The sequence below is a fragment of the Flavobacterium psychraerolatum genome (assembly GCF_025960985.1).
Classification (GTDB): Bacteria; Bacteroidota; Bacteroidia; order Flavobacteriales; family Flavobacteriaceae; genus Flavobacterium.
This window is the reverse complement of record NZ_JAOQMX010000040.1, coordinates 1-41481: the sequence shown is the minus strand read 5'-3', so window position 1 is coordinate 41481 and position 41481 is coordinate 1. Positions and strand designations below refer to the sequence as shown.

The 41481-nt window shown below is 35.2% G+C and carries 35 protein-coding genes, 2 tRNA genes and 1 pseudogene; 17 read left to right on the top strand and 21 right to left on the bottom strand.

The genetic code is table 11. The annotated features are described in order from the left end of the window. A partial coding sequence (locus M2326_RS13875) for a transposase (RefSeq protein WP_264620146.1) occupies positions 1–1197 on the top strand: 1197 nt, incomplete at its 5' end. Between the two features lie 75 nt (positions 1198–1272). Continuing rightward, positions 1273–1953 (top strand): hypothetical protein, encoded by a 681-nt coding sequence (locus tag M2326_RS13870; RefSeq protein ID WP_264620145.1) that lies wholly within the window; start codon positions 1273–1275, stop codon positions 1951–1953. Positions 1954–2167: 214 nt separating this feature from the next. On the opposite strand, the pseudogene M2326_RS13865 reads toward M2326_RS13870, so the two are convergent. Continuing rightward, positions 2168–2575 (bottom strand): annotated as a pseudogene (locus tag M2326_RS13865) (transposase); the annotation flags it as partial. A 922-nt stretch (positions 2576–3497) separates the two neighbouring features. Here M2326_RS13865 and M2326_RS13860 point away from each other — a divergent pair. After that, positions 3498–4112, top strand: a complete 615-nt coding sequence (locus M2326_RS13860; protein WP_264620144.1) for a hypothetical protein — start codon at positions 3498–3500, stop codon at positions 4110–4112. A 188-nt stretch (positions 4113–4300) separates the two neighbouring features. Here the strand turns inward: M2326_RS13860 and M2326_RS13855 are convergent, their stop codons facing one another. Further along, entirely contained in the window at positions 4301–4831 is a 531-nt protein-coding gene (locus M2326_RS13855) for a CvpA family protein (RefSeq protein ID WP_264620143.1), read from the bottom strand. Positions 4832–5111: 280 nt separating this feature from the next. On the opposite strand from M2326_RS13855, the gene M2326_RS13850 reads away from it, so the two are divergent. The 3 genes from M2326_RS13850 (at position 5112) to M2326_RS13840 (ending at position 7085) form a co-directional block, all read left to right on the top strand. Beyond that, positions 5112–5468: a hypothetical protein gene (locus M2326_RS13850; protein WP_108739909.1), complete on the top strand. Its 357-nt coding sequence runs from the start codon at positions 5112–5114 to the stop codon at positions 5466–5468. A gap of 101 nt (positions 5469–5569) precedes the next feature. Beyond that, entirely contained in the window at positions 5570–6589 is a 1020-nt protein-coding gene (gene pheS, locus M2326_RS13845) for a phenylalanine--tRNA ligase subunit alpha (protein WP_264620142.1), read from the top strand. A gap of 88 nt (positions 6590–6677) precedes the next feature. Then, the gene (locus tag M2326_RS13840; protein WP_264620141.1) at positions 6678–7085 is read left to right on the top strand and encodes a hypothetical protein; all 408 of its coding nucleotides are present in this window, start codon (positions 6678–6680) and stop codon (positions 7083–7085) included. Between the two features lie 81 nt (positions 7086–7166). On the opposite strand, the gene M2326_RS13835 is transcribed toward M2326_RS13840, so the two are convergent. The 10 genes from M2326_RS13835 to M2326_RS13790 form a co-directional block, all read right to left on the bottom strand. After that, positions 7167–8150 (bottom strand): lipocalin-like domain-containing protein, encoded by a 984-nt coding sequence (locus M2326_RS13835; protein ID WP_264620140.1) that lies wholly within the window; start codon positions 8148–8150, stop codon positions 7167–7169. 153 nt (positions 8151–8303) lie between these two features. Beyond that, positions 8304–11606: a VCBS repeat-containing protein gene (locus M2326_RS13830; RefSeq protein WP_264620139.1), complete on the bottom strand. Its 3303-nt coding sequence runs from the start codon at positions 11604–11606 to the stop codon at positions 8304–8306. A 204-nt stretch (positions 11607–11810) separates the two neighbouring features. Next, positions 11811–13460, bottom strand: coding sequence for a solute:sodium symporter family transporter (locus tag M2326_RS13825; RefSeq protein WP_264620147.1), 1650 nt, complete (start codon positions 13458–13460; stop codon positions 11811–11813). Positions 13461–13469: 9 nt separating this feature from the next. Beyond that, positions 13470–15212 carry a glycoside hydrolase family 36 protein gene (locus tag M2326_RS13820; RefSeq protein WP_264620138.1) on the bottom strand — a complete coding sequence of 581 codons (1743 nt, stop codon included), beginning with the start codon at positions 15210–15212 and terminating at the stop codon, positions 13470–13472. Between the two features lie 123 nt (positions 15213–15335). Next, positions 15336–16904: a RagB/SusD family nutrient uptake outer membrane protein gene (locus tag M2326_RS13815; RefSeq protein WP_264620137.1), complete on the bottom strand. Its 1569-nt coding sequence runs from the start codon at positions 16902–16904 to the stop codon at positions 15336–15338. A gap of 16 nt (positions 16905–16920) precedes the next feature. Then, a complete protein-coding gene (locus M2326_RS13810) occupies positions 16921–19932 on the bottom strand; it encodes a SusC/RagA family TonB-linked outer membrane protein (protein ID WP_264620136.1) in 3012 nt (1003 codons plus the stop codon). Positions 19933–20296: 364 nt separating this feature from the next. After that, on the bottom strand, positions 20297–21313 hold the full coding sequence (locus M2326_RS13805) for a GntR family transcriptional regulator (protein WP_264620135.1): 1017 nt from the start codon (positions 21311–21313) through the stop codon (positions 20297–20299). A gap of 285 nt (positions 21314–21598) precedes the next feature. Then, on the bottom strand, positions 21599–22594 hold the full coding sequence (locus M2326_RS13800) for an NAD(P)H-dependent glycerol-3-phosphate dehydrogenase (RefSeq protein ID WP_264620134.1): 996 nt from the start codon (positions 22592–22594) through the stop codon (positions 21599–21601). Positions 22595–22876: 282 nt separating this feature from the next. Next, complete coding sequence (locus tag M2326_RS13795) at positions 22877–24040, bottom strand: iron-containing alcohol dehydrogenase (protein WP_264620133.1); 1164 nt, start codon at positions 24038–24040, stop codon at positions 22877–22879. Position 24041: 1 nt separating this feature from the next. After that, on the bottom strand, positions 24042–24812 hold the full coding sequence (locus tag M2326_RS13790; protein WP_264620132.1) for a type 1 glutamine amidotransferase domain-containing protein: 771 nt from the start codon (positions 24810–24812) through the stop codon (positions 24042–24044). 178 nt (positions 24813–24990) lie between these two features. On the opposite strand from M2326_RS13790, the gene M2326_RS13785 reads away from it, so the two are divergent. Next, positions 24991–25887 carry a LysR family transcriptional regulator gene (locus M2326_RS13785; protein ID WP_264620131.1) on the top strand — a complete coding sequence of 299 codons (897 nt, stop codon included), beginning with the start codon at positions 24991–24993 and terminating at the stop codon, positions 25885–25887. Positions 25888–25903: 16 nt separating this feature from the next. Here M2326_RS13785 and M2326_RS13780 read toward each other — a convergent pair whose 3' ends face one another. The 5 genes from M2326_RS13780 to M2326_RS13760 all read right to left on the bottom strand — a co-directional run bounded on the left by M2326_RS13780 (position 25904) and on the right by M2326_RS13760 (position 29944). After that, a complete protein-coding gene (locus M2326_RS13780; protein WP_264620130.1) occupies positions 25904–26680 on the bottom strand; it encodes a LuxR C-terminal-related transcriptional regulator in 777 nt (258 codons plus the stop codon). Between the two features lie 227 nt (positions 26681–26907). Then, entirely contained in the window at positions 26908–27519 is a 612-nt protein-coding gene (gene nadD / locus M2326_RS13775) for a nicotinate (nicotinamide) nucleotide adenylyltransferase (RefSeq protein ID WP_264620129.1), read from the bottom strand. Between the two features lie 139 nt (positions 27520–27658). Beyond that, positions 27659–28234: a guanylate kinase gene (gene gmk / locus M2326_RS13770; RefSeq protein ID WP_264620128.1), complete on the bottom strand. Its 576-nt coding sequence runs from the start codon at positions 28232–28234 to the stop codon at positions 27659–27661. 51 nt (positions 28235–28285) lie between these two features. Further along, positions 28286–29146, bottom strand: coding sequence for a YicC/YloC family endoribonuclease (locus M2326_RS13765; protein WP_264620127.1), 861 nt, complete (start codon positions 29144–29146; stop codon positions 28286–28288). A 441-nt stretch (positions 29147–29587) separates the two neighbouring features. Then, complete coding sequence (locus M2326_RS13760) at positions 29588–29944, bottom strand: arsenate reductase family protein (protein ID WP_264620126.1); 357 nt, start codon at positions 29942–29944, stop codon at positions 29588–29590. A 72-nt stretch (positions 29945–30016) separates the two neighbouring features. On the opposite strand from M2326_RS13760, the gene M2326_RS13755 reads away from it, so the two are divergent. Then, on the top strand, positions 30017–30475 hold the full coding sequence (locus M2326_RS13755; protein WP_264620125.1) for a DinB family protein: 459 nt from the start codon (positions 30017–30019) through the stop codon (positions 30473–30475). 468 nt (positions 30476–30943) lie between these two features. Here the strand turns inward: M2326_RS13755 and M2326_RS13750 are convergent. The 3 genes from M2326_RS13750 to rseP form a co-directional block, all read right to left on the bottom strand. After that, a tRNA-Asn gene (locus M2326_RS13750) sits at positions 30944–31017 on the bottom strand. Positions 31018–31097: 80 nt separating this feature from the next. Continuing rightward, a tRNA-Asn gene (locus M2326_RS13745) sits at positions 31098–31171 on the bottom strand. A gap of 133 nt (positions 31172–31304) precedes the next feature. Next, a complete protein-coding gene (gene rseP, locus M2326_RS13740; RefSeq protein ID WP_264620124.1) occupies positions 31305–32648 on the bottom strand; it encodes an RIP metalloprotease RseP in 1344 nt (447 codons plus the stop codon). Between the two features lie 202 nt (positions 32649–32850). Between rseP and M2326_RS13735 the strand changes: the two genes are divergently transcribed. Both M2326_RS13735 and M2326_RS13730 read left to right on the top strand, forming a co-directional pair. Next, positions 32851–33918, top strand: a complete 1068-nt coding sequence (locus M2326_RS13735) for an NADH:flavin oxidoreductase/NADH oxidase (RefSeq protein ID WP_264620123.1) — start codon at positions 32851–32853, stop codon at positions 33916–33918. 6 nt (positions 33919–33924) lie between these two features. After that, complete coding sequence (locus tag M2326_RS13730) at positions 33925–34965, top strand: Gfo/Idh/MocA family oxidoreductase (protein WP_264620122.1); 1041 nt, start codon at positions 33925–33927, stop codon at positions 34963–34965. Between the two features lie 152 nt (positions 34966–35117). Here M2326_RS13730 and M2326_RS13725 read toward each other — a convergent pair whose 3' ends face one another. Continuing rightward, positions 35118–36461, bottom strand: coding sequence for a serine hydrolase domain-containing protein (locus tag M2326_RS13725; RefSeq protein ID WP_264620121.1), 1344 nt, complete (start codon positions 36459–36461; stop codon positions 35118–35120). 228 nt (positions 36462–36689) lie between these two features. Here M2326_RS13725 and M2326_RS13720 point away from each other — a divergent pair, with 228 nt between their 5' ends. The 7 genes from M2326_RS13720 (at position 36690) to M2326_RS13690 (ending at position 41347) form a co-directional block, all read left to right on the top strand. After that, entirely contained in the window at positions 36690–37904 is a 1215-nt protein-coding gene (locus M2326_RS13720; RefSeq protein WP_264620120.1) for an aminotransferase class V-fold PLP-dependent enzyme, read from the top strand. Positions 37905–37913: 9 nt separating this feature from the next. Next, the gene (locus M2326_RS13715) at positions 37914–38363 is read left to right on the top strand and encodes a hypothetical protein (RefSeq protein WP_264620119.1); all 450 of its coding nucleotides are present in this window, start codon (positions 37914–37916) and stop codon (positions 38361–38363) included. Then, on the top strand, positions 38353–38772 hold the full coding sequence (locus M2326_RS13710; RefSeq protein WP_264620118.1) for a SufE family protein: 420 nt from the start codon (positions 38353–38355) through the stop codon (positions 38770–38772). The genes M2326_RS13715 and M2326_RS13710 overlap by 11 nt, the downstream gene beginning before the upstream one ends. Before the next feature lie 143 nt (positions 38773–38915). Then, positions 38916–39329 carry a GxxExxY protein gene (locus M2326_RS13705; RefSeq protein ID WP_264620117.1) on the top strand — a complete coding sequence of 138 codons (414 nt, stop codon included), beginning with the start codon at positions 38916–38918 and terminating at the stop codon, positions 39327–39329. 111 nt (positions 39330–39440) lie between these two features. Further along, the gene (locus M2326_RS13700) at positions 39441–39764 is read left to right on the top strand and encodes an SUF system Fe-S cluster assembly protein (RefSeq protein WP_108739881.1); all 324 of its coding nucleotides are present in this window, start codon (positions 39441–39443) and stop codon (positions 39762–39764) included. Positions 39765–39850: 86 nt separating this feature from the next. Continuing rightward, positions 39851–40366, top strand: coding sequence for a DUF2480 family protein (locus tag M2326_RS13695; protein WP_264620116.1), 516 nt, complete (start codon positions 39851–39853; stop codon positions 40364–40366). A 90-nt stretch (positions 40367–40456) separates the two neighbouring features. Further along, positions 40457–41347, top strand: coding sequence for a DUF3078 domain-containing protein (locus tag M2326_RS13690; RefSeq protein WP_264620115.1), 891 nt, complete (start codon positions 40457–40459; stop codon positions 41345–41347). The last annotated feature ends 134 nt before the right edge of the window (positions 41348–41481 follow it).

The window sequence follows — 41481 nt, the reverse complement described above, 5'->3', positions numbered from 1 at the left end:
GTAAAGATGGCAGCCCACTTTGAACTCATTGGCGGCAATCTTGTGGCTGGAGATAGCACAAAATTAAGAGCTCAAAATTCCAAGAAAAACAATTTCAACTCCAATAAAATAGAGCGTCATATTGCCTATATCGATGCCAAACTCGAGGGGTACAATGCCATTTTGGCCCAAGAAGATGGTGATGCTACCCAGAAAGAAAGCATTGCTAAGAAGGTAAAAAAACACACTACTCGAAAAGAAAAATACATCGAATATCAAAAGATAATTGACACCACAGCGGTAACACAAATCTCTACTTCGGATCCTGAGAGTCGACAAATTATGACCCGAAACAACATATCCGAAGTGGCATATACCGTACAAACTACAGTAGATGCTTTGCACAATATACCTATAGATTTTAAGGTAACCAATGAGAATGATTCCAAAGCCATGGGTGGCATGCTTCGAAGAGCCAAAACCATTTTGGGACAAAACAACTTTATGGCAATTTACGACAAAGGCTATCATACTGGAAGCGAATTTGAATATGCCAATAAACTTGGAGTTGATGTATTAGTAGCCATTCCAGGCGTGTCAGCTCATGCACCTGACTTGGCTTATGATGTAGAACGTTTTAAATATAACAATGAGTCTGACACTTATACCTGTCCTGCCAATGAGGTTCTAACCACAAATGGAAATTGGTACAATAAAACTAATGGCAAATCAATCACTAAAATGAAGCATTACAAAACTAGTGCGTGTTTGTCCTGTGCTTGTTTTACCCAATGCACCAAAAATAAAAGGGGAAGACTCATCGAGCGTTCTCAGCATGCTGATTTAATATATCAAAATAAAGTTCGAATCGAATATAACTATGCAATCTATCGTCGGAGACAAGCCATTGTAGAACACCCCTACGGTGTTATAAAAAGACAATGGGGATTTTATTATATCATGACAAAGAAGACCATTAAACGAGCCGCTGCCGATGTTGGACTGATCTTCACTGCCTACAATCTTCGTAGAATATTTAACTTGATTGATCCAAATATATTGAAACAGTACTTAAAACTACTGGCATTACTATTTTGGGCATTAAAAGAGGATTTTAAAGCCGTTTATCACTTCTTAAATTTTAGAAATAGAAAATATACATTTACAAAAAGGCTATTTAATTGTTGTTTAAATCGCTTACATTTATGCGAAATATAATTTAAATTAAAAAAAAACGGGGTTTTTAGACAGACTGACGTTAGCCGTAATTATACCTCGAAAGAACATAATCCTATGAAATACATACCTTTAGTAATGATTTTTTTGTTGTTTATTAGTTGTAAAAAAGAAATTAAAGAAAATGAAATCACTCAAGAATTTAATAAAATCGATGAAATTGAAATCAATATACCAAAACTAGAAAAATGGAAAGAATGTAAGGATTCTTTAACAGTTAAGAATTGGATTGAAAGAACTTCATTAGATAGTCTAACAAAAAATTATGCGGTTTATTTATCAAAAAAAACTGATTTGAAAAAGTTTGAGACTGACGAAAATATTATACAAGATTTTGCAATTATATATATTAGAAAACAAGAACAGAAATTAAAAATAAATCAAAATGATTTAGATCGAATTTTTAAAACTCATATCAGATTAACAGAAACTAAAAAAGCGAAAATCAAGGATGCGTTAGAAAACATATATATTAACGAAAATTATTTAGAAACTAACAAATTTATATTACTTGAAGATTATAGAATTAATAATAATTGTAAAACTGCAGTTCTTTTAATGAAACAATATGTAAATAATCCAAAATATGTAACAATAATTATCCTTAATTGGTTGAACATAAAAAATCATTTATTTTATTCTTCATATTATTTAGAATTAAATGGAAAAAAATCAATTGAAATTGCGAAAGAAAATAATAGACAAATTGTAACCGAATTAATCAAATTGAACAAATAACTACGGCTAACAGCTAAGGTTTCGTTGGGCTTGAAAAGCCAACAATGAAACCGCGGTTGAACGGAACCGCTCTACTTCCGCCACTATGGGGATATCGATAAACAAGTTTAGGTAATTTAAGAGGACAAAGCGTCCTCTTTTTTTTTGAGCCTTAAATAGGCTGGTTTTATTGTATTTTCCTTCACATCATTGCATACGAGCCCTACCCACAAAACTAGTTTTTGCAGGCAGGTGATTTTTGGCTACTGCCAAGATACCAAATAGGCGGACCTCGCTGGTCGAACATTAGAATTGTGTGCAAATTGCCCGTTTTACAGCATTGACACTTTCTGATTTTAGATTCCTTGGCTACCTTTATTTGGGGTTTAACTTTTAGTTTTTCTTGTAAAACCTTTAATTTCTCTCGCTTCCAGTTACTACTCAAAAAGCCATAATGCCTTATTTTTACAAATCCCTTAGGCAAAATATGCATCGCAAAACGACGGATAAATTCCTCGTGTGTGAGGGTCATGCTTTTACGTTGCCCATTCTGACGGTAGTCCTTGTAATGAAAACTTACATTTTGATCATCAATGCTTTTTAATCGGTTGTTGCTAATGGCTATTTTGTGGGTATAACGCCCAGATATTCCACCCCCATGCTGGCGCGAGCGTCCCGCTCGTGAACATAATCTAAATCTGAGCATAATCCATTTAAAAATATCCAAAAACTAGATAGAATTTCTTTGCGGTCACGAGCATGATGCTCGCGCTAGCCGTGTGGGTCGGGCTTTACGTTACAATCTTATTTTGTCCGCCGCGGCGGATAAAAAAGGATTTCCACTTCAATCCCTCACGCAAAAGCCCATCGTAATGGCGAGGAACTGCACGTCCCGTCATTGCGAGGAACGAAGCAATCACGTATGCTATTTTACGTTGCGTTATTCTCTGCGTGTGACATACTGTACGTGATTGCCGCGCTTCGCTCCCATGCTGGCGAGAGCCTCCCGCTCGTGAACACAATCTAAATTTTAACATATTCTATATAAAAAAATAGCCAAAAGTTAGATTGAAAATCTTTATGGGCACGAGCAAGATGCTCGCGCTAGCCTTTGTCTGCTGTACAGGAAATACTTAGATACAAATCCAACTACATCTTCCACCATGCCGGCGCGAGCATCTTGCTCGTGAACACAATCTAAATCTCAGCATAATCCATTTAAAGATAGCCGAAAAGCAGATTGAATTTCTTTGCGGTCACGAGCAAGATGCTCGCGCTAGCCGTGTGGGTCGGGCTTTACGTTACAATCTTTTTTTGTCCGCCGAGGCGGATAAAAAAGGATTTCCACTTCAATCCCTCATGCGGACTCGTAATCAACACAATAAGTCGTTCCTGAAATTGATTTAGTGGAATTGTTTGTAAGTATATTTTGGTATATTTGGTGAATTGAAAAATATGACGTTTGTCAAACTTATCTACCTTAAACTGGGTGGCTTTGTATGATTTTATGATACATATAAGCAAGTTATTTGCAATTTTAAAACGACACAACAAAACAACAAACAATGGGACTTTTAGACATATTTAAAAAGGACAACAAACCTAACTCTCCGACAACTGACAACGGAGTTTTAGGACCAACTTTTTTAGACGGTTTGACAGAACATATTAAAGATCCGAAAAACTTATATTCACACGAATGGCGAAGACAATTAAAAACAGCTTCTGGACAAACTAAATTTAAAATCAAGTTTTACGGACAGCTTAACGAAGACAATAAAAATTTAATCGTTAGGACAGACTTTTCCCCTTCATTAGTTTTAGCGGTTGACAATTCAACTGGACAAGAAATTTTATTGTTTGACGGTTGCAAACACGGCTATAATGCCTTGTTCTGCAATACTTACACCGACGAACAAATTAAGAACAGACCAGCAACAATTTATTACACCGACCAAGACGGAAAAGACACTTTTGAAATTGTAATCTCTACCTATACCGGAATTGACTACAATAACGAGTTTGTAGACGAAGTTGACGAAAATGGTTTAATAGAAATTATTGATGGAACAAAAATTGAATATGAAAAAGTAAAACGAAACGGTTACGATACATTACAAATTTGGGCGACAAATGACAACGGGAAAACTATTGACTTTGTATCAGAAGAACTTGCTTGACGAAAGAAAAACTGGATATAACAGCCCCCATGCTGGCGCGAGCGTCCCGCTCGTGAACACAATCTAAATCTCAACATATTCTATATAAAAAATAGCCAAAAACTAGAAAGAATTTCTTTGTGGGCACGAGCAAGATGCTTGCGCTAGCCGTTGTCTACTGTACAGGAAATACTTGGCTACAAATCCAACTACACCTTCGCCTCTTGACTATTCACAGTCTTCGTTTTAAAATCTTCATACCACGTTTCTAGTTTTGGGAAAACCAATTGTGATACCTTTTGGATGGGATTGTAGAACATGGATTGATTGAAAGTTTCTTCTTTGACTAGCCAGTTATTGAGATTCATTTTTTGGAAAAGGTTGAAAGCTACACTTAAGATTAGAATCATTTTTAGGACGCTGAAAAAACCTCCTGCTAAGCGGTTGATCCAACCTAGATAGGCAAAACTCATGATTCCGGTGAAGACTTTGGCTAAGAGCATAATTCCTAAAACTACGGCGACGAAGGTTAATGCAAAGGCTGAAATTGCCACAGTTTTGGGCGACCATGGTACTACTTTTCCAACCACTTCACTCACTACAGACGAGAACTTGATGGCCAAATAAATCCCAACGATTAGGGAAAGAAAAGAAGCCAACTCGGTAAATAAACCATTTTTGATTCCTTTGATTAAACCGTACAATAGCAATCCGCCTAAAACAATATCTAAAAAACTCATTTCGTCTGTGTTTACAATAAAACGCAAATATAAGACCTTTTGTGCGTTTTGCGTGAGGGATTGCAGCTCGCTACCGAAGTAGCGCGGAAAGCCCGACAGCTCCAGACAAAGGGGCTACTTAACCGCAAACTGAAGTAAGCCCCTTTGTTTGGTGGTGGCACGTCCAGAAAATAACCTTTCGATTATAAAATGAATGCTGGTTTAGTTCTTATCTTTGCTAAAATAATTTTTTGCCTGACTGAATTACTAATTCATGTGGCATTACTCATAACTTACAAAAATGTCAAGAGACACACAACTTAAAGAACGCTGGGAACAGCTTGTAACGATACTTTCGGACCAATTCTCGCAAGGGGAAGACTTGGATTTGGATGCCATAATTTATTTAATTGGCGTGCAAGAGCTAGGGAAATTGCACCGTGAATTCAAAAAAGACGAAAAACTGAACTTGATGCATATTGCTATTTGTCGTCTTTTGGAACCTTATGGATACTATGAATTTGATTATTTTGACGAAGAAGGATGGCCACATTTTAGAGTAAAAGAGGAATTACCTCCTTTGAAAGCAGGTGAACAATCGGTTTTGATGAAAGAAGCAATCGTTAATTATTTCTTGGAAAAGGAACTTATAGCTTAATTTACAGTAGCAGTCTCCCTTATCAGATGAAATCTACTGTAATCTGAGACTGAAAACTGAAAACTTTTACTTATTTTTGCCCACTCAATTATTGAATGAAAATGATAGACAAGATAAAAGAATATATTGGCGAGGCTAATGCTTTTTCAACACAAAATCCAGCAGAATTAGAAGCATTTCGTATCAAATTTATTGGAAGCAAAGGCCTTTTGAAAGCGCTTTTTGCGGAATTTAAAAATGTGCCTAACGACCAAAAAAAGGAATTTGGTCAAGTGATTAACTTGCTAAAAACTACTGCGGAAGAAAAAGTAAAAAGCATACAAGAATCTTTGGAAAGCAAAGAGGAAGCTAAGGGGATGTACGGCGATTTGACTCGTACGGCAGAGCCAGTTATCATAGGTTCTCGTCATCCGATTTCGATTGTAAAAAACCAAATTATCGATATCTTCTCAACAGTTGGATTCAACGTTTCTGAAGGTCCAGAAATTGAGGATGATTGGCATAATTTTACTGCCTTGAACTTGCCAGAATACCATCCGGCACGTGATATGCAGGATACGTTTTTTATCCAAACCAATCCTGATATTTTATTGCGTACACATACATCATCTGTACAGGTGCGTTACATGGAAGAAAACAAACCGCCTATTAGAACGATTTCTCCAGGGAGAGTTTTCAGAAACGAAGCGGTATCAGCGCGTTCGCACTGTATTTTTCACCAAGTGGAAGGTTTGTATATTGACAAAGATGTTTCGTTTGCCGATTTGAAGCAAACACTCTTATATTTTACCAAAGAGATGTTCGGGAAATCAAAAATCCGTTTGCGTCCGTCTTATTTTCCGTTTACAGAACCTAGTGCCGAAATTGATATTTATTGGGGTTTAAAAACTGAAACCGATTATCGTATCACCAAAGGAACTGGATGGTTAGAAATTGGTGGTTGCGGAATGGTAGACCCTAATGTTCTTAAAAACTGTGGCATCAACCCTGATGAATACAACGGTTTTGCTTTTGGAATGGGTGTAGAACGTATCGCTATGCTACTGTACCAAATTGGTGATATTCGTATGTTTTATGAAAACGATGTTCGTTTCTTGGAGCAGTTTAAAGCAAATATTTAAAAGATTTAAGACTAAATTCCTGAAATTTCGGGATTGATTTCAGCTGTATCGCTGAATTCAAAAATAGTTATTCCATAATACAACCACTATGAAAACTGATATTACCGTACCCGAAGTTGAAAATGTATTTATGGCGGCAGTCCAGGAATGGAGTGACGATTTTATGGCCAAAATGTGGTACATCTATGTTGTAAACGATAGCGATTTTGATATTGATAGCGTAATGGTCGTGTCTAAAGCTTTTGGAACTATTGATGGCGAAATGAAGAAAACATCACTATTAAGACATGCTTTTCCTCATGTTCCCGCAGTTTCTGTGGTGAAAGTCGAAATGGTACAAGATGATGTATTAACACTCAACAACGAGTTTATGTTGACCTATTTTATGGACAACAAACTCTATGACAAAAAATTCATCTTCAAAGCAAATTCTATCAACGCAACAGATGTTGAAGAAGTTCCGATTTTGTTTATTGATGGTGTGATTGTGAGGTAATTATTCGTTTAAAAATATAAAAAAAAAGGCTGTCTTGAAAATTTCGAGACAGCCTTTTTTTATACTTGTAATCACTAACTATTACATTTTATCATAAGTCACTTCTATTGTTTTTACAGCTGATTTTTCATCGGTATATTCATAAATGAAATTAAGTTTTGTATCGGTCAGTAAAACCATTTTGATTCGTGCTGCATTTTTAAGAACAATAGTTTTCTCATCCTTTACTACAAACTCTCTATTAGACGTTTTAATGTACTGACAACTTGCCTTAGTATCAAAAACAACTTTATCACCACCATTATTTACTGTTGCTGCAAATACTTTTGGCGTAGGATAACTCACATTTATATTGTTTTTGACTAAATCAGCTCTATTAAAAAATTCTGTATATTGAATCAATTCAAAATTATTAGCTCTAAACTCAATTGTATTTTTGTCTTGACAAGCAGAATTTCCTTTTGTAATTTGCCATTTACCTTGTAATTTAGCTATGACTTTTGTACCATCATATGGAGCTACAGGCGTACTGACTGGAGCATCAACTGTTTCAGGAACAATTGGCTCTGTGCTAATCGCTTCTAAATCTTTACTATCGGCTCTAATAAAAACATCAACTTGCATTTGATTTACACCTGAACCATTTAGCGTTGTAGAAGATATTTCGAGTCTATCTTCTTTCACATTAAGCACAGAAGTACTATTAATAAAATTGACTTGGTTCAAACCGACAACCTTATAAGTTCCAGACTGGCTACTGTTTTCGATCACTTCGGCCGTACCACTCTTACTTTTTTTACTATAATTAATTTTGAAAGTGTTATTATCATTAAAAGTTGCCGATGAATTTTTTAAGTACTCAAAATCAGAAGCATTAACAACTACTCCATCAATTGTACTACTTACTAATTTCCATTCACCAACCAACTTATTTTTTGTCTGAATAACTTCTGTAGAGGTTTCGTTCCCACTAGTGCTATCGACAGTTGTACCGTCGTTATTACAAGAAGCAAGCATAAAGAAGGACAGCGCCAACACGAGTTGGTATTTAAACATTTTTTTCATAATTAACTATATTAACAATTTTAAGGATATACCATCGGCGGAGCAAGTATCATACCAAGATACTTATCACCAAAAAAAAAAGTAAAACCGAACGAATCTAAGTTTTACTTTCTCAACTAAAAAACCATCTTAAATATTTTTAGATAACTGCTCTTATTTGTTTAATGCTGTAAATTGCAGTTTATCATTATTCTTTGCTGTGATAACATATGACTTGCCTTTTACGGTAATCAATGCCATATCTTTTACATCTCCCGGCGTGAAGAAACCACTTTGCAATGGCGTGTAAGGTTTGAACTTCCCTTTGTTATTGCCTTTCAAAAACAGTCCGTGTCCAGCGTCGTTTCTTGGTGTTTCTACCTCCGACATGAATAGGTTTCCGGCAATTAAAATATCCAAAAATCCGTCTTTGTCATAATCTTTGACCAAGATTTTGTTTATTCCAGATACTTGCGCTTCTATTGGCAAATGATGGATAACAAATTTTCCGTTTTTGTTTTCTAGATACACACTTGCAAACGATTTCACTTTATAATGCAACGCTTTATCCAATGATTTCTTGCTATACACATCTTCAAGAGTGGCCTCAGAGAAACTTTCATAATTCTTGAACTTCTCTTTAATACCCGGAATTTGCTGCGATGAGCAACCTCGTCCACGCACAGGATATTGCTTTCCTTCATTGTAATAACTCAATACAATATCACTTTTCTTATTTTGATCAAAGTCAGACGAATAGATGTCAAATGTTTCTTTATCTGTGGCCTTGTACTTGTAATTGAGACCGTTGTTACCCAAAACATAATCCATATCGCCGTCGTTGTCAAAGTCACCTTGACTAATGCTCCACCACCATCCAGCGGTATCTTTGGTCAAGCCCAAATTTTTTGAAACGTCTTTGAAACCTGTTTTAGTATTTTCGAATACACGAATCGGCATCCACTCGCCCACTACAATAAAATCCATCCAACCATCATTGTTGTAATCGGTAATCACAGCGCTTGTTGCCATTCCTAATTTGGTCAACTCTTTGGCTTTTGAAGCCGTTTCGTTTACAAACTTGATATTGTCTTTGGTGCTTTTATTCATCAAAATATAACTGTCTGCAGGTGCTGGATAACTGCCCGGTACTTGACGACCAAGTACCAAAAGATCTTGTTTACCATCTTTGTCAAAATCGGCTGCATAGGCTTTGGATCCACTTGTGATCATGCTTGGTATGGCGTTGCTTTTTGCTTTCGAAAAAACACCTTTCCCATTGTTCACATACAAACGATCTTGCAAGTAGGGCGAATTGGGTGCAAACTCGTAACCACCGCTTACCACATACAAATCATTGTCACCATCATTATCTGCATCAAAAATTAAAGCACCTGTGTCTTCTGATAATTTATCAGCTTCAAAAGCAGTGGTGTTTTGCTTAATAAATCCGCTTTGGGTCTGAAAAAACAACTGTCCTACAGTATTAAAAGAACCACCAACAAAATAATCTTCCATTCCATCACCATTCAAATCTCCAACAGCAAGTGCTGGACCCAAAGCAGACATTTTATGCGGCAGTAATACTTGAAAATTAAAATCATCAAAACTATTTTCGACCACCATGAAATCTGGAAACATTCCTTTTGGAGCAGGTCCAAAAAGGGTATTTACTTTTGCAGTTGCCACTTTATTAGCCACAACGGCATCTGAATATTTTAAAATCAATTTTTTATTGATTGCAACCTCTTCCAAAATTTGCGTTTTCCCGTCAGGCCAAACAACTTTTAGTTCGGTTATATTTTTGTTTTTATGCAAACCAAAATGCAATTCTGGAGCTACAGACGATTGAAATCCTCGTGTGAGCGTAAGCTCTTGCATCTGCGTAAATTCAGGTGTAGTCACATATACACGTGCGCCTAATCCAAACTTATTTTTGGCATCACCTTTAAACTGTACCGTAATATGATTGTTGATTGAAGCACTAGTGTTTTCAAAAACCGAAGCCGGATCATCAATATTATTGGTTATAATTTCTAAATCTCCATCGTTATCCAAATCGGCATAGGCTACACCATTCGAAAAACCTTTGTATTCAATTCCCCAAAGTTTATTTGCTTGTTCGAAATCTAAATTCCCTTTGTTCTTAAAAATAAAATTATCTATTTTTTCAGAAGGAATTTTAAGGCTTCGCTCCAAATAACTTTCTGGGGTAATATTTTCATCTTTTAAATGATTGAAATAATCATTGTTGTTTACTTCTCTTCTTGATCCGTTGGTTATGAATAAATCTTTCAAACCATCATTGTCAAAATCGGCAAAAAGCGGTCCCCAACTCCAATCGGTAGAAGAGGTTCCTGTAATGCGCGATACATTTGAAAAATGCGGAATCCCATCTGTCACCACACCAGAGTTCACTTGCAAACAGTTTTGCATATATTGGTAATGAAAACCAGCATTTACAGTATCCCAAAAAAGCGTTGGATTCATACTTGCCATATTGGCCTTTTTACGTCTGTTGGACTTAGCATCCATATCTACCTGAAAAATATCCAAGTTTCCATCGTTGTTAAAATCGGCAATATCCACTCCCATTCCGTAAAAAGCCGTGTTGGAAGTTGCATCTTTAACTACCTCCCTAAATGTACCATCTTGATTGTTGATATACATATAATCTGGCGCACAAAAATCACTTGACACATAAATATCTGGCCAAGAGTCATTGTTCAAATCTCCAATAGTTGCACTAAGTGACAAACTAAACTTTCGAACACCTGCCTCTTTGGTCACATCGGTAAAGATGTCGCCATCATTTCGATACAAATGCCCCGATTCTTCATCCTTCAATCCTTCCATCATGTACACATACGAAGATACGGCAGCATTAAAGGGCGTTGGTGGATAATTGGCCACAAACAAATCTAGATCACCATCTTTGTCATAATCAAAAAAGGTCGACTGCACGCTACTTCCTATATCATTCAATCCATAAGCAGCCGCTTTTTCTTCAAATGTTCCGTTGCCTTTGTTGATGAATAATTGGTTTTCTTTCGAACCAAATTTTCCACTTACTGAGCAATAAATATCCAAGAAACCATCATTGTTTACATCGGCCATCGTAACTCCGGTGTACCATCTTTTGTCTCCAGACACTCCTGACTTGGCAGTGATATCTTCAAATTTCAGGTTCCCTTTGTTTAAGTATAATTTATTCGAGACTTGATTTCCTGTAAAATAAATATCTTGTAATCCATCATTATTAATGTCACCCACAGCAACACCACCACCCATGTATAAATAAGAATAGGTAAAATAATTTAGTGAATCATTCTCCACAAGGTCGTTGCTGAACTCGATTCCGGTATCAGCAGCTTCCAATTTGGTAAAAATCTTTGTCGCCTCATTGTCCTTTGAACAAAAAGTCAAAGTCAATGAAGACAGCAAACCAAACACTATTGTTAAGAGATTCTTTTTCATTTCAAAATCATTTTACCTGTTCCTATTGGGTGTTTTCAAATTAGTCATTCAATACTTTGGGCGTAACCCTCCGTAAAAACTACGGGTCGGGCTATTTGTTTCAATCTTTTTTGGGGCAGAAAAAACCCCAAAAAAGGATTTCCACTACTATCCCTCACGCAAACCAGCACCAACATCACCTTTGCAATTTCAAATTATAATTAACTAAAAAATAAGATACGTACTAAGAACCAAAATTGTAATCAATATTCCAGTCAATACTGCATGTTTCCATGGCGTAATATCTACCTTATCATTTGATCTCACAACGTGATCGTGCGCCATAGGATACATTTTTCCAACCAATAACATGATTCCGATATTCAACACAAACAATACCGCCATTACGTGTAGAAAGTGCGGATACGCTTCTGCTTGAATCACACTTAATGCTTTTGCATTTGTAATTCCGTCGGCAGCAGCTTTGGCCATTGCACTATCAACAAAATAAGGTTTAATGATAAATTGACTGATCGAATACAAAATCACACCCGATGCAATTCCGATTTTTGCCGCAAGAGCAGGAACTCTTTTGGTAAAAAAACCAATAATTACAACTGTTAGAATCGGAATACTATAACATCCATTTGCTTCTTGCAACCAAGCAAACAATCCGTTTGGAGCATTTGCAATTAAGGGTGCAACCGACATTCCTAAAAGTCCTAGAACCAATCCAAAGATCTTACTCGCTTTTACAATCTGATGTTCAGTTGCTGTTTTATTAAAATATTGTTTGTATAAATCAAAGCCAAACAAGGTTGCACTACTGTTAAGGATACTGTTGAACGAACTCAATACAGCACCAAACAACACAGCGGCAAAAAAGCCCATGAAAGTTGCTGGCAAAACCGTACGTACCAAAGTAGGATAAGCTTGATCTGGATTGGATAAATTACCTTGAAACAAATGATAAGCAATAACTCCAGGAAGTACCACAATAAGCGGAATTAAAAACTTCACCAAAGCGGCCAAAATCATTCCTTTTTGACCTTCTTTTAAGTTTCTAGCAGCAAAAACGCGTTGTAGTATTGCTTGGTTGGTTCCCCAATAAAACATTTGCACCAACATCATTCCTGTAAAAATTGTTCCAAACGGAATCGAATTATCTACCTCTCCTACTACGTTGAATTTCTCAGGATTCTCTGTGTATAATGTACTAATACCCGTCATTACGCTTCCTTCACCAATGGCCATTAATCCGAATATTGGAATTAAAATTCCTCCAATTAATAAACCAATAGCGTTAATTAAATCCGATACCGCTACTGCTTTTAATCCACCAAATATGGCATAAATCATTCCGATAAGACCAATACTCCAAACACACAACCATATTGATGCTGTATGCGAAATACCCAAAACAGCAGGAAGATCGAACATAGTACTAAAGGCCAACGACCCAGAATACAAAACCGATGGAATAATGACCACCACATAGCCCGTAAGAAACAAACCTGAAATAATAGCTTTGGTTTGATGGTCAAAACGGTACTCTATAAACTCCGGAATAGTTGTAACCCCTCGAGACATATACTTTGGCACCAAGAATATAGCAGTTACAATCATGGCGATTGCCGCCAAGGTTTCCCATGCCATAACCAAGATTCCTTCGGTAAAAGCTTGCCCGTTTAACCCAACGATTTGTTCTGCCGAAAGATTGGTTAATAATAAAGAACCTGCAATGGTTACTGCACCAAGGCTTCGACCTCCAAGGAAATATCCTTCGGACGAAGATTCATCTGTATTGCGTGTGGCATACCATGACACAACGGCTACAAATATTGTAAAACCAACAAATGAAATAATGGTTAGCATGTCCATAATCTAGTTTTTTAGAGTAAGTTGAATTAATCCGCAAGCTGGCACTTCTATTTTGTATAATCCTTGGTTAAGCGAAATTTCTTTTTCGGCAAAAACAACTCCCATACAATCGTAAACCTTACAGTCATAAGTTCCAAAATTAGCCGCTACATCAAGAACAACCGAAGTCGCCAATTGACCATTGATGATGTCAAATTTGTTTTTAGTGTTTGATAAACTTACCACATATTCATCATATAAACCAATGATTTGATGGTCTCCTTTTACAACTTCTTGAATTGGGTAGTTTGCCAATGGTTTTGAAGGAACAAATTTTCCTTGCATCAACACATTTGCATTGTCATTCCAATATTTGGTATAAAACTGAATCATATCAATATGATCCTGAGGCATATCTTGTAACATTACAGACAATTGTGGCACTCCAAACAATGTATTCACCACTTGTAAAGCAGCAACTTCTACTTTTTCGTCTTTATGCCAAGTCAACATATCTGCGTGTACAGCGGTTTCGCCACATAACATTCTAATATCGGCAATACGAATTCTGTTCATCGTTCCGTCACCAGGACAGTCAAAAGCACGCATCATGTTACCAAATTTACGCATTGCAGGACCAGTATATCGTTGTCTAAATTCGATAAAAATATCAGGATTGATTGCTTTTAATTCTGTCATTACATCAGACAACAAACGATCAACTGCCTCATTGATAGAACTATAATCACGACCATCAGCATCTGTAAGGACTGTTTCCTCATACAATCTAAAGTCATCAATAAAGTCCAATTTGAAACCGTCTAGTCCCCAATCTTGTAATGCATTTTTATAAATATTGATCAAATATTCTCTTACCTCTGGAAAACGAGGGTCGAATACTGGTGCCCAACGATGGGTTTTGGTCAACATTTTATTTTCGAAAACCTTGTAAGCTCTTGATTTTACGCCACAAAAAGGAACAGAATACCAAAATCCAACTTTCATTCCGATTTCATGAACGGCATCTACAAACTCTTTGGTTTTTGAAATACGATCTGGAGTCCAATCTCCTGTATAATCATATCCTCTACTAGTATCATTAGTCTGCCATCCATCATCAATAATAATTACTTTATATCCAAGACCATAAGCAATTCTACATTCAGCCAATAATTTTTCTACATCCAAATTTTGGTGAAAATTATACCAAGTAGAGTACAAAGGTGTTTTGGCGATTTCTGGTACAGATGCTGGTTTAAGATTTTCAAATGTTTCCCACCAAGCAGCAACTTCATTCAACGCAGTCGAAAAGTGTTTGGGAGCAGAGTCAATTCTTATTTGTGCATTAAACTCCTTCAAAGGCGACAAGCGCTCAGAAAGGAATGTGATGTGGCAATAAAAATTATCATCTTCTTCCCTGATTCTAGCGTTTAATTCTAATTTGTTGATAGCATTTGAACAAGCAAAAGTGTGCACATTGGTATCATCATTACCAAATAAACTGATAATTGGAGCATCAATAGAGATACGAGATTCTAAATGGTTCAATTCCCAATCGGCTTGAATACGTTTTGAAAAATCAGTAGTTGGTTTCCAAACTCCCTTTACATTGTGAGCAGGAATTTTCCATTGAATAGTTACTGGATTTGGCACTATGGCCTCATCAGATTTGATGCTTACATCAAAAATTTGTACTCCGTTATGATTGAAAATGGAATTGATCGAAACATCTAGATTTCCTGTGTTTTCTAATACTATTAGGTCCATTGATTTTAATTTTTAAATATTGATAAAAAGACAAAAGTCTTCCTGAAACTCCTTTTTTATTAGTTTAAAGGAGCCAAGCAACTACACATGGCCCCACATAAACTACGACAACCTAATTACTTCTTAATAGCCCGGATTTTGTTTCAAATTCGGGTTTGAATCGATTTCAGTATTTGGAATCCAAACCAGTTCGTCTTTTCCTGTTTTGAATATTCCGCCACTTAACGATTTTGGATTTTTTCCATGAGCAGAAGATGCTCCTAAATATTTGTCTGCAAGTCCCCAACGTATAAGGTCGAAGAAACGGTGTCCTTCACCTGCTAGTTCCATTGCTCTTTCGTTTATAATTGCGTTTCTCAACAACACTTTATCTGCTTTTACTGTTGGCAAAAGAGCCGCAAGTCCAGATCCAGCACGCTGACGAACCATATCTACATACGGTCCAGCAAGAGCCGTTTGATCATCTTCGTTTAGAGCTTCAGCAAGCATTAACAACACATCTGAATAACGAATTATTCTCCAGTTAGTCCCAACGTTTGTACCTAAGAAATCAACTTGGCTTCTTACTCCAATATCCATACCCGCATATTTTTTTGAGAATATAGGCTCAACTCCAGCAGCATTTGCAATTTTGATATCTTCGACAAAGTCTGTTAAATAAGGTGTTCCACCGTATCCTGTAGCACCTACATAGTTGTAAGCAAGAGTTTGGTTTCTTCTAAAAGTATCTCCGTTCGCTTCAAATAAAGTTTTCAACCAAGGATTTACGACATGTCCTTTGTCTGGTGTTTTGGCTGGTGGAGCATAATCGATGTGAAAATTCCCCATAGTCCCAGTTCCAGGTATATCAGAACCCCACACAAATGTTTGTTGTCCTAAAAATTGCAATTCAAATACTGATTCTGCATTGTTTTCATTAGTCTCAGTAAAGTTATCTCCAAATTGTGCTGCAGGTAGTAACGAATATTTACCTACCAATTTGATGAATGTTTCATGAGCCAATTTCCATTTCTTTTGGTATAAATAACTTTTCCCTTTCAAGGCAGTTGCAGCACCAGAAGTTGGTCTTCCTAGGTTTGCACCTGTCCATTTTTCTGGAAGCATTGTTTCTGCTTTCGTCAAATCGGCAACAATTTGATCCCAAACGGCTTGTTTTTCTGCTTGTTTCACCAATAAGTTATTCAAATCTGGCACTTCTAAAACCAAAGGCACATTACCATAAAGGTTTACTAAATACCAGTAATCAAAAGCTCTCAAGAAATAGGCTTGACCTACCAAGCTATTTCTAACTTCGTCATTGTCTATTCCTGCTTTGTTTACGTTATTGATCACATTGTTACAACGAGCAATAGATTTGTAAAGCTCTTGCCAAGGCTCTGTTGCCCAACGATCTCCCGGTTTACCTAAGAAAGTAGACATTGCAGTATTACTTCCAAAAGGAAAAACATTGAACTCATCTGATCTTAAGATTGCACCTGAATGCACGATACGCCCCCAGAAAAAAGTTCCTGTAATTGGGTGAAAAGCTCCGTTTACTGCCGACTCCACTTGCTCTACTGATGAACCAAAGTTGGCCGTAGAAGTAGCATTGTCATTTTGTTGATCCAACAAATCTTTTGAACATGAACTCGACAAAGCCGCTACACCCAATGTGGCCAATAGGATTGATTTTGTATATATAAATTTTTTCATTTTACTATTTTTTAGATTAAAAAGTAGCTTGTAATCCAAGCATAAAAGTACGTGCGTTAGGATACGTTCTTGCATCCAATCCTCTTCCCAACAATGGGTTTACTGAAGGCCTTACACCTGGTACACCCGCATTAAGGTTTGCTCTACCTCCATTTGTAGAAGCTACATCTGGATCATATCCACTGTATTTTGTAATCACAAAAGCATTCTGAACATTGAAAGAAACTCTCAAGCTTTTAAAAACATCCATACCTAAAGCTTTTATTGGCAAATTATACCCAATCTCAATGTTTTTCAATCTTAAGTATGATCCATCTTCAACGAAAAACGAAGAAGGCTCTTTGTTACCTGCTGCATCAGTAATAGATGCTTTTGGGATATTTGTATCTGTATTTGTTGGCGTCCAAGAGTTTAATACTGAAGTGAATTTACCCCCATCTTGCCACAAAACATTATAATATTTACCCACATTGTAAATTTCGTTTCCTTGTACACCTGTAAAAGCTAAACTGATATCAAAATTTTTATAATCACCACTGAATGTTAGACCATAAGTAAAATCTGGAGTAGGATTACCAATGTTTGTAATATCTTTTTCGTCGATTACACCGTCTTTATTAACATCTACTCTAACAAAATCTCCCGTTAATGGGTTTACTTTATCTTCTACTTTATAACCGTAGAATGATCCAATAGGTTGACCTGCAACGGTACGGTTTACAACTCTTAAATCCTCATCAATTGATGGTCCCAAGATTGGTGCTGGTATATTTCCTGCTTTTGCAACCAAATTAAAGGAGAAGTTTGTACCTACTTTGTAGTGAAAATCACCATCTGTTTTTTGGTAACTCATATCAAATTCAAACCCTTTGTTTACCAAGGAACCTGCATTTCTTGTAACTGGTAGACTAACCCCAGCAGTAGAAGGAACGTTTATTGCTACCAATACATCATTGATATTTTTTGAGTAATAATCTGCTGTAAAGTTCATTTTGTTATTCAGAAAAGTCAAATCAACTCCAATATCAAATGTCTTTGTAGTTTCCCAAGATAAATTTGGATCTGCCAAAGTAGTTTGAGCCAAACCCGTAGCATTTGCTCCTCCAAACGAAGTGTTTGATTGATTCGCTAAGTATACTGCTTGTGTAGGGTAGAAAGTATCAGGATAAGATCCTAAAATTCCATATGATGTTCTTAATTTAAAATAATCAATCACATCTGATTTCCAGAAAGATTCTTTACTAATATTCCATGCTCCAGAGATAGATGGAAAATAACCTGATTGATTGTCCGCTGCAAAACGAGAAGAAGCATCACGTCTAATCGTTCCAGATAATAAATAACGATCATCATAATTGTAGTTCAAACGACCAAAATAAGAGATCAATCCTGCGGTATTGTTTTCACCCAATAAAATCAATTGGCTGTTTGATGGCAAAGCACCAACTACTTTAATACTGTTTGACGGTGTACCTTGACCATAAATACCACTACTTTGTTGGTTTTCTTTATAATAAGTATAACCTGCAACAGCTGCTATTTTATTTTTACCAAATTTTGTATCATAAGATAATGTTGGCTCAACTAATAAGTTTACAGTTGTTTTGTTGTACTCTGTTAAATCATTTTTATCATTAACGTTACGCACTGCATCTACTGTACTCATGAAGTAGGTAGGTGTGAATTGGAATGAGTTTAGGTTTTTGTAATCCAAACCAAAGTTAATTCCTGCACTTAAATTATCTGTAATTTTATAGTCAAATTTAAGTCCACCAAATAATGTTCTGGTTTTCTTTGAATTTTCTTCTAAGGTCGCCAATGCAAATTGATTCACTCCACCAGGACCTTGTACAGCTGTTGATGGCGCTTCATAACCACCTTCGTTTATAGCATTATGTAAGGCAACTGTTGGAGCAGTTGTTCCATCAAAACCGTACCAGTTGTTTTCTTGAATAGTAGCTTCAGTAATACCTAATGTTTGTGTGATTTTTAATTTTCTAAAATTATACTCACTATTTAATCTTGCATTTAATCTTTTAAATCCAGATCCAATCAATATACCATCTTGTTTAAAATAATTTACTGATGCAAAATAAGAAGCCGTTTCACTACCACCTTGTAAAGACAAACCATGATCTTGAATCAAACCAGATTTAAGGTTTTGCTTTTGCCAATCGGTACTTACACCATTATAAGTTACTCTCTCTGCACTTCCATCATTTGCAAAACGTTGGTTCAAATAGGATGTGTATTGTTCTCCATCAAGGAAGTCCAAATATTTACTTGGTGTATCAAAACCAATTCGAGCATTGTATCTCACTTCCATCTCTTGGTTTTTTCTACCATGATTGGTTTTAATCAAAATTACTCCATTGGCAGCTCTAGCACCATATATTGCAGCAGTCGCAGCATCTTTCAGAACCGAAATATCAAGGATATCACTTGGATTTACATAATCCATGTTTTGTACAATAACACCATCTACTATATATAAAGGACTAGCATTACTCAAAGAGTTCACTCCACGAATGAATACGTTGGCGCTACCACCTGGTTGTCCACCTGAGCTCTCTACCTGTATTCCAGACATTTTTCCCTGTAACAATGTAGTAGGATTACTTGCTACCGATTTGGTTAAATCTTTTGAACTAATTGAAGCTACAGATCCTGTCAGTTCTCTTTTACTGGATGTACCATAACCTACAACTACTACCTCGTCTAAGGTCTGTGAGTCAGCAAGCATTGCTACATTTACAATCGTTCTTCCGTTAACGGCAACTTCTTGTGTTTTTAACCCTAAGTAACTAAATACTAATACAGCTTTTGAAGAAACACCTCCAATAACATATTTACCATCAAAATCAGTAGTGGTTCCTTTTGCATCACCTTTGATCGCAACATTAAGGCCCGGAACAGGCATGCCATCTTCTGTGACAACACCAGTAACTTTAATTGTCTGAGCAAAGAGACTAAAGCTGCAAAGCATAATCGCAAAACCCATCAATTTTTTTAGAGTTTGTTTTTTCATAAGTTTTAAATTGGTTAATTTATTTTTTATTGGTTAGCAGTTAGCTTTAACAGTTTCCCAATTTTTTATTGGTCTATGATAGTCTATGCTACTATTACAAATCTAGGTTATTTTTTTTAATAACAAAATTAAATCATATATATTTTATCAAATACATATAATTACAAGCCATTTACAGCGAAAACTGCATATGTTTACTGACAAGGTAAATGAAAAAAATATTAATCTAAGATATAAAATTAACTATTGTAGCAACTTATTAATAAGATAAAAACTGTTAATTTGTAAAAAAACAACAAGTTAGTTGCTCAAATGAAGCCAAAAAACTTCTAATTCTTCTGAAAAAGTAAAACAAATGATTTAATTACAAAGAGTTACGCTGAATAAAATCAGCAGGTATGATTTCGTGAATTAATATGCCATGTTTCACATAATCAGCGGCTTTTATTGCCATTTCATTAAAATTGGTAGATATCGTAGCGATGCCTCCAGCAATAATTTCTTTAATGATGTGGTCGTTATGAGACAACAAACCAACATCTTGACCAATCACCAAATTCAATTTACGACAGTCTCGAAATAACTCCCATAAATCAGTATCATCTATAAAGAAATACAAAACGCCTGCTTGAACAGAATCTGGACGATAATTTTTTTCAATTTCACCAATCAAGCCATTTTCCGCTACAAAACGTTCAAAACCTTTTAAAACACCAATTGGGTAATCGGCATCATTTCTAAAATACAAAACGATTTTATTGTATTTCTTAACTATTTCCAAGATTTCAGTTAATCGATCGTGCGTAGAGTGCTCGAATTCTTGTGCAATATAGGAGTAATGAACACCCAAATCCAAGTAACGATCTATAATCAATAAACGACTCGGTTCTATGGTTTCTAATAATGGACGAACCAAAGGGTTTTCAATAGGAGCAACTACATAGGCACCATACTTTCCGTGGATATTTGAAATAATATTTTCAAAAGCATCTAAATTATTATGATGTACATAAATATCAATTTGATATCGCTCGCCTAACTCTTTTCGAAAACTATTATAGAACTCTTCCTGAAAACGATGAAAGGAATACAGTAGCAAAGCCACCTTCAAAACAACATCAGTTTTATTACTAAGAATAAAATAACCTTTAATTTTTTTTGATTCAACTAGTCCTCGATCCTTTAATTCTTCATAAGCCTTAACGATTGTCTTTCTAGCAAAACCAATATTTTCGACCATTTGATTAATAGACGGAAGCTGATCGCCTACCACTAAACTTTCGTTCTCGATGCATTCAATAATCCCTTGCACCAATTGTTCGTGTTTTGACAACGTACTAATCTGTTTCAGAGAAATAATTTTATTGAATAACAGTTCCATTAGATAATTTATTAGAATATAAAAAGTTTAAAGATAAAGGTAAATAAAGGATAAAAAAAAATTAACTTAGTTTACCTATTTGAAAAACGTAAGATCTATATTTCTATTCTAATTAAAAAATAACTTAGCCAAAGCAAATTAGGAATCAAAAATACAAAATTCAACAATAGTTGTAGTTAAGTTAAAAAGATCCAAAATAAAACAATCACTCTTATTCAATTCAATTAGAAAAAAAAAGTCACTTTCAAAAATTTGAAAGCGAACTTTTATATTTAAAATAATGTATTAATCTAATTTATCTGTTAGCTCCTTGAATACTTTTTTTGCGTTTTTATTTTCATATAAAATAGCATACACTGCATCAATAATTGGTGTTTTGGCACCATATGTCTGATTGAGTTTATAGGCACTTTGGCTCGCATAATATCCTTCAGAGACCATACTCATTTCCATCATGGCACTTTTTACTGTGTACCCTTTACCAATCATGTTCCCAAACATTCTATTTCTTGAAAAAACAGAATATCCAGTAACTAGTAAATCACCCAAATAAGCAGAGTCATTAATATTACGTTTCATTTTGTGAACTTTTCGAATAAATTTCTTCATCTCACGAATTCCATTACTCATCAATACTGATTGAAAATTATCACCATAACCCAAACCATGTGCAATACCCGCAGCAATAGCATAGATGTTTTTCAACATCGCAGCATATTCTGTACCGATGATATCATCTGTAATTTTAGTCTTAATGTAATTACTAGATAAACTCTTAGCAACTACTGTCGCTTTTGCAGGATCACCACAAGCAATTGTTAAATAAGACAAACGCTCCAAAGCTACTTCTTCTGCGTGACAGGGTCCTGTAATTACTCCTATATTATAATATGGAATATCATAGGTATAATGAAAATGTTCCCCGACGATCAAGCTAGTTTCTGGAACTATTCCTTTGATAGCCGAAAATATAATTTTGTCTTGAAGAGAAGCTGTTAATTTCTTTAATTCTGTGTCTAAAAAAGCAGATGGAATGGCAAATACCAAGTAATCTGCATTAATAACCGCTTCATTAATATCACTGGTTAGTTTCAATTTATTGGTATCAAACTCTACCGAACTTAAATAATTCGGGTTGTGCTTGAACGTTTTTAAATGTTCAATCGCTCCTTCATTACGCATGTACCAAGTCACCTCTGTTAGGTTGTTGCATAGCATTTTAGTTATAGCAGTAGCCCAGCTTCCGCCTCCAATAACTGCAAATTTTTTAGTCTCGCTCATCTTCAAATAATATTTGTTCAAAAGTACTTAAAATTGGGGAATTCGTAGAATAAATAAACTAATAGTACTTTTATTTTTTTATCATTTTCATCGAAAAAGAGGCAAAAAAAGACCTATTAATTCTACTTTCGCAATATAATCATTTTAAAATAGGTTTAACACATTATTAATGAATCATTTGATGGCGACAATAGCTTGTGTAAGTACTTTTTTTAAAAACAAAAAGGCATTTTGGAACTCCTCCAAAACGCCTCATTCATTTCCGATTACTCGGCATCTGAATTAGTAACTATTTTCAACAATTTCTTGTACTTTCTCCAAGGTCACATTTTGTCTTTCGCCTAAGCCAATCCATCCTCTTTCCTTAAACCTACTTACAATTGTTTCTGCAGTATTTTTATAATCTTTCACATAATCTGAAAGTTTAGTCTCCATACCCATCTTGTGAAAAAACTGGACTGTATGAGCAATTGCTTCTTGAGCAACTGCCTCATCAGTACCGGTCAAATTAAAGATGCGTCTTCCGTATTGTGCTAGTTTATCTTTTTTAGTTTCAAACAATGCTTGGTATAAATTTGGTCCAACAATAGCCAAAGTTCTTGCATGATCAATACCATACATTGCAGTCAGCTCGTGCCCAATCATGTGTGTAGCCCAGTCGTTTGGTACACCTTTTTGGATTAATCCATTAAGTGCCATTGTACAAGACCACATAAAGTTAGATGCCAAAGCATAATCACTTGGGTTTTCTACTACTTTTGGTCCTATTTCGATCAAAGTATGCAAAATTCCTTCAGCAATACGATCTTGTAAATAGCCATCATGTACATAAGTCAAATACTGCTCTAACACATGTGTATAAGCATCTACAACTCCATTTTGCAATTGTCTTCTTGGTAACGATTGTATCACCGTAGGATCACAAATCGAAAATTTAGGAAACAATGCACTCCCACCAAAAGCTAATTTTTCTTGCGTTGCTGCAATAGTAACCACCGCACCAGAATTCATTTCACTTCCTGTAGCAGGCAAAGTCAAAACTGTCCCAAAAGGAATCACTTTTGTATTATCTGTGATCAAGATTCTTTTTCTTAAAATCTCAGCTGGATCTCCTTCATAATTAACAGCACCCGAAATAAATTTGACACCATCAATCACAGACCCACCACCAACTGCAAGAATAAAATCGATTTTTTGTTCTTTGACTATCGCAATGGCTTTCAATAACGTTTCAAAATGAGGATTAGGTTCAATACCGCTAAACTCAACAATTTCAAAACCTTTCAAAGCATCTGTAACTTGTTGATGGATTCCGTTCTTAAAGATACTTCCTCCACCGTAAGCCAACAAAATTTTTGCTCCAGCAGGAACTAATTTTGTTAACTGTTCTATTTGTCCTTTACCAAAAACATAGTTGGTAGGATTGTAATATTGAAAATTTAACATCTTATTTTTTTGCGTTTAATTGGTCTAATAATTTCTCAGCAACTAATTTTGACGAAGCTGGATTTTGACCTGTGATTAATAAACCGTCTTCAACAGCATAAGGATTCCAATCTGCTCCTTTTGAGTAGGTTGCTCCATTTGCTTGCAAAGCATCTTCTAATAAAAACGGAACCACATCTGTCAATCCAACAGCAGCTTCTTCCGTGTTTGAGAAACCAGTAACGTTTTTACCTTTTACCAAAAATTCTCCATTTACTTTTACATTTTTCAGTACTGCTGGTGAGTGACAAACAAATGCAACTGGTTTATTATTGGTATAGAAAGATTCAATTAATGCACTTGAATTTTTGTCTGTAGCCAAATCCCAAAGCGGACCGTGACCTCCTGGATAAAAAACTGCATCATAATCAGACTCTTTTACATCTGCCAATTTATGCGTTTTACTTAATTTAGTTTGCAATGCAGTATCTTTATCAAATCTTTTTGTGTCTTCTGTGGCAAATGATGCATCAGCACTTTTTGGATCAATGGGCGGTTGACCCCCAAGTGGTGTAGCGATATCAATTATGACTCCTTTATCTGCTAATTCATAATAAGGTGCTGCAAACTCTTCAACCCAAAATCCTGTTTTTTCTCCTGTGTTTCCTAAATCTGAATGACTAGTTAAAACGAATAATACTTTTTTCATGTTTTTATTTTTTGCTTTTTGAGCAGTTAGACTTAATGAAGTTGCCATTACTAAAACCATGGCAACAAATTTTATTTTTTTCATTTTTATGTATTCTATTATTATTTAGATCATAATCAAAAACAAGTAAGGCTTTCTTAGTGTGCGCGACCAAACTTGAGCCGTAAATATTACTTGTTCTAAATTGTTGATACAAATTTAGTGAATTAGTGTTATCAGTTAAAATAATTTAAATTATGTTTGTGATAAGTAAATTTATATCATGGTCAATCTTGAATGGTACCGAACTTTTAAATCGGTTTATAAAAACAAAAACTTCTCCGCAGCTGCTAAAGAACTGTTTATCAGTCAACCCGCAGTAAGTCAACAAATAAGTATGTTGGAAGCACACGTAGGGTACAAGCTATTTAATCGAAAGTCCAAAGGAGTCGAACCTACAGAGTATGCCAACTTACTGAACAATCTTATTATTGAAGCTTTAGATAGATTAGAAAATGTTGAAAATGGATTTAGAGCGAAAGCATTTAACAGCATTCGTTTGATCTCTCTAGGGATTTCACAGCACTTGTACAATAGTTTGGGTAGCGCACTAATTCAACAATTTGATTATATTGATTTTCACTTTCAAGATGATGATACCTTATTTGAGTTGGTGAATTCAAAAAAGATAGATTTTGCCATCCTAACCAAAAAGATAGACACTTTTGATACGTTACAGCATGAAGTAGGAACCATAAAACAAATCGTCATTGCCTCCAATGATATTGATATCATGCCAATAAAAAATCATATAAAACTACAAGATTGGAATGCTACAGAAGCTTGGCTAAATGAAAAAAAATGGTACACCTATGATGCCCGTATCCCACATGTAAAACTATTTTGGCTCTATGTATTTGACAAAAAAAGACCTACTATAATTGCCAACTATATCATTCCATCAGAATATGAGATGATGGAAACTTTATCGAGAAATACTGGCATAGGAATAACATGGAACTGTAATGTAAAATCATTTTTGGAGCAAAATAAAGTACAACTTTTATGGGATAGCGAAAAAATGCCCGAGACAGTAGTCTATGTAATGTGTCGAAAAAACAATAATTTTGATGAAATACTAAATGAAATTACAAGTATTCTCCAAAAAACATTAGCATAAGTAAACAACAGTCCCATTACAACCAGCCACTTGCAACTATTTTGGATGAAAACTCAATCCAATTACTACATTTTGATTTGTGCATAATGTTTTTGCGATGTGTGTTTACAGTATGAACTGAAATAGATAGAAATTCAGCTATTTGAGGACTTTTGTTGCCTTCAACAATTAGTTTTATAATTTCTTTTTCTCTTGGTGTAAATAAATCTTTCGAAGGGTTTAAAAATAATTCTTCAGCTGGGACATTAATAAAAGAAGGCTCCCCATTCAAACCTAAGAAAGACAAACCCGATGGTTGATTATCTGTTTTTAAGTGAGTTATATCGGTATGAATATCTAAAACTCTGATAAGAGCACCATCTTCATTGCTTTGTATAGGAACACATTGCATCAGGATCCAAATATACTTCCCATCCATTTGTTGTACTCGGTAGTCATAACTCAGCTTATAGTTTAATACTTTTGAGGGCTCTAGTGAATTAAAAAAAGCTATCGCTTGGCGTTCATAACTAACAAATCTCTTTTTGTCATCAGGATGAATGTTATCAAAAAGATACTTCATGGTGAAGTCTTTTTTATCTTTTAATCCTAAAATCTTCTCGACATCAGTACAAATCCACTCTACCTCAAGAGTGGCAAAGTTGACAATAAAATAGTAAAACTCACCTACATGAAATATGTTCTGAAGCTTTCGATACAATTCTAATTTAAAATCAGAATCCATCTCCTCATCAGTGTACTTAGCCAATTCAAGCCAAGATTTCTTCATTTCATCATATTTCAGCAGTTTCATAGTTACAAAATCTAATTACTCATTTTTTCACTCACCCCCGAAAAATAGGTGCTTTTTATTATTGACAGATGACTACAATATAGTTTACCTAATAAATAAATAACTTTAAATACTATCAATATATTAGCAACTAGTATTCAACAAACTAATTATAAACTCACGAACAAGCTAATTAATTTATTGAATAACTATGCTAACATACAAAAAGATAAGCAATTGTAAACCTCCTATTTTTTATAAAAATTATTGTGGTCAATATATTCCCATACTTTAGACGGTAGTAATGGTTGCACATTATTTTTATTTTTGATATTCTCCCGAATAAAAGTCGAAGATATCTCAACTACAGGAGCATCAATCATCTTAATTTTCGGATTGTTTTTATAATCAAATTTATCTGTTCCGTTTACTACTCCATCAGCTACCACGTCTTTGGTTTCTAGTCTAGGATAGACATACAAAGAATAATTTTCAAGAATTACTTCGTAGTTTTTCCATTTGTGTAAAGAGTTTAGATTGTCTTCTCCCATAATCAAGGCGAACTCATAGTTAGCATATTTTTCTTCTAGATATGTTAAGGTATGAGTCGTATAATTGGGTTGCGGCAATTTGAACTCAATATCCGTGGCTTTTAACTTTGGATAATTATCGGTTGCCAACTGCACCATGTGCAAACGATGGTAATCATCTAGTAGGCTCGATTTTTTTTTCAAAGGATTGTGTGGCGTTACCACCATCCAGACTTGATCCAAATCGGTATGTTCTACCATGTGGTTTGCTATAATCAAATGCCCCACGTGCATGGGGTTAAATGTTCCAAAATAAAGTCCTATTTTCATTTCTTTAGTTTTTTTGTAACTTGGGATTCGTAATTAGTGATCTGTAATTTGGTTAATTGTGGTTAGAATTCAATAGTAACTATTGAATAGCTACAAATGATAGATACTGCAATTTAGGTAAAATATTATTTTGATAAAACTATTTATTCACAAAATCTTTCACTAGCTCATATGCTTCTTCAAGTGCTATACCCAGTTCATAGTTCTTAATCACAACATCAAATTGTGGTGCGGTGGCCAATTCTACGTGTGCTTTGGCAATACGCATATTGATTTTGTCTTCGCTTTCGGTAGAACGTTCTTTTAATCTTCGTTTCAACTCATCAACACTTGGTGGTTTTACGAATACGGCTAATGTTTCCTCTGGAAATTTTGACTTGATTCGCAATCCTCCCGCTACATCAATATCAAAAATAACGTTTTTGCCCAAAGCCCAAATGCGTTCGACTTCACTTTTTAAAGTTCCGTAAAAGTTATCGCGATAGACTTCTTCCCATTCTACGAAATCTTCCCCTTTGATGTGCGTTTTAAACTGATCTAATGACATAAAGTAATAATCTTTTCCACTTTCTTCTTCTCCACGAGCTTCTCGTGTGGCTGCAGAAATAGAAAATTCAAGATTCAAATCCTCTTGTTTTAATAAATGCCTTACTATAGTGGTTTTTCCAGATCCAGATGGTGCTGAAAATACGATTAATTTACCTTTTGTTTTCATCGATAATTACATTATCCTGATATTTATCCATTCTTCGGGGATTCAGGGTGATTAGAGTACGTTAAGTACTTGCTCTTTTATTTTCTCCAATTCATCTTTCATTTGTACCACCAATTTCTGCATTTGTGCATGATTGGATTTGGAGCCCATGGTATTGATTTCTCTTCCCATTTCTTGAGTAATGAATCCTAGTTTTCTACCGTTGGCTTCTGTACCGTTGATTGTTTCTAGAAAATAATCCAAGTGGTTGGTCAAACGTACTTTTTCTTCGGTGATATCTAGTTTCTCTAGATAATAAATGAGCTCTTGCTCAAAACGGTTGGCATCAACATTGACAGCCAATTCTGCTATGGCTGTTTGTAAACGATCTTTGATAGCTTGTACTCTTTCTGGATCTAATACCAGCGCCTCTTCCATATACTGACGAATATTACCAATACGCAATTGGAATTCACGCTCCAGAGATTGCCCTTCGTCTCTACGGAAGTTTAATATGTTTTGAACTGCTTCTTCGATAACGGTTTGGATTTTAGCCCATTCGGTTACATCTATTTCTTCTCTCTCCGTCTTCATGGTATCCGGCATGCGGATGGCCATTTTCATTAATTCAGTTTCGTTGGCTTCTGGATAGACTTCACGTAACTGATTCATGTAGGCTTTCACAATAGGCACATTGACTTTTGTTGATGTTTGCTCAGCCGTGCTCTCGATATAAATGGAGAAATCTACTTTACCTCTTTCAAGTTTGGTAGCAATTTGAGTACGTAGTCCCAACTCCATTTCGCGGTACAATGAAGGCATTCGGACGCTAAGGTCTAATCCTTTACTATTGAGTGATTTTACTTCTACGGTAACTTTTTTGGTCGGTAATTGTAAAGTGGCTTTACCAAAACCTGTCATTGATTGTATCATACTATTTTATAAGAAAGTTCAAATATACGTAAAAAGTTTTTTGGGCGTGCTTTGACATTGGGTTACACAAAGATTCATAGCATAAACACGGTGGTAAAATGCGTGTTTTTAAATTTACTCTTTTTTCTTTCTATCTGCTTATTTCAAGTTTTAAAAACTTATAGGATCTAGACAGAAATATGCCAAATTATTTAGGATTTTTAATTAACGATATTACTAAATTAAGGAAAATTCTTCCTTGAATATAACTCCTAAATTTATAATTTTTTGTACTTTGTTAAAAATTGCGTGAGTCCACAGTTGCTCCGCGTGAGGGATAGTAATAAGCTACCGAAGTAGCATGGATAGCCCGGCAGCAGTAAACAAAGGGGCTTTGTAAGCGCTTGCTAAATTAAGCCCCTTTGTTTACTGGTGGCATGCCCAAATAATCTTAATTTTAATCTACACTAATCCTAATTTTTTGTGTAATTTGAGGATGTTTGGCTGGGTGTTACCTATGAATATTTGGTCCTCTATTACGAATACTGGGCGACTCAAAAAGGTGTAATGCTCTAGGAGGTATTTTTTGTAATCGGCCTCGGTTAAGGATTTATCTTTTAAGTTTAAGGTTTTGTACAAAACTGCTTTTTTACTAAAAAGTGCTTCGTAGCTGCCTGCTAATTGGTATAATTGCTCTAAATCGGCCTCTGTAATCGGATTTTGTTTGATGTCGTGGTACGCCAAGTCAAGGTCTTTGGGTAAGGCTTTGATGATTTTTCGACAGGTGTCGCAGCTGGCTAAATAATATATTTTGTTCATGATAATGGAATTTCTAATTGCAAAGTAACCTTATTTAAGGCGTAAAATGCGTATTTTTATAAAAAAAAACAGATGAAGGATTCACTATTTGAGGTTTTGAAAATACAACGAAATTTGGCAGGACAATTTCTGGAGCACTATACTTTGGAGCAATTAAACACAACTCCAGAGGGTTACCACAATAATTTGATTTGGAATATCGCGCATATGGTCGTGACGCAGCAAGTGCTACTCTATAAATTCTCGGGTTTACCGATGCAGATCTCGGATGAATTGATGGAACGATATAAAAAAGGTACAGAGGTTACTGCTCCTGCGACTGAAGCAGAGGTTGCCGAAATTAAATCTTTACTTGTTGCTACTATTGTACAAACAGAAAAGGATTTTGAAAACGGTCTATTTGTGAATTATAATGAATACCAAACCTCAACAGGGTTTGTACTTAAAAACTTTGCTGACGCAATTAGCTTTAACGTTTTTCATGAAGGTATGCATATTGGAATTATGATGCGTTTGAAGAAGTTGGTCTAAGTATTTTTTTAAAAAAAATTATTGAGCTCACCCAGCAAAAAAGCCCTTCAATTTGTTGAATGGCTTTTTTTATTTGCTCCCTGTTTTGGCTCGAACCAATTCCGATAGCTAACGGAACTATGATTTACAGTCAAAATAATTTGGTATAGTTTTTCAATCATTTAAGGATATATTTTTAAATTTCGAATATAACCCTGCCTTTTCATTAATTTCATGTGAGCTTCAATAGTTAAACCATGTAATCTTGAGATACTTTCAATTGTTAAGAACACAGACCAATCATCTGCATTGTAATCAAACACCCCCTAGCTTTAGCATTTTGATGAAATAGCAATCTTTCTTTTAGGTAGTCAGTGAACCCAGTATAAAACGTATTTAGTTTTTCTAAAAAAGAATGCAGACTATATTCATGAATATCTTTTTATAAATGCAAAAAGCCCGACATCACTGTCAGGCTTTTCTAATTTGCTCCCTCTCTTGGGCTCGAACCAAGGACCCTCTGATTAACAGTCAGATGCTCTAACCAACTGAGCTAAGAAGGAAACTATATATGTACAACAAAGGAGATATACGTCTCCGTAAAAATTAAAAAATCCAGTTTCAGAAACTGGATTTTTTGTAGCTCCCTCTCTTGGGCTCGAACCAAGGACCCTCTGATTAACAGTCAGATGCTCTAACCAACTGAGCTAAGAAGGAAACTGTATATTGTATTGCGTACAGGTATATTTATATGCTTAGTAAGAACGTTGTATTTGTTTGTCTAAGCGGTTGCAAAGATAGGGCTAAATTTGACTTCTGCAAGCAAAAAATAAAAAAAATTAAATATTTTTTACTTCCCAATTATCGACTTATAGATATCATTTCCGTTAGCAAACAATAGTAAGGATATAAGTAAAACAAAACCAACCATTTGTGCATTTTCTAAGAATTTATCTGATGGTTTTTTACCACTTATCATTTCGTATAATAAAAACATTACATGTCCTCCGTCTAGTGCAGGAATAGGTAATAAATTCATCACTCCAAGCATAATCGATAATAAAGCCGTCAATGACCAAAATACTTCCCAACTCCAAGTACTCGGAAAAATATCAAATATCGCCTTAAAACCACCTACTTGTTTATAAGCTCCAGTGTCTGGATTAAAGATCATTTTCAATTGTTTTCCATACCCAATTAGCTGGTCTTCCCCTTTCATTATCCCAACTGGAATTGCTTCAAAAAAAGTATATTCTTGTTTGCGTACTTTATAGTATCCTAACTTTTCTAAAGAATCCATTCCTAAACCACCTAATTGAACACCTATCTTTCCGTCAGCATCTATTTGTAACGATACTGGTGTTTCTTTTTGATTACGCAAAACAATGGCTGCTACAGTTTTGTTTTTATTAGCCTCCAAAATAGTTTTGGCTTCATCAAAATATTTCACTTTTTGACCGTTCAATGACAAAATCATGTCTTTGGGTTGCAATGCGGTATTGGTAGAACCTGCCGCAACAGCACCAATTACAAACGGCATACGAATTGAAACCAATTGCCCTTTCTCTACTTTTGACAATTGATCTATAAAATCTTTAGGCATCACTATGTTTTTTTCTGCACCGTTTCTTTCGATCAAAACGTTATGACCCATGATGATTTTCATATTGATTTGATTGTCAAATTTGGAAATTTTATCTCCATCAACCGCAACGATATTATCTCCAGTCTGGAAACCTGCTTTTTGTAGTACAGGGTTATCAATTAGCAAACCATCTTTTAAGTCTTCCATGGCGATATAGGTATCACCATAAGTAAATGCCATACCAATATAGATTACAAAAGCCAAAATAAAATTGACCGTCACCCCACCCAACATAATGATCAAACGTTGCCAAGCTGGTTTTGAACGAAATTCCCAAGGTTGAGGCGGTAAAGCCATTTGCTCTTTGTCCATACTCTCGTCAATCATTCCAGAGATTTTCACATAACCACCAAGAGGCAACCAACCGATTCCGTATTCGGTGTCTCCAATTTTTTTCTTTAGCAATGAATATTTTACATCAAAAAATAAATAAAATTTTTCGACTCTGGTTTTGAATAATTTAGCAGGAATAAAATGTCCTAATTCGTGAAGGATAATAAGTAATGATAAGCTCAATAAAAATTGAGAAAGCTTGATAAATAATTCCATTTTAAAATTTTAATTCATTTTTTCAACTCACAAAAGTAAGCTTTTCTATTCAATTACTTTGGCATTAATACCGTATAAGGTTTTAAATGTTTGTTAATTACCTCAAATTAAATTTACATCTAATCGAGATACCTTAATTTTACCTTTAAAACACCGTTACGATACAAGTGTCTTTTTTTAACTCAAAAATATTGCCAAAAATATGTCCCAATTATTTTCGCCCTTTAGCATCAAAAAAATAACATTCAAAAATAGAATTGTAATCTCACCAATGTGTCAATACTCTGCCATTGATGGCTTTGCTACAAATTGGCATTTGGTACACCTAGGCAGTCGAGCTAGTGGTGGCGCTGGACTTATCATTCAAGAAGCAACGTCTGTACTGCCCGAAGGCCGTATCTCTCCTGAGGATCTGGGTTTATGGAAAGAGGAACAAATAGAAAAACTAAAAGAGATTACCACTTTTATACGATCACAAAATTGTGTTCCAGGTATTCAACTTGCACACGCAGGTCGCAAAGCAAGTCACGCAGCACCATGGGCAGGTCATCTACAGCTTGACTCTTCACAAGGTGGCTGGAAAACAGTCGCTCCATCTGCCATTGCTTTTACCCAAAACGAAACCGAACCTAGTGCTTTGGACAAAGATCAAATTCAACATATTGTTCAAGCCTTCAAATCGGCCACCAAAAGAGCTTTGCTTGCAGGCTATGAAGTACTCGAAATTCATGCCGCACACGGCTATTTGATTCATGAATTTTTATCACCGCTCTCTAATTTGAGAACTGATGAATATGGTGGAAGCTTTGAAAACCGCATTCGTTTTACCCTAGAAACAATAGCAGCTGTACAATCTGAATGGCCGTCAGACTTGCCATTATTTGTACGTATCTCGGCAACAGACTGGGCAGAAGGCGGCTGGTCGATAGAAGAATCGGTTCAATTGAGCCAAATCCTAAAAGACAAAGGTGTCGATTTGATTGACGTTTCTACAGGAGGTGCCGTTTCACATCAAAAAATTCCTGTAGCCCCAATGTATCAAGTTTCGTTTGCAGAGAAAATAAAAAAAGAAACAGGAATCCTAGTCAGCGCCGTGGGATTAATCACAGAAGCAAAACAAGCAGAAGATATTTTAACCAACCACCAAGCAGATTTAGTCATGTTTGCTAGAGCATCGCTAAGAAACCCGAATTTACCACAGCAATTTGCACAAGAATTGCAAGACGACCTTGCTTGGCCAAAACAATATGAACGTGCTCAATTAAAATAATAAACCATGCGAACTATAAAAACTGCGCTACTATCCTACGGAATGTCTGGAAAAGTTTTTCATGCACCATTTCTTGAATTACATCCTGGTTTTGAACTTTTGGGCGCATGGGAACGCTCCAAAAAACTTATCCAAGCCGACTATCCTGAGGTCATAAGCTATCCAACTCTTGAAGATGTGCTTGCAAGTGATGCCGAACTTATCGTTGTAAATACGCCAATCGACACCCATTTTGAGTACGCCAAAAAAGTTTTGCTAGCAGGAAAACATGCCATTGTTGAAAAAGCATTTACTACAACGGTTGCCGAAGCAGAAGAACTAAAAGCTTTGGCCATAGAAAAAGGACTGAAACTTTGTGTTTTTCAAAATCGAAGATGGGATAGTGATTTCAAAACCGTCAAAAAAATCAAAGATGATGGTGTTCTTGGTAAATTGGTGGATGCTGAATTTCATTTTGACCGCTATACACCTACATTGAGCCAAAAAGCACATAAAGAATCTGTGAACGACGGCTCCGGAATTTTGAAAGATCTTGGACCTCATTTAATTGACCAAGCTTTGTTTTTGTTTGGGTTTCCCCAAGCCGTACATGCAGACATACGCATCACACGAGAGCAATCACTTATTGATGATTCACTGGATATTTGCTTGTTTTACCCCGATTTTAGAGTTCGTTTGAAAGCGGGCTTCTTCAATCGCGAAATGATTCCGTCTTATATTTTACAAGGTAAAAAAGGCTCCTTTTTTAAGGCTCGTGGCGATGTACAAGAAGATGAATTGAAAATTAGTAAAAAACCAAATTTGACCACTTGGGGAACCGAAGACACTAACCTTGAAGGATTGCTGCACACCGAAATTGATGGGGAAATCATTCGAAAAAACATTCCAACGCTACAAGGTAATTATTACGATTATTTTGATGGCATGTATCAATCGATTACCACCAACAGCATCGAGCCCGTTACCGCTCAAGAAGGTATCGACGTTATGAAAATTATCGAAGCTGCGATAAAAAGCAACACCGAAAAAAGAAGAATCGAATTCTAAAAATAGTTTAAAAGTTTTTGGAGCACACGATCCTTTTCCAGATCAAGTCTCCTCCTGCTGTCCGCTGTATCTTTTTTGTGGTTCAAAAAAAGAACCACAAAAAAGGATGCCGCTGCCATCAGGGCTATTAACCATATATATTTTCATAAGTACTATTTCACAGCTGCAAGTACTTCTTTCAAGAATCCATTAAAGTCAAAACCGTTTTCATTCCCTTTAAGCCCCATGTGTACGATCACCATGTCGCGAGAAGGAATTATTGCTACCATTTGCCCCTGAAAACCACTGCAATAATACATATCTCTCGGCACATCTGGAAAATAACCTCCAGCATTTAGCCAAAATTGTGCTCCATAACGCCCGTTTGAAGTCGCCGTGGGTGTTCTTGTATATTTTACCCATTCTGGTGATAGTATTTGTTCACCATTCCAATTTCCTTGATGCAGATAAAGCAAACCAAATTTTCCCCAATCACGCGCAGTCGCCCATCCATACGAAGAACCTACATAATTTCCTGTCATATCTGTTTCGATAATCATCGAACGCATGCCGATTTTATCAATCAGATTTGTGTACCAAAAATCCAAATACTCTTGGTGGGTCTTAAACTGTCCACGTAAAATCTTAGACAATAAATTTGTTGTTCCCGAAGAGTAATTCCAATGTGTATTGGGTTGGAAGGCAACTGGCTTTTCTAACTGCACACTCCCCATATCTTCCGCCTGAAAAAGCATTTTGGTCGCATCACAAATGCTAGTATATTCCTCAAGCCATTCCAAACCTGAATTCATGTGGAGCAAATCATTGGTCGTTATCTTTTTGCGATCGTCTTTCTGCCACTCTTCAATCGGAGCTGGTTTGTAAATATCATATTTCCCTTGTTGCGTCAAAACACCAAAAACAGCACCTGTAATACTTTTGGTCATAGACCAACCTAATATTTTACTTCTTTCAGTAAATCCAGGTGCATATTTTTCGGCTATGATTCTATCCTTATAAATAACAACAACGGCACGACTGCGCTTCACTTTTTCATTCGATACATCAAAAGCGTTGACTACAGCTGCATTTAAAGTATTATAATCTACGTTCGAAAATAGTGTATCACTAGGTTTTGTATCACCGTAAGGATACAATCCCATTTTACTTTTGAGCCTTTTTGGAACTAAATATGGCTTTGAAATATCAAAATCATCATTAATCAAAGTCACTCCTATCCCTTCACGATAGATTGCTTTGCGTTCTTTCAGACCTTTCACTGATGCTGTAGCAAATTTACCGGTCTGATTGATGGTATTTGTAGCCCAATCAACCAATTTTAGATCGTTGTCTTGGTCTTCGATAACATCCAATGAACGTTGATCTATAAAATGCCCCGAAGCCACACTCTTGGCAGCAAATCCAGAAATCAAGTCGATTTTTGGATAGGTTTTCCATCCAAAATAACCAATAATTGCAAGTGATGTCACAGCCAAAAACGAAAAAATTTTTTTCATACTCCCGAAGTTTTAGATTGCAATTTAAAGAATTAAATACATAATTAAACAAGCTTCTGTGACTTTTACATTAACGATAAACTTAAAAAAAAGGAACTTTATACTAAAAAGTAACTATTCGTAATTTTATTCCAAATTTACCCGTTAACAAATCCTAAAAAATTTCCAATTTCCATAAAATCCAATTTAGATTTAGTACTTTTGTATTTAGATTTTTTCTAAATAACTATGTTAGACATTCAAAAAATAAGATCCGATTTTCCTATTCTCTCTCAAAAAGTAAACGGGAAACCTTTAGTATACTTCGATAACGGCGCTACCTCACAAAAACCTCAAGTGGTAATTGATGCTATAGCCCAATATTATCAAGAAATCAATGCCAATATTCACCGCGGTGTCCACACACTAAGTCAATTAGCTACCGATGCGTATGAGGAATCACGTAGTAAAATACAAAACCATATAAATGCCAAGCACAGTCACGAAGTTTTATTTACTTCGGGAACTACTTTTGGAATTAATTTGATTACCAATGGTTTTGCCTCGATTTTAAAACCAGGTGACGAAGTGCTTGTTTCATCAATAGAGCATCATAGCAATATTGTACCTTGGCAAATGCTTTGCGAAAAAACAGGAGCAACTCTCAAAGTGATTCCGATGAACGAGGCTGGTGAACTCATTATGAGTGAATACGATGCCTTACTGTCGGATAAAACCAAAATTGTGACCGTAAATCATATATCAAATGCATTGGGAACAATTAACCCTATTGAGTATATGATTCAAAAAGCACATGAAGTTGGAGCTGCAATATTAATTGATGGTGCGCAAGCAGTACCACATTTAAAACCGGACGTTCAAGCTTTGGATTGTGATTTCTATGTGTTTTCTGGTCACAAAATGTGTGGCCCAACAGGAACAGGAATTCTATACGGAAAAGAGGCTTGGCTGAATAAGTTACCTCCTTATCAAGGTGGTGGTGAGATGATTAAAGAGGTCTCTTTTGAAAAAACAACTTATGCAGAATTGCCTCATAAATTTGAAGCAGGGACACCAAATATTGCTGGTGGAATTGTTTTAGGAACTGCCATTGATTATATGAATGAAGTTGGTTTTGACAATATACAAGAACAAGAGTTAGCTTTGCTAGAATACGGAACAGAGAAACTCCTAGAAATAGAAGGTCTACGTATTTTTGGTACATCTGAAAACAAAACCTCTGTGATCTCTTTCAACATTGAAGGAATTCATCCTTATGACATTGGGACTATTATTGATAAATTGGGAATTGCTGTACGTACCGGTCACCATTGCGCACAACCGATAATGAGTTATTACGGAATTCCAGGCACGATTCGTGCTTCATTTTCGTTTTACAATACCAAAGAAGAAATTGACATTCTAGTAGCAGCCATAAAAAAAGCGCAAATCATGTTGTCTTAATTAATTTATATGAAAACACTAGCGATATTATTATTCAGTTTGTTTATGTCCAAAGGTTGCCAAGATAGTACACAGCAAGAGCAAGACCTGAAAAAAACTGTAATTGAATATGTTGCTAATACAAGAGGCTTCTATCAGAAAATAAAAGTAGAAAACAAATTAATTTCTATTACCAATGATCGTTCTGGCAATGAGAAAGCAAGGACTATTATTCTCTCTGAAAATGACTGGAACGAATTAGTAGTATTATTCCAAAAAGTAAAACTAGAGGAACTTTCGACATTAAAAGCACCTACAGAAAAACGATTTTATGACGGAGCGGCTATCGCTAATTTAAAAATTAATTACAGAGGAAAAGAATATCAGTCGGCTAGTTTTGACCATGGTTACCCACCAGCCGAGATAAAAGAAATAGTAAATAAAATCAATTCATTTACAAAACAAGACAATGAAAATTAAAGAAATACAAGACGAGATCGTAGATGAATTTTCAATGTTTGATGATTGGATGGAACGTTATGAATACATCATCGACCTTGGGAAAAAATTACCTCTAATTGCCGAAGAAAATAAAAACGATAGCAATTTAATCAAAGGATGTCAATCCAAAGTGTGGTTGCAAGGTGAACAAAATCATGATAAAGTGGTCTTTACAGCAGATAGCGATGCTATTTTGACCAAAGGAATAATCGCCATTTTAATCCGTACATTCTCCAATCAATCTGCTATTGACATCCTCAATGCCGACATGGATTTTATTGACAAAATCGGATTAAAAGAACACCTTTCACCTACTCGTGCAAACGGACTGGTTTCGATGATTAAGAATATAAAAATGTATGCATTGGCATTTGATGCTAAGAAATAGATACTTGTAAGTTTCTTTAAACCATATAAGAAATGTAAGAACATTTAAGAGAAGCCATTAATCAAGAACATGTAAGTTATTGACTGGAATTCAATTACATAAAAATTCTTACTTTAGTAATATCATCAACATCTACTACTATTATGGTTACTAAGAAAACATTGAAGAATTTAGTTTATACTGTAAATGGAGCAGCCATTGAAGTCCATAAACAATTAGGTCCTGGATTACTAGAAAGTATTTATCCCAAATGCATGATTCATGAATTAACTCTAAGAGGAATACATTTTCAGACAGAACTTACAATTCCAATAGATTACAAAGGTTTAAGTTTAGAATCCAATTTAAGATGTGATTTATTTGTCGAAAATTGTCTAGTAGTTGAACTAAAAGCAACTGATAAAATTATACCGTTTCATGTTGCAAAATTAATGTCATACATGAACCTTTTGGATTCTTCGATAGGATTAATGATTAACTTTAATGTTACAAATATTTTTGACCATGGTCAAAAAACGTATGTCAATAATAGATATAGTGCACTAAAAGAGGAATAAATAAGCTTATATCTCTTTAAAAGCAAAAACACTTATATGTTCTTATATTTCTTATATGGTTAAGAAGAAAATATAATTCTAATATGGTTTAAAAACACAAATAAAATAAAAATGGAACAACAAATAGACACCAACGAATTAGGAGAAGCGATCGTAAAAAAATTAAAAACCATCTATGATCCAGAGATTCCTGTAGATATTTACGAATTGGGATTAATATACGATGTAATGGTAAACACCGATTTCGAAGTAAAAATATTAATGACTTTGACTTCTCCAAACTGCCCAGTTGCAGAAAGTTTACCTAGAGAAGTTGAAGACAAAGTAAAATCAATTGAGCACATTAAGGATGCCGAAGTAGAAATTACTTTTGATCCACCATGGAGCAAAGACTTGATGAGCGAAGAAGCTAAACTAGAACTTGGAATGCTATAAGAATTAGTAATCAGTTTGCAGTTACCGTTTGCAGTTACTCTTCGTACTGCTTACGGCAACTGACTACTAAAATTGAAAACAAAAAAATGGACGAAATAATCAACAAAGTAGCAGATAGCAAATTGGAGGTTTTTGATTTGGAAGATTACTATCCAAAAGGACAACGTGTGCAAATTGATATTTCACAATGGTTAATAGAAGGTTTTCTATTAAGAGAAAAAGACTTTAGAGAAAGCCTTAAAAACTACAATTGGACACAGTACCAAGACCAACTAGTTGCAATTCATTGTAGTACAGACGCTATCGTTCCTGCATGGGCATCTATTCTTGTTGCTATTCAGCTCGCTCCTTTTGCAAAGAAAATTGTAGATGGAACCATAGCCGATTTGGACGCATCTTTATACGAGGAAATATTGCCAAAGATTGATTATTCTATTTTTACAAACAAAGCCGTTATTATTAAAGGATGTTCAAAAAAACCAGTACCTACAAGAGCTTATGTACTAGCAGCACACTATTTACAACCTTATGCTCGTAGCATCATGTATGGCGAAGCTTGTTCTGCCGTACCCTTATTCAAGAAAAAGACAACTAGCCTATAAGTAATAGCATTCTTATTCAATTTTTATTATGATTTGCATAAGTCAATTGTATGATTACCTTTGCAAATGAAAAATCATAAATAAAACAAAATGAAAAAGATTTTACTTACTGCTGTATTTGCATTAACATTTAGCAGTGTGTTCTCTCAAGCAAATGAAAAAGAATTGCTTAAAAAAAATGAAGAGGCAGCAGCAAATTTAATAGTAGAAAAACCTAATGGATGGGTTACAAAAGGAATTTTTACCTTTTTGGCCAATCAAGCAACTTTTACCAATTGGACTGCCGGTGGTCAAAGTAATGTTTCTGGAAATATTGGATTGAATTATGATTTTAATTATAAAAAAAATAGTTGGAATTGGGACAACAAAGTAATCGCTGGTTATGGTTTGACCAAAATTAAAGGTGATGATGTGAAGAAGTCTGATGATAGATTAGTTTACAATACATTATTAGGAAAAAAAGCTGCTGGATATTGGTATTATTCTGCTTTTTTGAACTTCAAAACTCAATTTGACTCTGGATTTGATGCCACTACAGGGATTAGAACTTCCCACTTCTTTTCTCCTGCTTATTTTCAATTTGGACCAGGTATGTTATGGAAAAAAAGTGATAATTTAAAATTTAACTTTGCCCCTTTATCTTCAAAATTGATAGTTGTAGATCGTCAATTTACACTGTTAGGATCTTCTTTTGGTGTTTTACAAGGACAAACTACACGTTATGAATTTGGAACTGCAATCAATGGATATTACAAGTTTAAAATTGCGGAAAATGTAACTGTGGAAAACATTTTGAATTTATATTCCAATTATTTAGACAGACCAAAAAATGTTGATATTGATTATACGTTGAATATAAACATGAAAATCAACAAGTTCTTATCTACCAATTTTGCTTACCAAACTATTTATGATGACAACACCTTTGCAGGATTTCAAACACGTCAAGTAATTGGACTAGGCTTAAACTATGGGTTCTAAGAATTGTTTTATTATAAAAAAAGACCTTTAGATATCTTCGAGGGCACTGAAAAAGTCTTTCTAATAAATTGACACATAAAAAGGAGTAGATATCTATGGATTTCTACTCCTTTTTTCTTATATTTAAATCTAAT

Excerpts from the sequence above, each read along its gene's own strand:
- M2326_RS13730 (WP_264620122.1), top strand. The coding sequence starts at position 33,925 with ATGCGAACTATAAAAACTGCGCTACTATCCTACGGAATGTCTGGAAAA.
- M2326_RS13810 (WP_264620136.1), bottom strand. The coding sequence starts at position 19,932 with ATGAAAAAACAAACTCTAAAAAAATTGATGGGTTTTGCGATTATGCTT.
- M2326_RS13820 (WP_264620138.1), bottom strand. The coding sequence starts at position 15,212 with ATGGACCTAATAGTATTAGAAAACACAGGAAATCTAGATGTTTCGATC.
- M2326_RS13710 (WP_264620118.1), top strand. The coding sequence starts at position 38,353 with ATGAAAATTAAAGAAATACAAGACGAGATCGTAGATGAATTTTCAATG.
- M2326_RS13705 (WP_264620117.1), top strand. The coding sequence starts at position 38,916 with ATGGTTACTAAGAAAACATTGAAGAATTTAGTTTATACTGTAAATGGA.
- M2326_RS13700 (WP_108739881.1), top strand. The coding sequence starts at position 39,441 with ATGGAACAACAAATAGACACCAACGAATTAGGAGAAGCGATCGTAAAA.
- M2326_RS13870 (WP_264620145.1), top strand. The coding sequence starts at position 1,273 with ATGAAATACATACCTTTAGTAATGATTTTTTTGTTGTTTATTAGTTGT.
- M2326_RS13780 (WP_264620130.1), bottom strand. The coding sequence starts at position 26,680 with ATGAAACTGCTGAAATATGATGAAATGAAGAAATCTTGGCTTGAATTG.
- M2326_RS13695 (WP_264620116.1), top strand. The coding sequence starts at position 39,851 with ATGGACGAAATAATCAACAAAGTAGCAGATAGCAAATTGGAGGTTTTT.
- M2326_RS13760 (WP_264620126.1), bottom strand. The coding sequence starts at position 29,944 with ATGAACAAAATATATTATTTAGCCAGCTGCGACACCTGTCGAAAAATC.
- M2326_RS13735 (WP_264620123.1), top strand. The coding sequence starts at position 32,851 with ATGTCCCAATTATTTTCGCCCTTTAGCATCAAAAAAATAACATTCAAA.
- M2326_RS13805 (WP_264620135.1), bottom strand. The coding sequence starts at position 21,313 with ATGGAACTGTTATTCAATAAAATTATTTCTCTGAAACAGATTAGTACG.
- M2326_RS13800 (WP_264620134.1), bottom strand. The coding sequence starts at position 22,594 with ATGAGCGAGACTAAAAAATTTGCAGTTATTGGAGGCGGAAGCTGGGCT.
- rseP (WP_264620124.1), bottom strand. The coding sequence starts at position 32,648 with ATGGAATTATTTATCAAGCTTTCTCAATTTTTATTGAGCTTATCATTA.
- M2326_RS13765 (WP_264620127.1), bottom strand. The coding sequence starts at position 29,146 with ATGATACAATCAATGACAGGTTTTGGTAAAGCCACTTTACAATTACCG.
- M2326_RS13715 (WP_264620119.1), top strand. The coding sequence starts at position 37,914 with ATGAAAACACTAGCGATATTATTATTCAGTTTGTTTATGTCCAAAGGT.
- M2326_RS13815 (WP_264620137.1), bottom strand. The coding sequence starts at position 16,904 with ATGAAAAAATTTATATATACAAAATCAATCCTATTGGCCACATTGGGT.
- M2326_RS13825 (WP_264620147.1), bottom strand. The coding sequence starts at position 13,460 with ATGCTAACCATTATTTCATTTGTTGGTTTTACAATATTTGTAGCCGTT.
- M2326_RS13840 (WP_264620141.1), top strand. The coding sequence starts at position 6,678 with ATGAAAACTGATATTACCGTACCCGAAGTTGAAAATGTATTTATGGCG.
- M2326_RS13835 (WP_264620140.1), bottom strand. The coding sequence starts at position 8,150 with ATGAAAAAAATGTTTAAATACCAACTCGTGTTGGCGCTGTCCTTCTTT.
- pheS (WP_264620142.1), top strand. The coding sequence starts at position 5,570 with ATGATAGACAAGATAAAAGAATATATTGGCGAGGCTAATGCTTTTTCA.
- M2326_RS13785 (WP_264620131.1), top strand. The coding sequence starts at position 24,991 with ATGGTCAATCTTGAATGGTACCGAACTTTTAAATCGGTTTATAAAAAC.
- M2326_RS13860 (WP_264620144.1), top strand. The coding sequence starts at position 3,498 with ATGGGACTTTTAGACATATTTAAAAAGGACAACAAACCTAACTCTCCG.
- M2326_RS13850 (WP_108739909.1), top strand. The coding sequence starts at position 5,112 with ATGTCAAGAGACACACAACTTAAAGAACGCTGGGAACAGCTTGTAACG.
- M2326_RS13690 (WP_264620115.1), top strand. The coding sequence starts at position 40,457 with ATGAAAAAGATTTTACTTACTGCTGTATTTGCATTAACATTTAGCAGT.
- M2326_RS13755 (WP_264620125.1), top strand. The coding sequence starts at position 30,017 with ATGAAGGATTCACTATTTGAGGTTTTGAAAATACAACGAAATTTGGCA.
- M2326_RS13790 (WP_264620132.1), bottom strand. The coding sequence starts at position 24,812 with ATGAAAAAAATAAAATTTGTTGCCATGGTTTTAGTAATGGCAACTTCA.
- M2326_RS13720 (WP_264620120.1), top strand. The coding sequence starts at position 36,690 with ATGTTAGACATTCAAAAAATAAGATCCGATTTTCCTATTCTCTCTCAA.
- M2326_RS13725 (WP_264620121.1), bottom strand. The coding sequence starts at position 36,461 with ATGAAAAAAATTTTTTCGTTTTTGGCTGTGACATCACTTGCAATTATT.
- gmk (WP_264620128.1), bottom strand. The coding sequence starts at position 28,234 with ATGAAAACAAAAGGTAAATTAATCGTATTTTCAGCACCATCTGGATCT.
- M2326_RS13795 (WP_264620133.1), bottom strand. The coding sequence starts at position 24,040 with ATGTTAAATTTTCAATATTACAATCCTACCAACTATGTTTTTGGTAAA.
- M2326_RS13855 (WP_264620143.1), bottom strand. The coding sequence starts at position 4,831 with ATGAGTTTTTTAGATATTGTTTTAGGCGGATTGCTATTGTACGGTTTA.
- M2326_RS13830 (WP_264620139.1), bottom strand. The coding sequence starts at position 11,606 with ATGAAAAAGAATCTCTTAACAATAGTGTTTGGTTTGCTGTCTTCATTG.
- nadD (WP_264620129.1), bottom strand. The coding sequence starts at position 27,519 with ATGAAAATAGGACTTTATTTTGGAACATTTAACCCCATGCACGTGGGG.